Source organism: Shewanella sp. SP2S2-6 (assembly GCF_031931965.1).
GTDB lineage: Bacteria > Pseudomonadota > Gammaproteobacteria > Enterobacterales > Shewanellaceae > Shewanella > Shewanella baltica.
Window position 1 is genome coordinate 1 of sequence record NZ_JAUOEQ010000040.1, and the last position, 42,537, is coordinate 42,537.

Here is a 42,537-nt window from a genome sequence, read left to right on the forward strand (position 1 = left end):
CTATTTATTCGAAAATAAGTAGTAAGTCTTTGTACATATTGCTATGAACACTCATCACTCTCGTGAAAGAATTGGTTGATTTAAATTTTTGACTGCCAACCCGAAGGTTAAGCAGTTTCGATTAACTCAACACCTGTGAGTGTCCACACAGATTTGCTTGATAAATTGTTAAAGAGCATGGTTAGCAGCTTATTCAGCGTTTAACCGTTGACCCCGCTGGGTCAGTGGATGCGCATTATAGGGATGTCAGATTTTACCGCAACCCCTTTTACTCGAATAATTACGAAAAACGATTCAAGCGCACACTTTTTAAACTAAAAGTGTGTTTTAACGCCAATATTATCGAATTTGTGCTGAGTTATGGGAAAAGATGAGGTTAACCCAGCGCTAGAAATGACAAGAGCCAACCTATTGGTTAGCTCTTTATTCAATGTTGGATCGCTTTTAACGCAAACTCTCATCCAACAAGAGCGACAACTCGCGCTACTGGTTACTATGATAGTTGCTGCTTGAGATGAACTTATCAGCAAATGTTTATCTGCTTATAAGTAGTAGCGTAGCAACTAGCCTAGGCTTTTTAAGTAAGCCGGCACATCGGCAATACTGTCCAGTACCACTGTGGCATCACTGTCATCAACAATAACCTTACCACTGCGCACTAATATACGTGTGGTTACGCCCGCCGCTTTCGCTGCCTGCATATCTTCGGCTTTGTCGCCAACCATGACTGAGAGTGCTAAGTCGATGTTTAAGAATTGCGCTGCATCATTGAGCATACCCGGCTTAGGTTTGCGGCAATCACAGTCGACCTTATATTCCCCTATGCCATTTTCAGCATGGTGCGGGCAATAGTAGATACCATCGAGTTCAACGCCTTTGTCGGCAAAGTTCCAATCCATCCACTCCGTTAAGCTGTGGAATTGATCTTCTGTATACATACCACGGGCAATACCAGATTGATTTGTGACGACAACTAACTTGTAGCCCATGTCCTTCAAAGAGAGGCAAGATTCAAACACACCTTCGATATATTCGAAGTCATCCACTAAGTGGACATAACCATGATCTTTGTTAATCACGCCATCACGGTCTAAAAATACTGCTCGACTCACTGTAATACTCCAAAATCGCCTAAGGCGTTATCGCGCTATTATTCCATTCATTATCAAAAATTGCACCGCGAAGTTGTGCTTTTAGCGCTAAATTGAGCGTTAGTGATGCTTATGACGCGATGCGGATAACACCTTGCCCCAAGAGTCTCAATGCAAGATAGCCCTTATCGTGCGTAATCAACGCTCTCAGGTAAAATGTTTAACTGTTAAGCCTAATTTAATCGTCGAGTCGAAGTACTTCATTGCAGCAGATAAACAGCGCACTTAGGAAAAAGATGGCTATCGCATTAAAGATTGTTTCCAAGAAAGGCGCATAATTGAGAGAGCTAAAACCATCAAAACCCTCGCCGTTTGGGCATTGTTAATCCCTAAGATGCACCACTCAATCAAGCATTCCCCTTTATTTGTGGTGTTTTTAACGGTAATCTTGGGCAGATAACGAGAAAATACCCGAAATAGACGGAAATAATGAGTCGAACTACGCCTATAGTCCACAAAACCCGCACCCAGTTAGTTGTTGAAGTGCTCAGAGAGAGAATTCTTTCAGGTGACATAGCCGCAGGAGAACCACTCAGACAAAGTGCGTTGGCTGAAGCGTTAAATGTCAGCCGCATTCCGGTGAGAGAAGCCTTATTGCAACTCGAAGCCGAAGGACTCGTTAAGTTTGAGCCCCATAAAGGTGCAACGGCGACCGTGTTATCCGTCGAGCAAGTCACCGAACTTTTTGAATTACGTGCCATGATCGAAACCGATCTGCTCGCTAAGGCGATCCCACTGCTTAAAGAAGCTGATTTAGAAAAAGCAGAACGTGTACTCGAACAATTGGAGTCGGCCTTCAAACATGAAGATGCCGTTGCCAGTTGGAGCGAGTTGAATACGCAATTTCACACTTGCTTATATCAGGCGGCTAATCGCCCACACACCCTTGAGGTTGTTCACGGCCTCAATACTAATTGTGATAGATACATTCGTTTGCAGTTATTGCTCGCGGGGGGGATTCCTGCTGCAGAGCATGAGCACAGAGCTTTGCTCAACCACTGTAAACTGAGAGAAACAGAAAAAGCGACGGCGCTACTGCGTCATCATATTCTGCATGCCGCAATGACAATTCGAGATCTTGTCGCCAAACAGGTGGTCTAGATCACGGACGGCCATTAGAGTTGCCGATAAGCTTTGTTGTCGATTCAAGGCAGCGCTCAGGTTCTGCCTTTTTTATTTGAGAGAAACCACCATGCAGTACGCCACTATCACAGGTTGGGGCAAATGTGTTCCACCAGCCACTCTGACCAACGATGATCTTGCGACCTTTATCGAGACATCCGATGAATGGATTAAATCTCGCACCGGCATCAGCCAGCGCCATATCAGTCATGTTAACACCTCTGAACTCGCTTCAGTTGCAGCACAACGCGCGCTCGCAGCTGCGGGTATCGATGGCAGTGAAATCGACATGATCATTCTGGCTAGCGCCAGCCCAGACACTTTGATCCCGAATATCGCATCAACTGTACAAGCTAATATTGGCGCCAGTTGTGCCGCGTTCGACATCAATGCTGCCTGCAGTGGCTTTTTATATGGCTTAGGTTTAGCCAGCTCACAAATCAAGAGTGGCCAGAGCAAGAAAGTATTGGTGATTGGTGCCGAGCGTCTCTCTTTCTATTTAGATTGGTCACGCCGCGAAACTGCCGTGTTATTCGGTGATGGCGCAGGTGCCGTTGTCGTTGAAGCAACAGATGTTGCCGGTGGCGTGCTCGGTTATGAGCTGAATAACGATCCTGAAGGTCGTGATATTCTGAAAGCGGGCTTTGGCACGGCGATGGACAGATTCTCAGCCGACTCATTGGACTTTTTCATTGAATTCGATGGCCAAGAAATCTTCAAGCGTGCGATTAACGGAATGAATAAATTGAGCACTAAAGTGCTTGAAAAATGTGGTGTTGATAAGGATGAAGTGGATCTCGTGATCCCGCATCAAGCCAACGAACGTATTATTGATACCTTAGTTAGCCGAATGAAAATCCCGAAAGAAAAAGCCTTCGTGAACATCGCTAATTATGGCAATACCTCGGCGGCGACGATTCCAATTGCGATTTGTGATGCGTTAGAACAAGGCATTATCAAGCCGAATCAAACCATACTCTCTTGTGCCTTTGGCGCAGGCTTAACCTCTGCCGCACTCTTGCTGCAATGGGGAAATCGTGTCACACCTATCAATATCAGTGATGCCAAGTTACCGCCTTGTGATAAAACAGGCATAGAGTTAGTCAAACGCGCTGTAGATTATTTTTGTAAGCCGTAAACGGTTTCTGCAAAACGATTACATAGTGTTTCACTAAAACATAAAAGCCATCTTAAGCGATGGCTTTTTTAGTATATGACTACAGAACTTATTCATTCAGCTTGCTAATGATCATCTCATCCCAATAGATAGCTTGATTAAAGTGTTCGGCGAGTTTTTGATTTAACTCATTAAAGCCTTTACTCACGCCTTCGCTGCCACTAATACAATACCAAACAAATCGATGGCAATTATTGTCGAATAAATCGTATTCCCGATACTGATAAATCGCCTGTTCAGCGCGGGGCAACACAGAGTCGGCAATAAGAGGCTGATGTTGGTGATTACAGGCAAGATAGATTTGGCTGCCCGTTCGCCCCGCCAAGAAACGCTTTACCGACACGGCCCGCACCAACCCTGAGCCATGTAACTCTACGAGGCAATCATCACCCAGCCAGATACCCGTATGTTCAATCACCCCAAAGACATAACAACAGACGATACTGCCTGGGATTGGCGCAACTTGTTTTAATCCCTTTTGCCATTGACTCGGCGCCGCCACCATAGCGCGCTTGGCGACGGGATACTTAGGCGCTTTACCGAGTAATCTATCGCGCTCAAGTTGCTGACGCTTCTCGCGCTCATCGGCCAACACAACCGCGCCAATTACGGCACTACCCATCCAAAGCAAAGGTAACGGCATCATATTCTCCTACGCACTCAGTTTAGTAGAGTGAAGTACAAGTTGGTTGGATTGCCAAGTTGGCGGCATTGATTTTAAACTTAAAAGTTAAGCTTAAAGCGGGTTACAGAGTCTAGCCTGTCAGTGATTAACCTAAGATGAAACTGCTAAGTCGATTGCTGCAATAAATCAGCCACAGTAAGTTGCCCAGCGCCACCCATAGCTGCCATTTGCGCCAATAATAATTCAGCGCAAGCTAAGGCATCGGTCAACGCACTGTGAGCGGTATAAATGGGTAAACCGTAACGTTCGCGGCAAGCACCAAGACGCAAATCCCCCTCTTTAATCACTGAGTGTTCCCGTAGCAAACGATGCCTTTCAAGCATGAGCGTATCAATAGCAGGGAGTACGAGGGCTTGATGGTAAATCGCCAATAAATCCTGCTGCAGAAAACGGCAATCTAGCGGAGCATGATGCGCGACCAGCACCCGACCATAGGTTTGATTGATAAACCAACCCATGGCTTCCTCGATGGTGACCGCCTGCACCAGGTGATTATCGAGGATCCCATGGATAGTCGCGCTTTGGCCAACACTGCCGCGAATTTGCACTAACTTTTGCTCGGCGCGTGCCAATGGGATCTCACCGCGATCAATCGGCACTAAGCCAATACTGAGAATTTGATCTTGCTGCGGATTGAGACCTGTCATCTCTAAATCCATCGCCATCAAAGGCGCTTCGGATAACGGCATCGCCAGCAGAGGTAATAGCGATTGATAATAACCCTTAAATAACTGATGTTGGCAACGCAGCGCCCGCCAATTGAGCTGAGTTTTCAGCAACAATGTATTCATATCAAAAACTTCGCATAAACTTCATCTTCATCCCCGCCTGCGCCTCATGCACCACTTTAAAGGCATCACGTAGCTGATGGCGAACCAGCGAAGATAAATGCGCGGGTAGCAGATAATTACTCACCTCTAGCCCGAGATTATGCTGATAACCTTGGTTCGATAACCTCATATGGGCGATAAACTCGTGGGCATCGGCAAGATTAAGCGCATCTTTACGATTGAGAATGTTTGCGTCCATCAAGGCACGGATACGTTTCGCAGTATTCACTTCTTTGATCCCTGCCGACAGGGCATAAACACGGGCAATATCGTTGATCAAGGCATTGCCTTTATGCTTCAAATCTATGCCTTTGACTTCGCTGCCATCACGTTCGAGGACAAATTTGCGGAAAAAGCCCAGCGGCGGCGACTCCACCAGCGAATTACCTGTCATGCCCGCGAGGAAAATATCGTTATCACGGGTTTGAGCTAAGACTTTATCCTGCAGCGCATCAAATAAGGTTTGTGGACCGTAAACCGAGCGCATATCGAAGAAGATACTGGCGTGCATTAACGCCTTAGGCTCAGGCGTTACCACCCATTGTTCAAATACCTGTTGCCACTGTTTAAGCGACATTCGCCACTGAGGGTTTTGCGCCATAATATTGCCGGGGCAAAACTCATAACCGCATTGATCAAGTCCAGCACATACGGCATGGGTTAAGGCATCAAAATAACCTTTAGCAAAATCATCCATCTCTTCTGCGACTAACAGACCATTATCTTGATCCGAACATGCCGCTTGATCTTGACGTCCCTGCGATCCAAACGCCAACCAGCAAAAGGCCATCGGCGGTTCACCAAGTAATTGCTGATTGAGCACGATTAACCGCCGTGTCAGCGCATCGGTGACAGAGGTTAACACTCGGCCAATTTCTTCGGCTCTGGCATCGGCACTGATCAAATTTTGTAATAACAGCGGGATTTGCTTACTGACGCCAATTAAACTGGCAAGATCCTGCTGCCGTTCTATCTCACCAATCAACAGCAGCGGTTGCGAGCCCTGCCCGCGCAAGATGTCAGTACTGGTCACCATACCGATGGCTTTATCTTGGTCGATAATAGGCAAGTGATGAATGTTATGCTCGCTCATCAGTAACATGGCTTCAAAAATTAATGCATTGGATGAAATTGAAATCGGCGAAACTGTCATGGCTTGATGCACAGCAACGCTGCCATCAAGCCCCGCCGCTAACACCCGATTACGTAAATCCTTATCAGTTAAAATCCCAACTAGTTTGTGATTATCCGTTACCAACAGAGATGACACTCGGCTGTTTCGCATTAACAGTGCCGCCTGCGTAACGCTAGCATGGGCATCGATAACAATAGGCGCAGATGACATTAATGTACTGATCCGACTAGTGGTTGTCAGATCTTTCGCCTTAAAGCGAGCCTCATGGCGCAAACGTTTAGCAAATGCGCGGGTAAAAAATTTATCGAAATTGCGGCTCTCGCTTCTAAGGTTATCGAACAAGGTTTGGGGCAAATGATAAACCAAACCGTCTTCGAGAATAGCAACCTTGTTAACGACTTTCTCCCCCGATAACAAGGTCGAAAAACCAAAAAACTCCCCCTCGCCGACTCTATCGACCAGCACACCGTCAGGATCGCGCACCTCAAAGGCGCCGCTGCGCACCATATATAACTTAGGTGAGTTAGCATCAAAATGAACATAACCAGAGGCTTTACTGTAATAGCCAACAGTGACAGCCTTAGCGCAGCGCACCACAACATCTTCAGGCAGAGTATCAAAGGGCACTAGCCCTTGTAGAAATTGCACTACGGGTTGTAACTCACTGGCATTCATAGGCAACACCTTCTGTTAGGCGAAACTTTTACTTATATGTCATCACTATAGCCTGCATTGTCGCTAGGCTACATTCGACTAAAGTCAGCCTTAGATTGATCCCATTAACTCCTCAATTGACTCATTCCACTACTGGACAAAATACTTTCCAAATGCGCAATAAAAAAGAGCGCCGAAGCGCTCTCTTGTGTTGATGCAATGATTAAGCGATGAGCTTAGTGACCGCTGGCTTCACCCGAACCTTTAGGGAAACGAATCGATTCGACCATCTCCTGAACATGTAATGGCGTTGCCGTAGTCACACGACTCACTAACGCTGCCACACCAAAGTTCACTAACATACCCACCATACCGATACCTTCTGGCGAAATACCAAGGAACCAGTTAGCGGCAACGTTATCGGCTGGATTCACAAACTTGAAGTAGATGATATAACCCGCAGTAAACAGTAAACCCGTTAACATACCGGCAATCGCGCCTTCTTTGTTCATTGTCTTAGAGAAGATACCCATGATGATCGCTGGGAACAATGAAGAAGCCGCTAACCCGAAGGCGAACGCCACCACCGCGGCCACAAAGCCTGGTGGATTCACCCCAAAGTAACCCGCAATCACAATGCCCACACCCGCCGCTAAACGAGCAAACATTAGCTCTTTTTTATCGGAGATATTTGGCATCAAGTTTTTCTTGAGTAAATCGTGTGAAACCGAGGTTGAAATCACCAACAACAGACCCGCTGATGTTGACAGGGCCGCAGCTAAACCACCCGCTGCAACCAGAGCGATAACCCACGCTGGCAGATTGGCAATTTCTGGCGTAGCTAATACTATGATGTCGTTATCGATCTTCATTTCGTTTTTACTAGCAGGATCTTCCATCTTACCAGCTGCGTAATAAAGTTTGCCGTCGCCGTTTTTGTCGTTCCACTTGATTAAGCCGGTTTTTTCCCAGTTTTTAATCCACTGCGGCGCAGACTCATAGGCCACACCTTGCGAATCAGCACCGTTAATGGTTTCAATCATGTTTACGCGAGAGAACGCTGACAACGCTGGCACTGTGGTATACATGATACCGATGAACACTAACGCCCAACCCGCAGAGATACGCGCATCTTTCACTTTAGGTACAGTAAAGAAACGTACGATAACGTGGGGTAAACCCGCAGTACCCATCATTAACGCGCCAGTAATACAGAACACATCAATCATGCTCTTAGAACCGTCGGTGTAAGGGGCAAAGCCAAGTTCAGTTGACACATTGTTGAGTTTTTCAAGCAAGTAAACACCACTATTATTACCCGCGGCATCGAGCAATTCAGCACCGAAACCCACTTGTGGAATAATGTGGCCTGTCATCATCACAGATAAAAATATGGCTGGCACCATGAATGCGAAAATCAATACACAGTACTGAGCAACCTGAGTGTAAGTAATCCCTTTCATACCACCGAGTACGGCGTAGAAGAACACGACCGCCATACCGATATACACGCCCGTGTCGACTTCCACTTCTAAGAAGCGCGAGAACACCACGCCCACACCGCGCATTTGCCCTGCAATATAGGTAAAACAAATAAAGATGGCACAGATAACTGCGACAGTACGCGCCGCCTGTGAGTAATAACGCTCACCAACGAAATCTGGCACAGTAAACTTACCAAACTTACGTAGATACGGCGCCATACACAGGGCCAACAATACATAACCGCCCGTCCAGCCCATTAAGTACACGCTACCGTCGTAACCGACAAAAGACACGATACCTGCTAACGAAATAAACGATGCCGCCGACATCCAGTCTGCCGCCGTTGCCATACCGTTCACTACAGGGTGAACGCCACCACCTGCGACATAGAATTCTTTGGTTGAACCCGCTCGGGTCCAGATTGCAATCCCAATGTAGAGCGCAAACGAGAGCCCTACGATAATATACGTTAGTGTTTGAACATCCATCTCAACGCTCCTTAGTCTTCTTGTACGTTATATTTTTTATCTAAGGCGTTGGCTTTTGCCGCGTAGACAAAAATAAGCGCAACGAATACATACATAGATCCCTGCTGTGCAAACCAGAAACCTAATTTGAATCCCATGAAATGGACTTCATTGAGTACATCAACCAATAAAATGCCGCATCCAAAAGAGACTGCCGCCCAAATGGCTAATAAGCTCAGTACGAGACGTAAATTCTCGCGCCAATAACCTTTTGCCTTGTCATTGTTTTCAAAACCCATAGTGACTCCCCTGTACTGTTTTAATTTTAAGTCTTGTTTAATCTAGCAACAGCTGGTGTGAGCACAATCACGACTTTCGTCTAACTCGTGATTCAAAACACTGTCCATAAATAGTGAATAGAAATAAATTCAATGAGTTAACAATGATTTTACATTTGGATACAGTTTCAACTTTTTCAACAGGTTAGACCAATGTCGAACAAGAATGAGTGGGATTTAGGTGAATAAGGCGGGGGAACAAGTAAAAAATAGGAATAACGTGTTGTCTGAGCTGGGAAAATTAGGAATTTAAACAACCTTAAAGATGACTTTAGACTGAAAGTGCATCATATGGTTTGAGGGTTTAACCACTAAAGATGGATGAGATATCAGCATTCGTTCTTCAATCAATAGGCGATTTCAAATCACTCATCCAAGTCACGTTAGGCCGGCAGCAAAGCCGTTTCATTTCAGCATTTCACTTAATAGTTATTGCGTAATTTGATTCACAATTGCTTTTTCAATTTCAGGCAAAAAATAACCCAGCCTAGACTGGGTTATTAACGCTAGATTAGCGAATAGCGGGATAAGTTTCCCAATGCGGCTCGCAAGGCACTTATTCGTTAGCCGCGATGAGTCTATCTCCATTTATTAAACGCGGTTACTTAGCAGCTAAAAACTTAACTAATGCAGCCAACTCTTCTGGCGTGTGCGCGGTCGACGTCAGCATATAACGGCCATTAACCAGTAATGACGGTACGCCCTTAATCCCAGCAAGCTCAGCTTGAGAGTCATAATTCATTAGGGTGAATTTGGCATCGACTGAATTCATTGCGGCATCAACATCATCCACTTTAGCGCCTTGGGCGACAAAGAAGGCTTTAACCTGTTCAGGCGCAGTAAATTGCTCACCTTTCTCATGGATTTGCTTGAAAATAGCGCCATGGGTTTGCTTAGTCATCTTTAATTTTTGCGCCACATAGTAGGCAAGCTGACTCAGCTCCCAAGCAGGACGACCAGCGCCCACAGGGGTACGCTCAAAAGCCACGTCTTTGCCGAGCAGTTGCACTGTCAAGTCCATAAGCGGTTCTTGCTTATAGCAATGTGGGCAGTTATAGGAAAAAAACTCTCGCAGCACTGGCTTTTGTGCTTCGGTAATCCCCGCCACAGTGACGTAATCTTTGCCTTCTTCGAAACTTGCGGCCTGCAGTGCAAAGCTGGCACTCAACATTAATCCGCACGCCAATGCGGCTATAGGTCGAACTCGATTAAACACGCTCATTATATTGTCTCTTTTTATTCGTCATTGGTTTAAATAAGGATGACACATTCGCTCAAGCAAAACTTGGAACCCAAAGATAACCTAAAAGTTCGGCTTTTACCTTTAACAATAATTAACCTTTCTCAACATGCCGCTAGCATATCCAGCGGAGAAGCATACTGATATCGAAAGCCTAAATCTGTGACAATTGCGTCACCTTGGATGACTTTACTCGGCATGGATTGTTGATTAAATTCGGGTGCGACTAAACCAAGGGACTCAGCGGCGGCGTGATAAAACTCAGCTTTAGTGGGGTGTGTCGGCGCGCAAAGATTATAAATCGGTGCCACAGATAAACCTGAACCCGTTGCCGCGAGAATCCGACTTACCGCGCTGACACAATCACTTAAGTGGACTAAATTCACTGCCACATTAGCGCCACTGACATCGGTTTTTCCGGCAAGGAAACGACCAGGATGACGTTTGGGACCTACGAGTCCAGCAAAGCGGACAATACAGGCATGGGGCAAGGCTTGAAATAAAGCTTCTGCATCTAATAGCACTTGGCTGTCGCTAGATTCTGCCAAGGCATCGGCTTCGGTCATCACTTTATCTTTGGCCGGATACACACCTGTGGTGCTGATAAACACAATCCGCTGATATTCCCAGCCTTGGGTTAATGCGATGAGTTGTTGTAATTCTTCAAGATACGCAGCGTTACCGCGTTTTAATCGGGGTGGAATATTGACCACTAGATAATCGGTTTGCAATAAACCGCTTAATGCCTGAGCATCGGGGGCAGAGGGTGCTTCGCTACCCAATTGCAGCGGATAGGCTTCAATCCCGACCTCAGTTAATGCCGATAATTCTTCGGCGCTGCGCTTACAGCCTGTGACTCTATAGCCCTCATGGACAAGCTGCTTTGCTAAAGCAAAACCAAACCATCCACAACCGACCAAGGCAACACTGGATTTTACTGCGCCATTTTCTGCTTTTACATTCGCCATATTAGCCCTAAGGGAATCATATCAGCGGATAGAATACGGAACTTAGCGCATAAGATTCAAGTTTGTAGCGAACTAAAATAAAAACTAACCCCTTTATCGACTTGCAAGGTACGAATAGCGCCCTCGGACAATTCTTCCGCTTTGATGGCTTTTTGCACTGTCACGCCTTCATCACTTAAGAAACGCAGCGATGCGTCACTCCCGTCCGCTTTGCAAGCCCAGACTTGCGGCTGACTTACTTCTTTGGTGGTCATGATCACTTTCGCAATACTGTCATCGGAGAGCTTTACTATCGTTCCCGGTGGGTAGATGCCGAGAATTTTAACCAACACAGAAATCAGTGATTCCGAATGTTTACTCGCACGGTTTTTAAACAAATAACCTAGTGCCACTTGAGGAGATGTTACTTGCTGACCACTGAGCTGCTGATCGTAATCATTTGCTAAACTCACTATCTGCGTAATGATTGGGATCTTATGCCCCGTCAATCCATCAGGAAACCCTGAACCATCAACAAATTCATGGTGATGCAAAATGACATTCAACACCTCTTTAGGGAATAATCCTGACCGATTCAGCATGTCAAAACCAAAATTAGGATGCATTTGCAAATAGCTGGCTTCGTGTGTCGTTAGCGCGCCACGCTTTCGGCGGATGACATCGGGCACTTTAAGCTTACCGATATCATGCAGCAAACTGCCAAGAGCGATATCACGCAACTCTCTTGGGGTTAAATCCAGCGCATGACCTATCATCATTGCCAACACAGCCACAGAGACGCCATGTTGAGTCACACTCACATCTTTCTCATCCATCCCAACCAAGGTAAGGAACGGTGTTTCAACTTCCTGCAAATGGCTTAGCAAGTCTTCGACCAGTGCCGCCGATAATCGATAGGCGCCTTCTGGATCGCTGACTATTTTACCAAACACATTACGGGAATTATTCACATTCATTAAAAAACGCTTTTGACTTAAACGCATCGCCTTACGGGTATCGGCCTTGAGATCCCGTTCGGGTTCGACTGCTATCTCGTCTTCAATGTCTTCGTCTTCTTCAACAATATCCAGTTCTGCATTCGATTCCGACAACAAAAACACATAGGGAACCCCTAAGCCACGGATCATTTCGATTTGAGCGGCACTGCTTATATCAACGCGGTTAAATAAAAAGGGGTGATTCGTCCATGACAAGGGCAACTTGACTCTCATGCCAAGTTGAATTTCTGATAGTGATAATTTTTTTTGAGGTACTTTTGCCACGCAGTATGACTCCTTTCAAATGTGATGCGAGACATAAACAGATGACCTCATCTGCGTATCCCACAGGGCACATTCAAGCTAAGTACATATAACTATAGATGATTCAAAGCGTTCGATGCAGAGTACACATGAAAAATCCTTATCAAACTGAGGCATAAGACACATTAATTTGTGCCCTGCGCCTCAGTGTTAAATAAAGGGACTAAATAACAACAGGATAGGATCTTAAGGCTGAAGCTCTTTTTGTTCTATTTTTGGCTCTTCTTTGGGCCAGTCACGGAGATAATAACTGAGTCGCTTCGATTTAATGAGATAAATGCCCGACCAGAACAAGACTAACGCGTCTAAAGCGAGGCTCCAATGGAATAGGAATTGGCCATGGTTCAGCCGCTGCCCCAGCAAGACACCATCAATCATCAGCAGCAACCACAGACCCCATTTCAAATGCACAAAAATAGGTCTTAACCATTGAGGCGAACGGCGACGTTCGGCAATCACCACAAGATAAATCAAAACCGCGCCCAGTCCCGCCCCGAGTGCTAGCAAAAAATCTGACTTTTCAGGGTAAAAAATCCGCACTAACTCAGAACGGTCACCCATCTGGGTCAGCGAGGCGATAAAAATGCACCAACCGCGCGCAAGATAAGCCAAGAGTGCGTATAAAAAGATCGGCGGTTTAATATGGCCTTTATCATCGAGCCAAGTGATGTGACTGAAATTCAAATAGGTTTCCAATTAGCAAAAACTAAAACAGCATATTAAGGAGATGGTGCCAATCGCGGCTAATTCAATAGCCAAAGCAGACTATCTTTCCCCCATTTCTTTTTACGCGTGCAAATAAAAATAGCGCCATAGGTAAGGCGCTATTTAATACTTACGATTCAGTGGTTTTTAAACTGTAGATTCAAAACATCAGACCAGAGCCAGCGGCCTATTTCAGCCCACAGCAATCAAGCGTTCGCAGCGAGCAGTGCCAATAACTCATCCTCATCCATCACTTTAACGCCAAGCTCCTGCGCTTTCGCAAGTTTTGAACCTGCCGCCTCACCTGCCACTAAGCAATCGGTATTTTTCGACACACTGCCAGCGACTTTTGCCCCCAGCGCCTGCAACTGCGCTTTAGCATCATTACGATTGAGCTGATTTAAGGTACCGGTCAATACCCAAGTTTGGCCTTTAAGCGGCTGCGCCTCTGCACTTGGCGCTTCTATGGCGGGCCAATGCACACCAGCAGCGATTAAGGCATCGATAACCTCAAGGTTATGCGGCTGAGCAAAAAAGTGGGCCACATGCTGGGCCACCACGGCGCCAACATCTTCCACTTCAGTTAACTGCTCCACACTTGCCACCCGCAGCGCATCTAAACTGGCAAAGTGCGCCGCAAGGTTTGCCGCCGTCGCCTCGCCCACTTCGCGAATACCCAAGGCATATAAAAAACGCGCAAGTGTTGTAGTTTTGGCAGCTTCAATCGCCGCCGCTAAATTGGTTGCCGACTTCATCCCCATGCGGTCGAGCATAGTCATCATAGAGGCGGTGAGCTTAAACAGATCTGCAGGACTTTGGACGAGTTCTTTATCAATCAATTGCTCGACAACTTTGTCGCCCATGCCATCGATATCCAAAGCCTTGCGAGAAGCAAAATGCTTAATCGCTTCTTTACGCTGCGCTTCACAGAATAAACCACCGCTACAACGCGCCACTGCCTCACCTTCGAGACGCTCGACTAAACTGCCGCACACAGGACAATTGTGTGGGAATACAATATCAGTCGCTGTTTCAGGGCGTCTTTCGGGCACTATGGCAACAATTTGTGGGATCACATCACCAGCGCGGCGGATGATCACAGTGTCACCGACTTTAATGCCTAAACGGGCAATTTCATCGGCATTGTGCAGCGTCGAATTCGATACCGTCACGCCGCCAACAAATACTGGCTTTAAGCGCGCCACTGGCGTCACCGCACCTGTGCGGCCCACTTGGAAATCGACGCCTTCAAGTAGAGTCATTTCTTCCTGTGCGGGGAATTTATAGGCAATCGCCCAGCGGGGAGATTTAGCCACAAAACCTAAACGTTGCTGCTGGGCAATATCGTTAACTTTCATCACGACGCCATCGATTTCAAAGGCTAAATCACCGCGACGAGTGAGAATGTCTTTATAGTAGTCATAGACTTGGCTTAATTCAGCGCAGACTTTGATTTCGCTACTAACGGGTAAACCCCACGACTTAAGCTGCTGTAACTGCTCGAAATGGGTTTTAGCTAACGGATGAGAATCCGGCTCAACAACCCCTAACGCATAGGCATAAAAAGCCAATGAACGGGCAGCGGTAATTTTACTGTCGAGTTGTCGTAAGCTGCCAGCGGCGGCGTTACGGGGATTAACAAAGAGTTTTTCATCCTTGGCGCGCGCCCTGTCATTCAAAGCCTCAAAGGCCGCTTTTGGCATAAAGGCTTCACCGCGCACTTCAACGAGTTCAGGGAAATCATTGCCGCGCAGTTTAAGCGGGATCGATTTAATGGTTTTAACGTTTTCAGTGATGTCTTCACCGACAGAACCATCGCCGCGGGTCGCGGCGCGCTCAAGTACGCCATTTCTATACAAGATACTCACGGCAAGGCCATCGAGTTTAGGCTCGCAGCAAAAACTCACCTCACCCACTTTATCGGTGACACGTTTGTGGAAAGCACTGAAATCCGCTTCATCGAAGGCGTTATCTAAGCTCAACATAGGTTTAAGGTGAGTGATTTGATCAAATTTGGCGAGCGCCAATCCGCCCACCCTTTGAGTCGGTGAATCAGCCACAATCAAATGGGGATATAACGCCTCAAGCTTGAGTAAACACTGCATCAACCTGTCGTACTCAGAATCAGTAATGCTCGGCGCATCATCCACATAGTAACGAATGTTGTGCTCGTTCAGTGATTGGCTGAGCACCTGCATCACCTGCGATGCGTTTTCAGGGTTAACGTCTTCTGACAGAAGTGTATCGAGTTGAATGTCTTGCATATTCTTTATCCAGAATGCTTTAGATAACAAAAGTAGATCATAAAAAATGAGGCCGCAATTAGCGGCCTCATCAATATATAAACCGCCAAATTGCGGCGTCGGCTAAGCGTTAGCGCGAATGCGGTGTAAATAATCTTGCTTAGTAAACTCGCCCCAAGGCAGACGTTGACCGTCGAGCACCACGGCATCGATCTCCTCAGCGAGTTGGCGCGCAGAATTAAGCATAATCGAGAAGTTCATTAAAGCATCGCCGTAGCAAGGTAACGTCATGAAAAATACCACACCTTGAGTACTGAACTGCTCCATGTTGTCCGGATCAAACACGCCAGGTTTTAGCATGTTAGCAATAGAGAACAAGACTTTACCATTGCCCGCATTATCCACATGGCGATGGAAAATATTCATGTCGCCATATTTAAAGTTCAAAGTTAAGAAACAAGGCAGTAGTTCAGCGCCGTTCAGCTGTTGGCCATCTTTTGCGACCACATGTAAAACCAGCACGTCGCGTGGCTCACCTAATTCATCTTCAGCGGCTTGTTCAACATGCGCTACTTGTTGATGATCTGTTTCATATTCATTTTCTTCAAACAAAGCAGTTTGCTGCGGCGCGGCACGTAGCGCCTGTTCTTGCTCAGCGGCTTTTTGCGCCACAATAGCAGCATGGGATTGACCCATTTGCGGCACTTGCGTGCCCAAGACGGGCTCTTGGCGCGAGACTTTAGGACCGCGGTGTTGCTCTTTTGCAACTGGTGGCTGCAAGCTAAAATCAGGCTGAGCTGGAATAGGTTCGTGTTTCGTTTCTACCTTAAACCCTGATTTAAGTTCTGCTTTAAATTCTGGCGATGTCAATTCTTGCGGCTTAGTCTCTAGCTTTACTTCTTGTTTCAAATAAGGATTGGCCGCGGGAGTCTCGTTGTTAGGCGCAAGTTCGCCAGCTTTACGCACTCGCACAGCACCAATACCGTCGGCATCAAATCCTTCGGCATCAATTCGCTTAGGGCTCGACTCACCTTTCTCGGCCTGTTTCTTATAAAAATTGCCCATTGGACTATCTTTCAATGACTTAGGTTGTTGTCTTCTGATAGACCAAAATCCATGCACCAGCACAGCAACTATGGCTATGGCGCCTAAAACAAACAATACTAGTTGCAAATCTTCCATTGGTTACCCTGTCTTTGTTCTAGTTATCCAGCGTCAGCCATCGCCACCGCTTGCTCTATGTCTACCGCGACTATACGAGACACACCGGGCTCGTGCATAGTCACGCCTATAAGTTGATCAGCCATTTCCATGGTTATTTTGTTATGGCTGATATAAATAAACTGTACGCTCTGCGACATTTCTTTCAGTAATCGACAGAAACGTTCTACGTTGGCATCGTCTAATGGCGCATCCACTTCGTCTAGCATACAGAAGGGAGCAGGATTCAGCCTAAAAATTGCGAATACCAATGATAAAGCGGTTAAGGCTTTTTCACCACCCGAAAGAAGATGGATTGTGCTGTTCTTCTTACCTGGCGGCTGCGCCATGATAGTGACGCCGGTTTCCAGCAAATCATCGTCCGTTAATGCTAAGTAAGCTCGACCGCCACCAAACACCTTTGGAAATAAGCGTCCGAGATCTTCATTGACTGAGTCAAATGTCGTCTTAAAGCGGCTGCGGGTTTCTTTGTCTATCTTACGGATCGCTTCCTCTAAGGTCGCAAGTCCCTTATTTAAATCGTCATCTTGATGATCAAGATAGGATTTTCGCTCACTTTGCTGTTCAAATTCTTCGATAGCCGCAAGGTTAATCGCGCCTAAGCGAACAATTTTCTGCCGTATTTGATCTAAATCACTCTGCCACTTGTCAGGCATGCCCTCCGCAGGCAGGTTTCCAAGGATTTCAGACAGAACAATTTGCTGTTCCTGTAAGGCTTCTAGCTGACTATTGGCTTGGCCTTTTATTCCTTCACGACGTAACTTTAACGTGCTCAGGCTTTGAGTCAAGCCCTCAAGCTTACCAAGCTCTTGTTTTTGCTTTATTCCTATACTGTTTAATGTCTCAGTGAGCCCACTTTGCTGCTGACGGACGTTTTTTAAGCCCTGTTGTTGCTCATGTTGTTGCTGCAATAACTGCGTTAACTGCTCAGTCAGCTGCACACTATTTTGTACGCCACTTAATTGGGCGACTTTGGCAAGTTCGGCTAACACTAACTCACGGGTGTGGATAAGTTCATTGACACGCACTTGCTGTAATTCAATTTGTTCGGTACTGACGGCCATGCGCATCGTTACAGCTTGTAAGGCAGAAGCAGTGGTCGATAACTGACGTTCAACCTCAGTAATACGCGCTTTCAATGCTTGATGGCGCACGCTATCGGCCTGCGTGTCTTGGGTGAGTTGCCGCTGAATATCAATACTCCCCTGCAACGCATCATCAAGTTCTGTTTCTTGCTCTGCCAATACTTCGCATTGCTCGCTCAAGCGTTCAAGGTCAATCAAGCTCGCGCTTAATGCCGCTTCAAGTTTGCTCTGCTGCTCAGCGCGCGCCTTCACTTGCTCAGTTAAGCCACTGAGCTGCATCGATTTTGTCGCTTTATCCAACTGTAATTGATGCAATTTTTGCGCGCCAGCAGTCAATTGTTGTCTTTGCTGCTGCAAGGTAGCCGCAAGTTCAGTCATCTTATCTTGCTGTAGGTGCAAGGATTGCTGCAAATCGAAGATGTTTTGCGCTAGCTGGGCTTGCTCTTTGCTGAGCTGTACCAGTGACTGAGCGCCCTCTGTCTTAGTGATTAAAAAACCTTGCCCGAGGAGATACCCGTCGGCGGTGACAATCCGCTCATCGGTCTTTAACTCTGGCAGTAGTTGTTTTGCGGCGTGAATATCTTTTGCCCACTTAAGCCCCGCTAACCAAGGGGCAAGATTCACCTTACCCTGTAAATACTCACTCTGGGTGGATTGCGACGTTAACGCTTGAAACCCCATTTCGGTTTCAGTGACGCCAACGGGCAAGGTCAACAAACCATTGAGGGCGAGTTCGGCCGCGGTTTCCCAACCATTTTCAACGGTTAGACTCTGCCATAACTGCGGTTTATCACTTTGCTGTTCCTGCTTAGTCAACCACTGTTCAACCAGCTCATGGCGCGCTTTAGTCGCGGTTAATTGCTGCTGAATGTGCTCGGCGCTATGGCGGGCGTCATCCAAAGCTTGCGTGCTTGCGCTAACAATTTGTTCTTGCTGATGATTAATCTCGGTTTGTAGCCTAGTGGCGTCAGCAAGAGACGCTATTTCTTGTTGCAGTGGTGTGATGTTTGAGGCGAGGTCGCTGTCCACTAAAGCGACGAGCTGCGCTTGCTGCTCACTGCTTTGCTGCTGTTTATGCTGCAATAATTGCTGTTGATGCGCCAACTGACTGCGGCGCAGCTCAAGCTGTAACTTGTGCTGCGAAACATCCACGGCCTGTTGGCGCGCCACTTCGGCCTGCTGCTGACTGCGCTCTATGCTCATTTCCCATTGGGATTGCAGCTCATCCATGATTTCTTGCTGTTCATCATGCTGCGGCCCAAGCTTGGCAAGCTCAAGCTCTAACGCGCTAAGACTCGCTTTATAGCCGTTGAGCTTATCGGTGTTTTGCAGGATCTGTTCTTTAACTTGCGCCAACTGGGTTTCAAGCTGGGCATCACGCTGCTTTTGATTCTGTAACTGTTGTTCTAACTTAGCGATGTCGGTGCCCGTCAGATAATAGGCCTCAACTGCGCGTTGTTCTTGCTCCGCTAATTGGGCGAGTTGCACTTGCAATTCAGTCGTTTGCAATTCATCGGTTTGCGCGAGCGACTGCGCCGCCGCTTGTTGCACTTCTATGGCGCGGATTTGCTCAGACAGACTCGCCATCTGATCTTGCAACTCTTGATAGCGCATCACGAGGAGTTCAGCATGGGTCTTGCGCTCGGCCTGTTTTAGCTCACGATATTGCTTCGCGGCCTTGGCCTGCTGCGCCAGTTTATCTAACTGTTTGCCGAGTTCACTGCGAATATCGCCTAAACGCTCGAGGTTTTCGCGGGTATGGCGGATACGATTTTCGGTTTCGCGGCGGCGTTCTTTATAGCGAGAAATCCCTGCGGCTTCTTCAATAAAAGTGCGCAAGTCTTGAGGTTTAGATTCGATAAGGCGAGAAATCGTGCCCTGCTCAATAATGGCGTAGCTGCGCGGACCAAGACCTGTGCCCATAAACAAGTCGGTAATGTCTTTACGGCGACACTTTTGGCCATTGAGAAAATACCAAGACTCACCGTCTCGGCTCACCTGACGCTTAACGGCGATTTCTTCGTAACTGGCATACTGACCCGCGAGGCGACCATCTTTATTTTCAAAAATAAGTTCAACACCCGCCACAGACACAGGTTTTCGTGCGCTTGAGCCGTTAAAGATCACGTCGGCCATCGAATCACCGCGCAGGTGTTTCGCCGAACTTTCACCCAATACCCAACGCACGGCATCGATCACATTCGATTTACCGCAGCCATTTGGGCCAATAATGGCGGTTAATGCCTGTAAAAAAGGAATTTTAGTGGGATCGACAAACGACTTAAAGCCGGCAAGTTTTATCTGTTTTAATCTCATGGTGCCAGTTAGCGCGTCTCTGAAGTCTGGCCCGAAAATGAGCCCAGTGGTGCAAATACATTTATCGGCCAACTTTAACAAAGCAGGCAGCATTTTGTAACGCTTTTTATTGAATTCATGCGGCTTTTAGCTTGTCATCTGCCCATGAGTTGATCACAATCGCAGTTATCTTTATATCAGGCAGTCTCTCAAGATGTAGCCCAACTTTTTGGAAAGACGATATGACACAGAAGAAAACCTTGCCCTTCCCAGCCAAAAGCGGCGTTAATTATTTTCTCGATGGCTTTGGTTTAATTACACGTAAAGGCCTGCGCACTTTCGTGTTTATTCCCTTGATGATCAACCTGCTGCTGTTTGCGGGCGTCATTTATGTAGCAATAGGCCAGTTAGATACGCTATTCACTTGGATGAATGCCCAGTTGCCTGACTACTTAAGCTGGTTAAACTTTTTGCTTTGGCCACTCGCAGTGACCACTATGCTGGTGATGCTCGCCTTTGTGTTTAGCTCGGTGATGAACTGGCTCGCCGCCCCCTTTAATGGTCTGTTGGCTGAAAAAGTCGAGCAACTATTAACTGGCAAGCCGCTGAATACCGGTACTGGCATCGATTTAATCAAAGACTTACCGCGTATCCTCGGGCGTGAGTGGATCAAACTCAAGTACTATCTGCCCCGCGCACTGATATTTTTGTTGCTGTTTTTAGTGCCTATGGTGGGCCAAACGCTGGCGCCAATCTTATGGTTCCTGTTCAGCGCTTGGATGATGGCAATTCAGTACTGCGATTACCCCTTCGATAACCATAAGGTCAGTTTTAAGGATATGCGCTTTGCCTTGAATCAAACCCGTGGCACGAGTTTTAGCTTTGGCGCTACTGTGACACTGTTTTCGATGATCCCCATCGTCAACTTTATCGTGATGCCTGTGGCGATTTGTGGCGCAACGGCGATGTGGGTCGACAAGTATCGTGAAGCCTACCGCAATCATGCAATCGCACCAGAATAATTAAAGATAACAATACTTGTCTAAAATGATGTGGGTTTGATATCGATTCCTGCAACATAAAAACAGCCTCAATTGAGGCTGTTTTTATTGATAAAGATCGCAGAACAATCTGCGCTACTAGGTTCAGCTTAGCACTTCTGCAAAATCACACTGCCGATGGAATATCCCGCACCAAAGGAGCTTAATAAGCCTAAATCACCCGCTTTAAAGTCGCTGGAATACTTATGAAATGCAATCACAGAGCCAGCAGATGCGGTATTGGCGTACTCGTCTAACACGACAGGCGCTTGTTCCGCTGACACATCATCCCCAAGCAGCTTTCGCACCACAAACTGATTCATGTTGATGTTCGCTTGATGCAACCACAAACGCTTAAAAGACTGCGGCGTTAACGCTTGTTCGGCCAGATGTTCATCCAAATGTTGATAAATCATCGGTAGCAGCTCTTTAAACACTTTGCGCCCTTGTTGGTGGAACAGTTTATCGGCCTGATGGGCGGCACTCGGATCGCAGCGATTCAAGAAACCAAAATTACTGCGAATATTATTCGAATAATCAGTAAAACAGCGGCTTGAGAGAATTTTAAACACATTATCAGATTGAGCTAGGCTTTGCTCTTCCAGTACGAGAGCAGTCGCGACATCACCAAAGATAAAGTGACTGTCACGGTCGCGGTAGTTCACCTGCGCCGAACAAATCTCAGGGTTAATGACGAGCACTCTTGAGGCTGAGCCCGTAGCAATCGCATTAGCAGCGGCGACAATTGCAAAGGTTGCCGATGAACACGCCACTTGCATGTCGTAACCATAACCGCGCGTTCCGAGCGCACGTTGAATTTCAATCGCCATCGCAGGATAGGCACGCTGGGTATAAGCACAGGCAACAATCACCAGATCAATCTGTTCAGCTTTGAGATTGGCATTGCTAAGTGCCATCAATGCGGCTTCAACCCCAATTTCAGCCTGCATAGATAACTCGTCGCTGCTGCGCTCTGGAATTAACGGCATCATGACTTCGGGATCGAGAATGCCCTCTTTCACCATCACATATCTGTGCTTGATGCCCGAGGCCTTTTCAATAAATTCGCTCGAGGAATAGGACAAAGCCTCGACATGGCCTTGCTCGATTAAGCCTGCATTTTCAAGATTGTAAATATCCACATAGGCATTGAAGCTCTCAACTAAGGCTTCATTAGAAATACTGTGGGGCGGCGTAAATAAGCCACTCCCCGAAATCACGACCTGTTTCATAGGTGCTCCGAACGGGTGCTTGTTGTAAGGTGAGCAGAGGCGGCATCATCACTCGTAAGCGCGGGCGCTAACTCACTTTGCCCCTGTACTTGCTGCTCTAATCGTTGCTTTTTATGCATTTGTGCTAAGTCTATCACGACTGTTGAAGATATTTTATCTTGGATCCCCTGCCGATTGGCATCCCAAAATATTTGCATAAAGCCAAGTAAGCCAGTGGTGAAGCCTGCGGCGTAACCACCATAACGGCCAAAGGCGGCCCATAAACTGATTTTAGCGCCATCGAGCTGGATCACCCGAATGCCAAGCATCTTCTTGCCTAAGGTTTGACCATCAAACCGCGCGGTAAAAACGGTAAAGTAAAACGCCGCCCAACCAAAGCCCAGCCCCATATCACTCATAAAACCTTTGACCCAAGCGATAACACTGTGGGTTGTAGATTCCTCTTCATCATCGGCGCTTTTCACTCTTGTGCTTGGCGAAGGTACTGTTTTGGTTGTGTCTGTCGTTTCGGTTACTTTTGCTGCATTAGCCACAACACCTTGCGCGGGATCAGTTGGTTCACTGGTTCCAATGGCTTGTGTCGACTTGAGCGGCTCAGACTGAGTATCAGGCATTTGCAACTCAGCTTGGGGCGCGATAACTGGCCACAAGGTGCCATCAAGGACTTCCGTCTGGAGCTTTTCGCTGTCTGCGGCAGACAAACTACTGTTGGCGATGGCGCTAAGGACTATCTCCCGTCGCTCAATCTCTGTCATGCCCTTTGATGCTGAAGCGTTTTCTATCACCTCGCGCAGGGATTGAACTTGAGTTTTACCACAAGCGTAATTATCACAAAGGCTCAACGAAATGATGGTTGGAAGCGAGGTAATAATTTGTTTACCCAATGCAGCCCCCTCAACTGCCTGCTCATTATCGGTATTGTTTGAGCCATTAACATTAAGCAGGTTATCGGCGGTCGTGAGCAACATAAAAGCTAACATTGCGGCATAAAGTCCCCATTTGAGTAAACGACCCAATTGATGACTGCGTTTCTCAATATAAATGATACCGACCACCAGCAATACAAACATCCAATCCATCTGCTCCGCTAACACTGTGATCAGTAAACCATCAATCAACATGGCTAAAGCACGTTTTAAGGGCGCCGCCAATGGCGTATAAAGTACAGTGTCTGCAATGGTAAAAGCATGGGGAGTCACCATAGTTTTTGGGTCTTTGCCCAAATCCGTTTGCTGTTGTTTCATGTTTGCGTCTTGTCCGATACGAGTGATAGGCTTGTTTTACGATTGACACATCAAGAAGTTATCCTTGCGAATGCAACAATCTTTTTTATGTTAGCAAGAGGTTAACACAGTTAAACTGGCTGCCAATCAGGGTTTGCGAATAACAGCACATCCTTTAATAACCAAATCGAATAAAGAAGAACAAACAATCACTTCTAAAAGCGCCACAGCAGATTATGATTCAATAGTGCCAACATAGGAGCAAGCAATCCATGAGCAAAATTTTCGAAGACAATTCATATACTATTGGTAATACCCCGCTAGTACGTTTAAACCGTGTTAGCCAAGGTAAAGTGCTGGCCAAAGTCGAAGCGCGTAACCCAAGTTTCAGTGTTAAATGCCGTATCGGTGCCAATATGATTTGGGATGCCGAGAAAAAGGGTCTACTGACTAAAGACCACGAGCTGATTGAGCCGACGTCTGGCAACACAGGTATTGCGTTGGCGTATGTTGCCGCGGCCCGTGGTTATAAGCTTACCCTAACGATGCCAAATACCATGAGTTTAGAGCGTCGTAAGCTGCTCAAAGCCCTTGGCGCAAATCTCGTGCTGACAGAAGGCGCGAAAGGCATGAAAGGTGCAATTGATAAAGCGGAAGAAATCCGTCAATCGGCTCCTGAAAAATACATTTTATTACAGCAGTTTAATAACCCTGCTAACCCAGAAATCCATGAAAAAACCACAGGTCCAGAAATCTGGAATGATACCGATGGCGAAGTGGATGTGTTTGTTGCCGGTGTAGGTACGGGCGGTACGATTACAGGTGTCAGCCGTTACTTGAAAAAAGTAGCAGGCAAAACCATTACCTCAGTGGCGGTTGAGCCAGCAGATTCTCCTGTGATTGCGCAAACCTTGGCGGGTTTACCGGTACAACCTGGTCCACATAAAATCCAAGGTATTGGCGCAGGCTTTATCCCTGGTAACTTAGATTTAGAGTTGATTGACCGCGTAGAAGCTGTCACCAACGATGAGGCCATCGACATGGCCCGTCGCTTAATGCAAGAAGAAGGCATTTTAGTAGGTATTTCATCGGGTGCCGCCGTTGTTGCCGCAAACCGCATCGCTGAATTGCCAGAATTTGCGGGCAAAACCATTGTGGTGATTTTGCCATCGGCTGCCGAACGTTACTTATCTTCAGTTTTGTTCCAAGGCCAATTCGGCGACGAAGAAAACATTCAATAGTCGACGTTGGATTCCCCTTTAAAATACCCAGCCCTTTAAATACCCAGCCTCTGCTGGGTATTTTTTATTTGTGACATTGCATTAATTAGATCCCGACTGCAGAGCGCAAACAAGTTCCGGCTCAAGTTTGGATGCAGCTCATAGTTCTCAGTATCACCAGTAGCATTAGCGGCTCAGTGAGTTATAAAGAACGGATATTCTCGTCAATCCATTCCTTTTTATGCCTTTTCCCCCTCAACCTATACCAACGCCATTAACACCAATATTGATAAGAAAAAATTACTTTATGAATAAAATTAATCAAATTTATTTATTCTTAATACCCGCAGTAAACTGAGGACATCAAAACAGCGCCCCAAAAAAGCGATGTTAAGCATTGTCAGTATTGAGAGGTATTCAACATGACTTCAAAACGCAAACGCTGGACATCCCACGCAGCTAAACTTCCCAGCCCTATGGCAGGACTGGCACTTGCCATTGCCAGCTTAGGTTGGACTTGGGAGAACATGACACCGTCACTTAATGGCGCAGGACAACTCACAGGTGCCATCATCGCCTCTGTGTTGCTGTTACTGCTCATGGGTAAGTTTATGCTGCATCCGACAATTCTAAAGGACGAACTCAGCCACCCAGTGATTGGTAGCGTGATCCCTACCTTCGCCATGGGGCTGATGGTCGTGTCTAAAACACTCGGCGATTATTTCCCCCAAGCTGGCTTAACCCTGTGGCTAGTGGCCATAGGTATACATGTGCTCTTCTTAAGCGCGTTTATCTACTACCGCGCCATCGATTTTAAACTCGAGCACATGGTACCAAGCTGGTTCGTGCCACCGATTGGCATCATAGTCGCGGCGGTGTCTTTCCCTGTATCTGACTACCAATGGCTAGCAAACGCCATTTTGGTTTTTGGGATGTTAGCTTACTTAGTCATGCTGCCTTTAATGCTCTATCGCCTCATTTTCTGTCAGGCAATACCTGATGCCGCTAAACCAACCATTGCGATTCTCGCGGCGCCCGCTAGTTTATCACTCGCAGGTTATCTAACCGTTTGCGAGCAGACGTCAATTCCCTTAGTTGCCCTACTACTGAGCATCGCCATTTTGATGACCAGCATCATCTACTTAGCCTTCTTTCACCTGTTAAAGCTGCCCTTTAGCCCGGGATACGCAGCCTTTACCTTCCCTATGGTGATCGGTGCTACCGCGCTCTTTAAAACCGCCGCTTGGTTAACCCAGTTCAACAACATGGGTGAGTTAGCGATATGGATAAAATACTTAGCAGAATTCGAGCTTGTGATCGCCACCTTAGTGGTTGCCTATGTTGCTCTACGCTATTTAGCACACTACTTTCCACTGCAATTTAAAGTGGAAGAGCTAATAAACAGAATAGAACCAAGTAAAAATTAATTCTCAATTTTATGCGCTCTGTACACATTAATTGGAATAACCTACCAAAACTCAAAGAAAGATGAATCGAGATTCATCTTTTTTTGAGTAACGAAGATATTAATAAAACCCTCAAAAATCAGTTCAATTTCAAACCGAACCTATCCTAGCCCTTCTAAAAAAGTGCATATTTAAGAGAATCAGCCATCTAACTTAAACAGCATGAAATTCTATATACAAAGTTAAGCTGCACAAGAAAACCTGAAGAGATGCAGAATGACTAACTAAATAAGCAAAATTTGCTATTTTCCCTATAAAAATAATAAAAAAGTATGATTTAACCAAAAGCAAATTAAAACAAAATGAAAACAATTATAAAAAACAAATAAACATTTAATTAACAGGCTTAACAAAAAAACATCAAAACCAGTACTAAGTAGCCATCATTAACGGCATTAATGATGCACAAACCCTTTGTAAAAAAACATTTAGAATAGAAATTTACAAATTTGAAACAATTTAAGCAACATTTATAATGTTGCACTTGTTATTTCCTTGTGGTTATATCTTGAACCTAATTAAAGGTGACACTTATTGGTTACAAAAGTGACTTTTAATAAAATAAGAATTAAACAAAAAAAACAAATGTTAAGGGAGAATAGAATGCGCGCAAAATCTACATTAGCCAAAGCAGTTCGCTTTGCGTTAATCAGCGGAGCTGCTACAGCAGCATTATCAACTTCAGCAGTATTTGCTGCTGAAGACGGTGCAAAAGTTGAACGTATTGAAGTAACAGGTTCTCGTATTCAAAGAACTGATATGGAATCAGCATTGCCTGTTACGGTTTTATCGGCTGAAGATATAGCTAAAACAGGCTTAAGCGACGTTTCTGCAGTATTAGCACAAATGCCATTTAACACTGCGGGAAGTTTTATTAGTGACGCTGGAAGTTCAGCAAGTAACCATGCAAGTTCAGGTATGCGCGGATTAGGCTCTAACCGTACGCTAACATTAATTAACGGACGTCGGATCGCTCCTTCCGCAACATTTGGTGGTGATTCAACCAACCTCAACTTAATCCCCATGGATGCAATTGAGCGTATCGAAATTTTACGTGATGGTGCATCAGCTATTTATGGTTCTGACGCTATCGGTGGTGTAATTAACATCATTCTTAAAAAGACATTCGATGGCTTAGCATTCGATGCAAAATTCGGTAGCCCAACACAAGGTGGCCGTGATGAAAAATCTGCTTCTATTACATTTGGTAAAACTGATGATAAAGGTAGTAGTTTAGTTGTTATCGAACATAAGGCATTTGACCCTCTGCAAGGTGGACAACGCCCTCACATAACAGCTAACTGGGACCAAAAATATGGTCGAAGTGGTTTGTATGCTCCAGAAGGAACATATCGTCCTGTAGCATCTCGCCCAGGAAAAGGCGCTGATGGAACATTTGATGACCCTGTTTACACAGGATTACAAGTTCCAGGTAAAGACTGTCCTGCTGATAGAGTTATTACCACTAAAGATGGCTCGGCCTGTGGATTCAGTCATTTTGATGGCACAGATTACTTACCTGAACAAACTAAAGACTCTATTTTTTCAAATATGACTCATCGCATTACTGATGAACTAGAGTGGTTTGGTCAAGCAATTGTAATGCGTGATAAATCAACCACATCTTCAACAGCATTATGGACTCCTAATCTATATATGGCTGCTGATAACAAGTTAAATCCAACATATGGCACAGCTCAAGCGTCAGAGGTTCAAGCCTATCACCGCTTAAAAGGTGTAGCTGATCGCAAAACAGAATTCGACTCAAATGTAGTCGATATCGTTACTGGCTTGAATCTTGAATTAGATGCTGGTTCATTAAGCTGGTATGTTCAATATTCTGATCAAGTCGTTAATATCGAAACGGACTCTTATGTCTTTGAAGATAAGTTACAAGAAGCTGTAGATAAAGAACTGTATAACCCTTTTGTGGAAGGTGGCAATGCAACACAGGCAACCTTAGATACATTTTTGCATACAGCAACACGTAAAGCGACATCGAACACAACTGGTACAGGTTTATCTTGGGCAGCTTTAGCACCAATAGCATTACCTGGTGGCGATTTAGGCTATGCCGTCGGTGTTGAATATCAAAAAATGGAGTACAAAGATACTCGTGATGCACAACAAGCGGCAGGCAATGTACTAGGTACTTATGGTGGTGATTCAGCTGGTGACCGAAGCTATAAAGCGGCATTTGTTGAATTAGAGCTTCCAGTTCTAGAAAATTTAAACGTTAAACTTGCTAGTCGTTATGACCAATACAGTCTTCCTGATGTTGGCCAATTATCAAGTTCAATTAACGTGCGTTATGAAGTGCTTGATAACTTAGTATTAAGAGCATCTTATGGACAAGGCTTTAGAGCACCGTCTTTAGACGACTTACTAGGCGAGCCAGCAACAAGTTATGATTCAATAACTGATACAACTCTGTGCCAAAGCTTACCTGATGATCAACAAGCAGGTAACAAAGCATGTGAAGATAACCAGTATTTACGTAAAAGTTCGGGTAATAAAGACTTAGATCCAGAGAAATCTGCTCAATACTCATTCGGTGCAGTATGGAACATCACCGAAAATATTGATTTGGTTGTTGATTACTACAATATTGAAATTACTGACCAAGTAAGTTATATCGATGCTCAAACTATTGTCGACTTAGAAGCGACAGCTGGTTTAGGTGCTTACGATCCAAACTATATTTATGTAAAACGTAAAGCTGATGGCACAATAGATGAAATTGGTGCTGGCAACATCAACATGGATGGCGTACAAACTTCAGGTCTAGATGTATCCTTTACGTCTAAATACGATCTAGGCAGTATGGGCGAATTAAAGTTTGCTGTTGAGGGTACATATGCACTTGAATATTCAGAGCAAGCAAGTCCAATCGCTAAACGCTATGATGTTTTAGGAACTAAAGGTTATCCACCACTACGTTTCAATACTACATTTAGCTATGCTATTGACGATTTCTCTGCGTCTTTAATCGCTAAATATATTGATTCCTATGATGGCGAAACACCACAACAACAAGAAGCAGGCACTAATAAGCAAGACTTCTCTTCGTTTACAACTTGGGATATGACGCTAAACTATGACTTTAACAATTATGGAAAAGTTACTGTAGGTGCGCGCAACCTATTTGATGCAATGCCAAATGTAAACTATAGTTTAGGTTACCCTGGGTACGATACAGATACACACAACATCTTAGGTCGTGTAGTATTTGCTGGTTACAAAGTTAAATTCTAACCTAATCAAAAATGGCATCTTTGGATGCCATTTTTATTTGCTGTATTTGCGAAACCCAGTAAATAAGCATAAAAAATGCCCAGCTATTTGCATAATGCCACTCGCTTAAGAGCGAGTGGCATTTTTACTTGGATATTTCACCGTTTTCTTTAGCACCACACGCGGACAGCTGGGCCGCTTCCTCTTCGGGGGTAAAATCAACCTCTTGCCATTTTCCCTCAGTCGTTTTAAGTGCTGTGGGATCGCTCCTGGACTCCCTCTGTCGCTCCAACCAAACTCATCCTGTATTAAAAACAGGGCATTAATGAAACTTATCCTCTGTGGTTCAACTTTATGCTGCACTGCCATTGCGGCCATCTCTAGCCGAACAATATTGTAGGTCGTCAAGATCCCCCATAATTCTTGATACACCCCATCCTTCTTCTTACTGCGCAGGACAGGTTTATTTTCCAGTTGATATTGCTTTAGCTCACCATAACCCCTCTCTATCTCCCATCGCTGCCAATACACCTTGAGCAAATCGTTCACTGGATAAGTGTTGGGGCATAGACATGACGTGATAAACCCTTTGATATCACCTTTGGGTGACGGAATAAGGATAAGGCGGGCTTGCCAGCACTCCCCCAGATAAGGCGCTTGCTGTTTAGCTTGGGGTGATACCGGCATCTCAACCAAATGGTCATACTCTGAGAATGACTCGATAATTTGATAGCGGGTCTTAGACTTTATCGGGGTTAACCAATGGGTGTTTGCACCACTTCCTTGCCAGCTGATGAGCAATTCGGCAGACATAAACCCACGGTCAAACAATGTGAGCGAATGCTCGGGAGCTGAGCCAACCAATTGCTGTGCATAGTGAATTTCACTGTGGGTAACAGGTCCGAAAGCCGCATCAGAAAGTAAGTGGCTGCGAGTAGACATTAAGGTGACCGCCAGCACAGAGGGAAAAGAAGCCGTGCTTTGTGCAAAGCCAAAGTGATGGTTTTCTTCAGTGTTATGCGTCTTAAAATACGTCCCATCAACACTGAGCAATTTCAATCCAGCTATCTCATCAAATTCGCACTGTGTTTCCCACTGTGCAGCGGTTGTTTTGAACAAATAACGCATGGGCTCTGAACCCAACTTTTCTTTGGCTTTGATGATGCTACTGGTCGCCAGTGGCGGGAGCTCCCCCTTGGCGTCGGGAAACGCCAGTGAGAGCGTATCACAGACTTGCTGAATCGAGCGGTTACGCATCAAACCAATGCCTAGAACCAACCAAACAGCTTGCTCTGCAGGGAAACGGCGGGTTCGAAGTGATGCCTTGCCAGTTTGTTGCACAGCCTCAGCCACCCAATCCATGGGAACATGTTTGGCGAATACATCAATATCCCGCGATTGGCAAAATTCAGCAGTAACGAGTAGCTCTTTAGAAAATTCAGACATAAAAAATCAGCCGCAACTTAGGTTGCGGCTGATTATGAAGCCCTTGAAAGAGCGTTCAACTACTTAAAACAATCGGCATTAAGCTATTTGCTGGGCATTTTCTTATCGTTCAACGGGTCATTTAAAGCGTTCTAAGAATTCTTCGTCAGCTTAATTTCACTCGCATGTTGAGGTTTTTCGTTATGTGAATGTGGTGCAGAAAAGTGCTCATGGTGAGCTTTGTGTGGATCGCTTGACGTCATTTTACCCTGCTCTACCCACCAATAACCTAAACCCACAATCACACCGCCGCCGACAATATTGCCAAGGGTGACTGGGATTAAGTTGTTGAATATAAAGTTCGCCACGGTTAAATCGGCAAACTGCTCTTGAGTCACACCTAAAGATGCGAAGAATTCTGGGCTGGCGATAGATTGGATCATCATGCCCATAGGCACCATAAACAGGTTAGCGATACTGTGTTCAAAACCGCTGCTGACGAACATGGCCACAGGTAAGATCAACAGTAGGGATTTAGTTAACACATCGCGACTGGCAAAGGTCATCCACACACCCAAACACACCAACATGTTACACAAAATGCCTAAGCTAAAGGCTTGGATCCAAGTATGATGCAGTTTGTGTTGCGCCACTTTAAGGGCATTTAATCCCCAGTTACCACCATCGAGTTCATACATGCCTGCGGCGGTGATCAAACAAACCATCAATATAGCGCCGACAAAATTGCCCGCATAAACCCGGCACCAACACTTGAGTAACTCTGCGCCAGAGACCTGTTTTTGTGCCCAAGCCACGGTACTGAGTACGGAACTGGTAAACAGTTCTCCGCCGCAAACAACCACTAAGATCAGACCTAAACTGAAGGCTATTCCACCCACTAAGCGAACTAAACCCCAAGGCGCATCGCCAGCACCTGTGGTCACAGTGAGATAAAATACAAAAGCTAAGGCGATGAAAGCACCTGCAAACACAGCCAGGCCAAAAGATTGCCAAGGCGCTTTAACCACTTTGCTGGTACCGTAAATTTCCGCCTGATTATAACAACTAAAGTGCGCAGAAACCTGTGGCGTTTCGTGGGCGCTATTTATCACAGTTGGGGTTGATGATGGAATTGGGCTTTTCATTGCATGACTCCAACTTCAGATAAACAGACTTGAATGCGTAGCATATATCTCTCCTGCAGCGCCATTGCGCAGATAGCACGAATCAAAACCGAGATGTTGATTTGCTGAAAATGATGATTCACTAAAGTCTCGCTTTGTACCATACAACGCGCTCATGCTGTGAAGTAGATATTGCTAAAGCGTGATGTTATTCACACCAAAAATGTGAAAACTTTGAAGCCAAAAACACAAAAGGTTAATTGGTCTTACCAAAAATCAAACAATTTCACCCATCAGGATGACATGTTTTTAGGTCGTCTTTACCCTAAAATAACTCGTTTCCACCGTAAGCTTATGTAACTCGCGAGCACACTCATGCTCAAACTCGCAATAAAACGGATGACTAAAATCAGCTTCAGTAAACTCAGTTCGACTCTCCCCTGAAGCATTGATTTGGCACTGAAGCATAGATGTAGCAATAGATTGTCTCTCACACTTCAATATCCACTGGATTGGCTCCGCCAGCGCCCCATGCCTCTGTCTTGACAGTCTAGCCGTGTGATAAGCGATAACATACCTGATAAGCAGCAGAAACCTTGTTCAGCCACTCTTTTATAATTTTTAGCAGGATTCAGGCATTAGCGTTTTGGCCGATGGGAGGCCCTACACAATGCCCAAACATCAACAAGGTTAGCGAATAAACTACAATTAATACAAATAGCTAACATGGAGCTTGTTTCTACATCATCAACAAAACTGCCGCAGTTATACCTAGTTTATTCGCCCCTCACGCGACCCCAGCAAAAATCAATCGATACGAGGATAGATTTCTCCCAAATAAAGGGGGACAGTAAATGGCAACAACCAAAGGCTTAGTGGTTTAAGGAGTGACAAGTTTGAATGTCACACCAAGTAGAAAAGCGTGCTGTATTCCTAATAGTAGTAAAAAAATGCTACCTAGCTAGCAAATTTGGGATTAACAGAGCATAAACCAAGCCGTTTAAGATGCGATAGCGACAGACCTATGTTAATATGCTTATGGACAATTGGTCTTACCAATTATAAAGATTTATCAGTAGCCGATAATCAAAGTAAGCGAATATTTGTCATCTTATCGGGTATCAATAGACAGACTTTTGGAGTGACGAGCGCTTCAAAATCCAGTTCCCATCATAGGGCGTCATCATGAAGGGAGCTTTATTTCAGGAATTAGCTATTGGCTTATACTCAGCATCGCTTCACGCTGATCGCCAATAACCTTTATCTCAACCAGAAGGTATTAGTACGATGACCGAAAAAACTGAACTGTTTGCCAACGCATGGGAAGGCTTTACCCCTGGCGATTGGAAATCTGAAGTCAATGTACGTGACTTTATCCAACAAAACTACGCGCCTTTTGAAGGCGACGAATCATTCCTTGCCGGTGCCACCGAAGCGACCACAATCCTGTGGGATAAAGTCATGGAAGGCATCAAACAGGAAAACCGTACCCACGCGCCTGTTGATTTCGATACTAAGATGGTCTCTACCATCACTTCCCACGACGCTGGCTACATCAACAAAGAATTAGAAACTATCGTTGGCTTACAAACAGATGCGCCGCTAAAACGCGCTATGTTGCCTAATGGTGGTATTCGTATGGTGGAAAGCTCATGCGCTGCCTACGACCGCGTGCTAGATGAAGACGTTAAATACATCTATTCAGAACTGCGTAAAACCCATAACCAAGGTGTGTTCGATGTTTACACCCCAGAAATTATGGCTTGCCGTAAATCAGGTATTTTAACCGGTTTACCTGATGCTTATGGCCGTGGCCGTATCATTGGTGACTATCGCCGTGTGGCACTTTACGGTATCGATTACCTGATGAAAGATAAGTTTGCCCAATTCACTTCACTGCAAGCGCAGTTCGAAGCGGGTGAAGAATTATCAAATGTTATCCAATTACGTGAAGAAATCGCCGAGCAACACCGTGCACTAGGTCAAATGAAGAAAATGGCTGCCAAATATGGCTGCGATATTTCTCGCCCAGCGACCACTGCACAAGAAGCAATTCAATGGACTTACTTCGGTTACTTAGCCGCAGTGAAAAGCCAAAACGGCGCGGCGATGTCATTAGGCCGTACCTCTTCATTCCTCGACATCTATATTGAACGCGATCTGAAAAATGGCACCTTAACTGAGCAACAAGCTCAGGAAATGATTGACCATTTCGTGATGAAACTGCGTATGGTACGTTTCCTACGTACTCCAGAATACGATGAATTGTTCTCTGGCGACCCAATTTGGGCGACGGAGTCAATCGGCGGTATGGGCTTAGATGGCCGTACGTTAGTGACGAAATCAAGCTTCCGTTTCTTGAACACCCTTTACACTATGGGTCCAAGTCCAGAGCCAAACATCACGGTATTATGGTCAGATAAACTGCCAATCGGCTTCAAAAAATATTGCGCCAAAGTGTCTATCGACACTAGCTCAATCCAATACGAAAACGATGACTTAATGCGTCCAGATTTCCAATCAGACGACTATGCAATCGCCTGTTGTGTGAGCCCTATGGTTGTAGGTAAACACATGCAGTTCTTCGGTGCTCGCGCTAACTTAGCGAAAACCATGCTGTATGCGATTAACGGCGGCGTAGACGAAAAACTGAAAATCCAAATTGCCCCTAAAGCAGACATGATCACAGACGAAGTGCTCAACTTTGATGATGTGATGAATCGCTTAGACGGGTTAATGGATTGGTTAGCGACGCAATATGTCACAGCACTGAACTCAATCCACTTCATGCACGACAAGTACTCTTACGAAGCCGCGCTAATGGCACTGCACGACAGAGACGTACGTCGCACTATGGCTTGTGGTATTGCGGGTCTGTCTATCGCAGCCGACTCACTGTCTGCCATCAAATTCGCCACTGTAAAACCTGTTCGTGATGAAAACGGCATTGCAGTTGATTTCGAAATCAGCGGTGACTATCCAAAATTTGGTAACAACGACCCACGTGTTGATGATATCGCCTGTGATTTAGTTGAACGTTTTATGGCGAAAATTCGCGACCGTAAAATGTATCGCAATGCGATCCCAACTCAGTCAATTCTGACCATCACCTCAAACGTGGTTTATGGTAAGAAAACCGGTAACACACCAGATGGTCGTCGTTCAGGTGCGCCATTTGCACCGGGTGCAAACCCTATGCATGGCCGTGATGAAAAAGGCGCAATCGCTTCTTTAACCTCAGTGGCAAAACTCCCATTTGCCCACGCTCAAGACGGTATCTCTTATACCTTCTCAATCGTGCCAAATGCGCTGGGTAAAGATGATGATGCTCGCCGTACCAACTTAGCGGCATTGATGGACGGATACTTCGACCACAATGACAAAAAAGAAGGTGGCCAACACTTGAACGTCAACGTGATGAACCGCGAGATGCTCGAAGATGCCGTTAAGCATCCAGACAAGTATCCACAGCTGACCATCCGTGTTTCTGGCTACGCAGTGCGCTTCAACTCACTGACGCCAGAGCAGCAACAAGATGTGATCACGCGTACATTCACCAAAGGTCTGTAAGCTAAATTAGTCAAGGCTGTAGTACACTGTGCTACAGCCTCACTTATTTTAACAGGAGTCACAATGGCAGTTATCGGTCGGATCCACTCAGTGGAATCCTTTGGCACAGTCGATGGTCCAGGCATACGGTTTATCACCTTTATGCAAGGCTGTTTAATGCGCTGCCAGTATTGCCACAACCGTGACACTTGGGATCTTGATGGCGGAAAAGAAGTTCTGGTCGATGAGTTAATGAGTCAAATCATCAGCTATCGGCCTTTTCTCGATGCCAGCAATGGTGGTGTTACGGCCAGTGGTGGTGAAGCCATTTTACAGGCAGAATTCGTCGCCGAATTATTCACAGCCTGTCAGCAAGAAGGTATTCATACCTGTTTAGATACCAATGGTTTTGTACGTAAGTACACGCCAGTGATTGATGAGTTACTCGACCACACTGACTTGGTCCTGCTCGACATCAAACACATGGATGATGAAAAACATATTGAGTTAACCAAAGTCAGCAACCATAGAACATTGCAATTTGCGCAGTATTTGGCAGAGCGTAATCAAGCAACGTGGATACGGTATGTGGTGGTGGGCGGATTTACCGACGATGAAGCATCGGCATTACAACTGGCCGAGTTTATCAAGCCCATGAAAAACATTGAAAAGGTAGAATTACTACCCTATCACGAATTAGGTAAACACAAGTGGGAAGCCATGGGCGAAAGCTATCAACTCGATGGCATATCACCACCGAGCCGAGAAACCATGGAAAAGATCAAAGCCGTATTTGTTGGGCAAGGGATTAACGCGATTTATTAATCCACAGTAATAGAAAAGCCAACACGGATAACAGCGGCAACGGCCTAAAGTTCTTCCCAATAACTGGCATCTAAACGCTCAAAGGCTATTTTTAAAATCAGGGCCATGTCGAGATAACAGGCTTTAGCGCCTAACGTTTGGCAATTGATACCCATGGACGACAACTTCGCACTCAACTGGTTACTCCAGTCGAACAGCGTTAACGGTAATGGATGGCGCGCTCGCCAACCTAACCACAGCAGCCCCTGTAACGGTAAGCTGATGAAAAATAAACCGAGAGTGACAGCTTGGGGCAGAAATGCCCAACCGTGAATATACAGCTGGCTCATACTCACAAAAAACGCCAACACTGGCATCACCAGTATGGCTAACTGAGTGGCTCGGACGACCCGATACTCAGGGAAATAAAAACCCAGTTGTCTAACCATAGGCCAAGTCTTCATATATTGATGACCATCACCTAAGGTTTTGAGGATCTTAATGCTCAATTTTAGACACCAACTACAATGGAATACTGCTTTTACCATAGCACAATCTGGCGAATCGCCCCAAGACTGTTATGGTAAAAACACCGCAGTTCCTAATTTTTTTGAATCGTTATATTAAACACAATGGCAAAGGGTTTACACATGTCAAATAATCTGGTTTTAGTGCTCAATTGCGGTAGCTCTTCTCTCAAATTTGCCGTCATTGACGCGCAAACAGGTGACGATCAAATTTCTGGCTTAGCCGAATGTTTTGGTTTAGAAGACTCGCGCATTAAATGGAAAATCAACGGCGAAAAACATGAAGCGGCCTTAGGCGCATTTACGGCTCACCGTGAAGCAGTTGAATACATTGTTAATAAAATCCTTGCGGAACAGCCTGAATTAGCTGCGAAAATTCAAGCCGTTGGCCACCGTATCGTTCACGGCGGTGAAAAGTTCACTCGCTCTGTGATCATCGACGAAAGCGTGATCAAAGGTATCGAAGATTGTGCTTCACTAGCCCCCCTGCACAATCCTGCTCACCTTATCGGCATCCGTGCAGCCATTGCCTCTTTCCCTAAATTGCCACAGGTTGCTGTATTTGATACCGCTTTCCACCAAAGCATGCCAGACAGAGCTTATGTCTACGCCCTACCTTACAAGTTATACCGTGAACACGGTATCCGTCGTTATGGCATGCATGGCACGAGTCATTTATTCGTTAGCCGTGAAGCGGCAAAAATGCTCAACAAGCCCATTGAAGAAACCAACGTTATCTGTGCTCACTTGGGCAACGGCGCGTCAGTCACGGCTATCAAAGGCGGAAAAAGTGTCGACACTTCTATGGGCTTAACCCCATTAGAAGGTTTGGTCATGGGCACACGTTGTGGCGATATTGACCCTTCAATCATCTATCACTTAGTTCACCAACTGGGTTACACCTTAGAAGAAGTGAATAACCTGATGAACAAGCAAAGTGGTCTGCTGGGTATTTCCGAGCTGACTAACGATTGTCGCGGTATCGAAGAAGGTTACGCCGACGGCCATAAAGGCGCGACCTTAGCCTTAGAAATCTTCTGCTACCGTTTAGCCAAATACATCGCCTCTTACACTGTGCCACTGGGCCGTTTAGATGCAGTCGTCTTCACCGGCGGCATTGGCGAAAACTCAGACTTAATCCGCGAAAAAGTGCTCAACATGCTGGAAATCTTCAATTTCCATGTCGATAGCGAACGCAACAAAGCGGCGCGTTTCGGTAAGAAAGGCATCATCACTCAAGATAAAGGCACGATTGCTATGGTGATCCCAACGAACGAAGAATGGGTAATCGCCGAAGATTCAATTAAACTGATCAACAAATAAAAAATGACCTAAGCCGTTTGCTCACCCAAACGGCTTTACGCTTTACATAGCCATACTCACAAGCAAATTTGCAGAAACTCTTCTGCCAAAAACCATCGAAACTAGAGGTTTTTATGTCTCGTAATATTATGTTAATCCCCATAGGTACCGGAGTCGGCCTGACCTCCTTAAGCCTTGGGATGGTTCGCGCACTGGAGCGCCACGGAGTTAAAGTTCAGTTCTTTAAGCCGATTTCCCAACTTAGACCTAATGATAACGGCCCAGAACGCTCAACTACTATTCTGAGTAAATCGCCGACGGTAAATCCGTTAGAGCCCTTCGACATGGCCCATGCCGAAGCTCTAATTCGTGCTGACCAAACCGACGTATTAATGGAGCAAATCATTGCCCGTGCGTCAGATTGCGCCAGCAATACTGAGACCTTAATTGTTGAAGGTTTAGTGCCAACCCGTAACCATCCCTTTGCCGACGATGTGAACTATGCCATCGCTAAAGCCATGGATGCTGACGTGATTTTTATTGCCACGCCAGGTAGCGATACTTCAACTGGGTTGATGAATCGCCTTGAAATCGCCTACAACTCTTGGGGCGGGAAAAAGAACAAACGGTTGATTGGCGCTGTGATCAACAAGATTGGTGCCCCCGTTGACGATGAAGGTCGCGCGCGCCCTGATCTCTCTGAAGTCTTTGATCACCAAGGTGTTCAACGCTCTGATGCGGCCAGCATGTTCCAAATGCCAGGTAAAAGCCCACTGCGTATTTTAGGTAGCGTGCCATACAACCTCGATCTTGTTGCACCACGTGCCTCGGATCTGGCGAAGCATTTAAGCGCACGCATTCTTAATGCCGGCGAAATGCATACTCGTCGTCTGCGTAAAGTGACGTTCTGTGCCCGCAGTATCCCTAATATGGTGACCCATATTAAGACTGATTCACTACTTGTGACCTCAGGCGATCGCTCAGATGTCATCGTATCAGCCTGTCTTGCGGCCATGAACGGCGTGAAAATTGGTGCCCTACTGTTGACGGGTAGCTACGAGCCAGAGCCAGAAATTCTTAAGCTGTGTGAACAGGCCTTTGAAACCGGTTTACCTGTGTTCTTAATCGACAGCAACACTTGGCAAACCTCGCTCAACATTCAACGTTTCGACCATGAAGTACCTGTAGATGACGCGGTTCGTATTGATCTGGTGCAGGATTATGTGGCCAGCCACATCGACCAAACGTGGATTGAAAGCGTCACTAAAAACTCGCCCCGTGAGCATCGCCTGTCACCACCCGCTTTCCGTTACAAACTCACGGAATTGGCGCGCGCCGCACACAAGACTGTGGTGCTGCCAGAAGGTGATGAGCCACGTACCATTAAAGCGGCGGCCATTTGTGCCGAACGCGGTATCGCTCGCTGTGTGCTTTTAGGTAAAAAAGATGAAATCCTGCGTATCGCCGCACAGCAAGATGTGGTGCTGGGCGAAGGCGTGATCATTATCGATCCAGAAGAGGTGCGCGACCGTTACGTAGAACCTATGTTAGAACTGCGTCGCAGCAAAGGCTTAACCGAAGTCGTTGCCCGTGAACAGTTAGAAGACAACATGGTGCTTGGCACTATGATGCTGGCGCAAAATGAAGTTGACGGTATCGTATCTGGCGCGGTTAACACCACGGCCAATACCATTCGTCCACCACTGCAATTGATCAAAACGGCACCGGGCTCAAGCTTAGTTTCGTCCATCTTCTTTATGTTGATGCCAGATCAAGTGCTTGTTTACGGTGACTGCGCAATTAACCCAGATCCCAATGCAGAGCAATTAGCCGATATCGCCATCCAATCAGCGGAATCAGCCAAAGCCTTCGGTATCGAGCCAAGAGTCGCGATGATCAGCTACTCAACCGGTAACTCTGGGACAGGTTCAGATGTGGATAAAGTGCGTGAAGCGACGCGTATCGCCAAAGAAAAACGCCCAGATCTGATTATTGATGGTCCATTGCAATACGATGCGGCGGTTATGCCAAACGTTGCTCGCTCTAAGGCACCTAATAGTCCTGTCGCAGGCCAAGCCACCGTTTTCGTGTTCCCAGACCTTAACACAGGCAACACGACTTACAAGGCCGTACAGCGAAGTGCGGATCTGATCAGTATCGGTCCTATGCTGCAAGGTATGCGCAAACCTGTGAACGACTTATCTCGCGGCGCGTTAGTCGATGATATCGTCTACACTATCGCCCTAACGGCAATTCAAGCTGCACAGAACGATGCAGCTAAAGGCTAATACGGCGAAATCTGCATAGCGTTAGATGCAAAAAAGCACTGGTTATTACCGGTGCTTTTTTTTATGTTCAAATTTAGCTTAAGCAAGGCTATCGCTCTAAGATAATGGCGCAATAGCAAAGCCAGTATGGCAAAAATACGCACACTAAATACGGTGAAAACGAAATAAGCGGTGTGAATAATGTGAGTGTACTGCGAAAAATATCCACAACTGAAAGTGGAACATGGCGGAAAACTGAAAAGCGTCACTTTTTAACCAGCAGATAAAGCAAGACAATATCAGTGACTTACAAAGTATCACTGAAGTCTTCAACATAGTTTTCCACAGTTTCTGTGGATAACCTTTTTATTTGTCTCTTAACTATATGCCACAGTCAGTAGGCTTGAGTCAACGCATTTCCCAATAGATCGCAAATAACGACAAAACTTGTGCATTAAGGCTAAAATCGCGATACTCAGAACAAATTCCAATAACTAAAACTTATGCGAACTCTATTTTTTATCTCCCTGCTGTTCCTCTTTGGTTGCGGCGATCCCTCGACGGAAAATCAACGCCAGTTATCGCCCGAAGAAGTGAGCTTAGGCTTTTTTAAAGCAATTTATGTCGATCGCGATGTTGAACAAGCCAAGCAATTTGTCGATGAGCCAATTAAACAAGTGCTCACCCATTACTATATTGCCGCCGCGGTGCAGCGTAATATGCTCGGCCTGTCGATGACCAATGTTGAAATGGAAATTGATGATATCGATATCGACTTTTTCCGTAAATTTACCAAAGACGTCATTGTTGTGGTCAAAATGAAAGGGCTTAAAGGCGGCCAGCCGTGGATTGATGACAGGACCATACGCCTCCACAAGATTGGCAGTAAATGGACGATCGTCGAGCTGATGCCAGAAAAGCGCAAAGTAAACGGTTAATCTCCCTTCTCGCTAGCCTCTTTTATTGCGCATGCCTTATCATGCGCTCAATCCAAGTACCGATTTCAACCAAAAAAATAGCAACCCTAAGGTTGCTATTTCAATGTGCTTGTTTTGTTACGTCGGACTCATAAGTACCGTCAGTTAATCGCTATCGATTAAGCTTGGATCACTTCTTCTTCGCTTTCAGCAGGTAAAGACGTCAGTACATCGTCTTTCACTTGATAATAAGCATTTTCGTATTCATGAACTTCCATAACAACTCCTGCTTGATTGGGTAAGGTCGCAGAGGCATGTCATTCTATGCTGACATTTTGCCTATGAGGAAAGGGATATATTCCGTGGGCAGGAGTATAACAAAGCCAAAATCATAATTACAGAAAACTTTCAGTTTTGTTAGAGCGCCGGTGCCACTTAAGGCGTATTATCACTTTTAAGGCTCAAAATCTGTCCTAAAAACTGAAAGCCTTTCATTTATGGCAATGATGATTCGCCGCCCATGACACCATTTAATGCAGCCCTATATGCACAAACGCTATTAACAGAAATCGCTTACAAACAATGAATCTAGGGAAGTGTGACGCTAGCTGCTATCAATTAAGTAATGACGCGAGTAGGAGGTAAGATATGAACGCACTCATTGAGCTTGAAGCCACCACACTAACGACATTATTTAGCCACGGCGATGTATTAGGGATCCGCATGTTTATGGAACACATGAATATGCCATTAGATGTTCAGGACAGGCTTTATGATGAAATTTCCGCCCTCAAACACTTAAACCATCATCAAGTGAGCAAAGTGATTGAAACCTTTGGACAATCGCAGCTCTCTGAACGATTAAGCTACTGACGAAACGTTTAAGCTATTGAGTAACCATTTACTCATCAACAAGTGACTGCGTAAAAAGCTCAACACTCAAGCTAGTCTGACTGCAAGCTTGGCTTGAGTTTGCACATCCATACTTGTTGCACTTTTAGAATCCGTAATTTAATTAGCCCTATTAAAAACAAGTAAAGAATCCGCCTTCTTAGAAGGCGGCTTTGACTTGCCCCTGGAAGGGGCTATTCCAAGAACCTACATC

The 42,537-nt window shown here is 45.7% G+C and carries 30 protein-coding genes; 12 read left to right on the top strand and 18 right to left on the bottom strand.

Annotation, left to right across the window (positions count from 1 at the left end; genetic code table 11):
* Positions 1 to 563 precede the first annotated feature (563 nt).
* Positions 564 to 1,112, bottom strand: coding sequence for a D-glycero-beta-D-manno-heptose 1,7-bisphosphate 7-phosphatase (gene gmhB, locus Q4Q57_RS19120; protein ID WP_311891730.1), 549 nt, complete (start codon positions 1,110 to 1,112; stop codon positions 564 to 566).
* A 468-nt stretch (positions 1,113 to 1,580) separates the two neighbouring features.
* Between gmhB and Q4Q57_RS19125 the strand changes: the two genes are divergently transcribed.
* Together Q4Q57_RS19125 and Q4Q57_RS19130 are read left to right on the top strand one after the other, a co-directional pair.
* Positions 1,581 to 2,252: a GntR family transcriptional regulator gene (locus Q4Q57_RS19125; RefSeq protein ID WP_311891731.1), complete on the top strand. Its 672-nt coding sequence runs from the start codon at positions 1,581 to 1,583 to the stop codon at positions 2,250 to 2,252.
* 91 nt (positions 2,253 to 2,343) lie between these two features.
* Positions 2,344 to 3,411, top strand: coding sequence for a ketoacyl-ACP synthase III (locus Q4Q57_RS19130; protein ID WP_311891732.1), 1,068 nt, complete (start codon positions 2,344 to 2,346; stop codon positions 3,409 to 3,411).
* Between the two features lie 88 nt (positions 3,412 to 3,499).
* On the opposite strand, the gene Q4Q57_RS19135 is transcribed toward Q4Q57_RS19130, so the two are convergent.
* The 12 genes from Q4Q57_RS19135 to Q4Q57_RS19190 form a co-directional block, all read right to left on the bottom strand.
* The gene (locus Q4Q57_RS19135) at positions 3,500 to 4,093 is read right to left on the bottom strand and encodes a lecithin retinol acyltransferase family protein (protein ID WP_311891733.1); all 594 of its coding nucleotides are present in this window, start codon (positions 4,091 to 4,093) and stop codon (positions 3,500 to 3,502) included.
* 146 nt (positions 4,094 to 4,239) lie between these two features.
* Positions 4,240 to 4,926, bottom strand: a complete 687-nt coding sequence (locus Q4Q57_RS19140; protein ID WP_311891734.1) for an exonuclease domain-containing protein — start codon at positions 4,924 to 4,926, stop codon at positions 4,240 to 4,242.
* Between the two features lies 1 nt (position 4,927).
* On the bottom strand, positions 4,928 to 6,775 hold the full coding sequence (locus Q4Q57_RS19145) for a DUF294 nucleotidyltransferase-like domain-containing protein (RefSeq protein ID WP_311891735.1): 1,848 nt from the start codon (positions 6,773 to 6,775) through the stop codon (positions 4,928 to 4,930).
* Between the two features lie 215 nt (positions 6,776 to 6,990).
* The gene (locus Q4Q57_RS19150) at positions 6,991 to 8,727 is read right to left on the bottom strand and encodes a sodium:solute symporter family protein (RefSeq protein ID WP_311891736.1); all 1,737 of its coding nucleotides are present in this window, start codon (positions 8,725 to 8,727) and stop codon (positions 6,991 to 6,993) included.
* An 11-nt stretch (positions 8,728 to 8,738) separates the two neighbouring features.
* A complete protein-coding gene (locus tag Q4Q57_RS19155; protein WP_106650870.1) occupies positions 8,739 to 9,005 on the bottom strand; it encodes a DUF4212 domain-containing protein in 267 nt (88 codons plus the stop codon).
* Positions 9,006 to 9,645: 640 nt separating this feature from the next.
* The gene (locus Q4Q57_RS19160) at positions 9,646 to 10,266 is read right to left on the bottom strand and encodes a thiol:disulfide interchange protein DsbA/DsbL (protein ID WP_011847108.1); all 621 of its coding nucleotides are present in this window, start codon (positions 10,264 to 10,266) and stop codon (positions 9,646 to 9,648) included.
* 122 nt (positions 10,267 to 10,388) lie between these two features.
* Positions 10,389 to 11,252, bottom strand: a complete 864-nt coding sequence (locus tag Q4Q57_RS19165; protein WP_311891737.1) for an NAD(P)-binding domain-containing protein — start codon at positions 11,250 to 11,252, stop codon at positions 10,389 to 10,391.
* Between the two features lie 56 nt (positions 11,253 to 11,308).
* A complete protein-coding gene (locus tag Q4Q57_RS19170; protein ID WP_311891738.1) occupies positions 11,309 to 12,514 on the bottom strand; it encodes an HD domain-containing phosphohydrolase in 1,206 nt (401 codons plus the stop codon).
* 225 nt (positions 12,515 to 12,739) lie between these two features.
* The gene (locus Q4Q57_RS19175) at positions 12,740 to 13,237 is read right to left on the bottom strand and encodes a DUF2919 domain-containing protein (protein WP_063884806.1); all 498 of its coding nucleotides are present in this window, start codon (positions 13,235 to 13,237) and stop codon (positions 12,740 to 12,742) included.
* Positions 13,238 to 13,464: 227 nt separating this feature from the next.
* Positions 13,465 to 15,522, bottom strand: coding sequence for an NAD-dependent DNA ligase LigA (gene ligA, locus Q4Q57_RS19180; RefSeq protein ID WP_311891739.1), 2,058 nt, complete (start codon positions 15,520 to 15,522; stop codon positions 13,465 to 13,467).
* Between the two features lie 102 nt (positions 15,523 to 15,624).
* Positions 15,625 to 16,683 (bottom strand): cell division protein ZipA, encoded by a 1,059-nt coding sequence (gene zipA, locus Q4Q57_RS19185; protein WP_311891740.1) that lies wholly within the window; start codon positions 16,681 to 16,683, stop codon positions 15,625 to 15,627.
* Positions 16,684 to 16,706: 23 nt separating this feature from the next.
* On the bottom strand, positions 16,707 to 20,123 hold the full coding sequence (locus Q4Q57_RS19190; RefSeq protein WP_311891741.1) for a chromosome segregation protein SMC: 3,417 nt from the start codon (positions 20,121 to 20,123) through the stop codon (positions 16,707 to 16,709).
* A 221-nt stretch (positions 20,124 to 20,344) separates the two neighbouring features.
* Between Q4Q57_RS19190 and cysZ the strand changes: the two genes are divergently transcribed.
* Positions 20,345 to 21,124: a sulfate transporter CysZ gene (cysZ, locus tag Q4Q57_RS19195; protein ID WP_311891742.1), complete on the top strand. Its 780-nt coding sequence runs from the start codon at positions 20,345 to 20,347 to the stop codon at positions 21,122 to 21,124.
* A 128-nt stretch (positions 21,125 to 21,252) separates the two neighbouring features.
* On the opposite strand, the gene Q4Q57_RS19200 is transcribed toward cysZ, so the two are convergent.
* Together Q4Q57_RS19200 and Q4Q57_RS19205 are read right to left on the bottom strand one after the other, a co-directional pair.
* Positions 21,253 to 22,374, bottom strand: coding sequence for a beta-ketoacyl-ACP synthase III (locus Q4Q57_RS19200; RefSeq protein ID WP_311891743.1), 1,122 nt, complete (start codon positions 22,372 to 22,374; stop codon positions 21,253 to 21,255).
* Positions 22,371 to 23,618: an RDD family protein gene (locus Q4Q57_RS19205; protein ID WP_311891744.1), complete on the bottom strand. Its 1,248-nt coding sequence runs from the start codon at positions 23,616 to 23,618 to the stop codon at positions 22,371 to 22,373. The genes Q4Q57_RS19200 and Q4Q57_RS19205 overlap by 4 nt, the downstream gene beginning before the upstream one ends.
* A gap of 251 nt (positions 23,619 to 23,869) precedes the next feature.
* Between Q4Q57_RS19205 and cysK the strand changes: the two genes are divergently transcribed.
* From cysK to Q4Q57_RS19220, 3 genes are all read left to right on the top strand, one after another.
* The gene (gene cysK, locus Q4Q57_RS19210; protein ID WP_006085400.1) at positions 23,870 to 24,838 is read left to right on the top strand and encodes a cysteine synthase A; all 969 of its coding nucleotides are present in this window, start codon (positions 23,870 to 23,872) and stop codon (positions 24,836 to 24,838) included.
* A 401-nt stretch (positions 24,839 to 25,239) separates the two neighbouring features.
* The gene (locus tag Q4Q57_RS19215; RefSeq protein ID WP_311891745.1) at positions 25,240 to 26,244 is read left to right on the top strand and encodes a TDT family transporter; all 1,005 of its coding nucleotides are present in this window, start codon (positions 25,240 to 25,242) and stop codon (positions 26,242 to 26,244) included.
* A 642-nt stretch (positions 26,245 to 26,886) separates the two neighbouring features.
* A complete protein-coding gene (locus Q4Q57_RS19220; RefSeq protein WP_311891746.1) occupies positions 26,887 to 29,538 on the top strand; it encodes a TonB-dependent receptor in 2,652 nt (883 codons plus the stop codon).
* Between the two features lie 105 nt (positions 29,539 to 29,643).
* Here Q4Q57_RS19220 and Q4Q57_RS19225 read toward each other — a convergent pair whose 3' ends face one another.
* Both Q4Q57_RS19225 and focA read right to left on the bottom strand, forming a co-directional pair.
* Positions 29,644 to 30,963, bottom strand: coding sequence for an IS4 family transposase (locus Q4Q57_RS19225; RefSeq protein ID WP_311891747.1), 1,320 nt, complete (start codon positions 30,961 to 30,963; stop codon positions 29,644 to 29,646).
* A 131-nt stretch (positions 30,964 to 31,094) separates the two neighbouring features.
* Positions 31,095 to 32,087, bottom strand: a complete 993-nt coding sequence (gene focA / locus Q4Q57_RS19230; protein ID WP_311891748.1) for a formate transporter FocA — start codon at positions 32,085 to 32,087, stop codon at positions 31,095 to 31,097.
* Positions 32,088 to 33,353: 1,266 nt separating this feature from the next.
* On the opposite strand from focA, the gene pflB reads away from it, so the two are divergent.
* Both pflB and pflA read left to right on the top strand, forming a co-directional pair.
* The gene (gene pflB / locus Q4Q57_RS19235) at positions 33,354 to 35,636 is read left to right on the top strand and encodes a formate C-acetyltransferase (RefSeq protein WP_311891749.1); all 2,283 of its coding nucleotides are present in this window, start codon (positions 33,354 to 33,356) and stop codon (positions 35,634 to 35,636) included.
* A gap of 63 nt (positions 35,637 to 35,699) precedes the next feature.
* On the top strand, positions 35,700 to 36,440 hold the full coding sequence (pflA, locus tag Q4Q57_RS19240) for a pyruvate formate lyase 1-activating protein (protein WP_063884797.1): 741 nt from the start codon (positions 35,700 to 35,702) through the stop codon (positions 36,438 to 36,440).
* A gap of 44 nt (positions 36,441 to 36,484) precedes the next feature.
* Here pflA and yfbV read toward each other — a convergent pair whose 3' ends face one another.
* Positions 36,485 to 36,928 (bottom strand): terminus macrodomain insulation protein YfbV, encoded by a 444-nt coding sequence (yfbV, locus tag Q4Q57_RS19245; protein ID WP_086010619.1) that lies wholly within the window; start codon positions 36,926 to 36,928, stop codon positions 36,485 to 36,487.
* 141 nt (positions 36,929 to 37,069) lie between these two features.
* On the opposite strand from yfbV, the gene ackA reads away from it, so the two are divergent.
* The 4 genes from ackA (at position 37,070) to Q4Q57_RS19265 (ending at position 42,305) form a co-directional block, all read left to right on the top strand.
* Positions 37,070 to 38,269 (top strand): acetate kinase, encoded by a 1,200-nt coding sequence (gene ackA, locus Q4Q57_RS19250; RefSeq protein WP_006082161.1) that lies wholly within the window; start codon positions 37,070 to 37,072, stop codon positions 38,267 to 38,269.
* A 113-nt stretch (positions 38,270 to 38,382) separates the two neighbouring features.
* Positions 38,383 to 40,536, top strand: coding sequence for a phosphate acetyltransferase (gene pta, locus Q4Q57_RS19255; protein WP_311891750.1), 2,154 nt, complete (start codon positions 38,383 to 38,385; stop codon positions 40,534 to 40,536).
* Between the two features lie 482 nt (positions 40,537 to 41,018).
* Positions 41,019 to 41,453 carry a hypothetical protein gene (locus Q4Q57_RS19260; RefSeq protein ID WP_311891751.1) on the top strand — a complete coding sequence of 145 codons (435 nt, stop codon included), beginning with the start codon at positions 41,019 to 41,021 and terminating at the stop codon, positions 41,451 to 41,453.
* A gap of 627 nt (positions 41,454 to 42,080) precedes the next feature.
* The gene (locus Q4Q57_RS19265; protein WP_106650891.1) at positions 42,081 to 42,305 is read left to right on the top strand and encodes a hypothetical protein; all 225 of its coding nucleotides are present in this window, start codon (positions 42,081 to 42,083) and stop codon (positions 42,303 to 42,305) included.
* The last annotated feature ends 232 nt before the right edge of the window (positions 42,306 to 42,537 follow it).

Excerpts from the sequence above, each read along its gene's own strand:
- Q4Q57_RS19125 (WP_311891731.1), top strand. The coding sequence starts at position 1,581 with ATGAGTCGAACTACGCCTATAGTCCACAAAACCCGCACCCAGTTAGTT.
- Q4Q57_RS19130 (WP_311891732.1), top strand. The coding sequence starts at position 2,344 with ATGCAGTACGCCACTATCACAGGTTGGGGCAAATGTGTTCCACCAGCC.
- Q4Q57_RS19135 (WP_311891733.1), bottom strand. The coding sequence starts at position 4,093 with ATGCCGTTACCTTTGCTTTGGATGGGTAGTGCCGTAATTGGCGCGGTT.
- Q4Q57_RS19140 (WP_311891734.1), bottom strand. The coding sequence starts at position 4,926 with ATGAATACATTGTTGCTGAAAACTCAGCTCAATTGGCGGGCGCTGCGT.
- Q4Q57_RS19145 (WP_311891735.1), bottom strand. The coding sequence starts at position 6,775 with ATGAATGCCAGTGAGTTACAACCCGTAGTGCAATTTCTACAAGGGCTA.
- Q4Q57_RS19150 (WP_311891736.1), bottom strand. The coding sequence starts at position 8,727 with ATGGATGTTCAAACACTAACGTATATTATCGTAGGGCTCTCGTTTGCG.
- Q4Q57_RS19155 (WP_106650870.1), bottom strand. The coding sequence starts at position 9,005 with ATGGGTTTTGAAAACAATGACAAGGCAAAAGGTTATTGGCGCGAGAAT.
- Q4Q57_RS19160 (WP_011847108.1), bottom strand. The coding sequence starts at position 10,266 with ATGAGCGTGTTTAATCGAGTTCGACCTATAGCCGCATTGGCGTGCGGA.
- Q4Q57_RS19165 (WP_311891737.1), bottom strand. The coding sequence starts at position 11,252 with ATGGCGAATGTAAAAGCAGAAAATGGCGCAGTAAAATCCAGTGTTGCC.
- ligA (WP_311891739.1), bottom strand. The coding sequence starts at position 15,522 with ATGCAAGACATTCAACTCGATACACTTCTGTCAGAAGACGTTAACCCT.
- zipA (WP_311891740.1), bottom strand. The coding sequence starts at position 16,683 with ATGGAAGATTTGCAACTAGTATTGTTTGTTTTAGGCGCCATAGCCATA.
- Q4Q57_RS19190 (WP_311891741.1), bottom strand. The coding sequence starts at position 20,123 with ATGAGATTAAAACAGATAAAACTTGCCGGCTTTAAGTCGTTTGTCGAT.
- cysZ (WP_311891742.1), top strand. The coding sequence starts at position 20,345 with ATGACACAGAAGAAAACCTTGCCCTTCCCAGCCAAAAGCGGCGTTAAT.
- Q4Q57_RS19200 (WP_311891743.1), bottom strand. The coding sequence starts at position 22,374 with ATGAAACAGGTCGTGATTTCGGGGAGTGGCTTATTTACGCCGCCCCAC.
- Q4Q57_RS19205 (WP_311891744.1), bottom strand. The coding sequence starts at position 23,618 with ATGAAACAACAGCAAACGGATTTGGGCAAAGACCCAAAAACTATGGTG.
- cysK (WP_006085400.1), top strand. The coding sequence starts at position 23,870 with ATGAGCAAAATTTTCGAAGACAATTCATATACTATTGGTAATACCCCG.
- Q4Q57_RS19215 (WP_311891745.1), top strand. The coding sequence starts at position 25,240 with ATGACTTCAAAACGCAAACGCTGGACATCCCACGCAGCTAAACTTCCC.
- Q4Q57_RS19220 (WP_311891746.1), top strand. The coding sequence starts at position 26,887 with ATGCGCGCAAAATCTACATTAGCCAAAGCAGTTCGCTTTGCGTTAATC.
- Q4Q57_RS19225 (WP_311891747.1), bottom strand. The coding sequence starts at position 30,963 with ATGTCTGAATTTTCTAAAGAGCTACTCGTTACTGCTGAATTTTGCCAA.
- focA (WP_311891748.1), bottom strand. The coding sequence starts at position 32,087 with ATGAAAAGCCCAATTCCATCATCAACCCCAACTGTGATAAATAGCGCC.
- pflB (WP_311891749.1), top strand. The coding sequence starts at position 33,354 with ATGACCGAAAAAACTGAACTGTTTGCCAACGCATGGGAAGGCTTTACC.
- pflA (WP_063884797.1), top strand. The coding sequence starts at position 35,700 with ATGGCAGTTATCGGTCGGATCCACTCAGTGGAATCCTTTGGCACAGTC.
- ackA (WP_006082161.1), top strand. The coding sequence starts at position 37,070 with ATGTCAAATAATCTGGTTTTAGTGCTCAATTGCGGTAGCTCTTCTCTC.
- pta (WP_311891750.1), top strand. The coding sequence starts at position 38,383 with ATGTCTCGTAATATTATGTTAATCCCCATAGGTACCGGAGTCGGCCTG.
- Q4Q57_RS19260 (WP_311891751.1), top strand. The coding sequence starts at position 41,019 with ATGCGAACTCTATTTTTTATCTCCCTGCTGTTCCTCTTTGGTTGCGGC.
- Q4Q57_RS19265 (WP_106650891.1), top strand. The coding sequence starts at position 42,081 with ATGAACGCACTCATTGAGCTTGAAGCCACCACACTAACGACATTATTT.